The sequence below is a fragment of the Pseudomonas sp. TKO26 genome (assembly GCF_003225665.1).
GTDB lineage: Bacteria > Pseudomonadota > Gammaproteobacteria > Pseudomonadales > Pseudomonadaceae > Aquipseudomonas > Aquipseudomonas saponiphila.
Map to the genome: position 1 here is coordinate 277325 of NZ_QKLN01000001.1, position 57098 is coordinate 334422.

47 protein-coding genes and 1 pseudogene (2 of these 48 running past the window's edge) are annotated in these 57098 nt (G+C 62.0%); 23 read left to right on the forward strand and 25 right to left on the reverse strand.

The genetic code is table 11. The features are described 5' to 3' along the window. Positions 1-1301, reverse strand: partial view of an autotransporter outer membrane beta-barrel domain-containing protein gene (locus tag DNK59_RS01425; RefSeq protein ID WP_110722048.1) — the 5' portion only. The gene continues 997 nt to the left of window position 1, outside the view; 1301 of the gene's 2298 nt are visible here — the first part of the coding sequence; it begins with the start codon at positions 1299-1301; its stop codon lies beyond the left edge, outside the window. A gap of 319 nt (positions 1302-1620) precedes the next feature. Then, positions 1621-2469, reverse strand: a complete 849-nt coding sequence (locus DNK59_RS01430; RefSeq protein WP_110722240.1) for an alpha/beta hydrolase — start codon at positions 2467-2469, stop codon at positions 1621-1623. A gap of 331 nt (positions 2470-2800) precedes the next feature. Here DNK59_RS01430 and DNK59_RS01435 point away from each other — a divergent pair, with 331 nt between their 5' ends. The 3 genes from DNK59_RS01435 (at position 2801) to DNK59_RS01445 (ending at position 4755) form a co-directional block, all read left to right on the forward strand. Next, positions 2801-3685: a M24 family metallopeptidase gene (locus tag DNK59_RS01435; RefSeq protein ID WP_158288737.1), complete on the forward strand. Its 885-nt coding sequence runs from the start codon at positions 2801-2803 to the stop codon at positions 3683-3685. A gap of 264 nt (positions 3686-3949) precedes the next feature. Next, a complete protein-coding gene (locus tag DNK59_RS01440) occupies positions 3950-4228 on the forward strand; it encodes a hypothetical protein (RefSeq protein ID WP_092310826.1) in 279 nt (92 codons plus the stop codon). Positions 4229-4233: 5 nt separating this feature from the next. Continuing rightward, positions 4234-4755: an AlpA family transcriptional regulator gene (locus tag DNK59_RS01445; protein WP_092310829.1), complete on the forward strand. Its 522-nt coding sequence runs from the start codon at positions 4234-4236 to the stop codon at positions 4753-4755. A gap of 11 nt (positions 4756-4766) precedes the next feature. Here the strand turns inward: DNK59_RS01445 and treR are convergent, their stop codons facing one another. Further along, a complete protein-coding gene (gene treR, locus DNK59_RS01450; protein ID WP_092310832.1) occupies positions 4767-5471 on the reverse strand; it encodes a trehalose operon repressor in 705 nt (234 codons plus the stop codon). Between the two features lie 230 nt (positions 5472-5701). Here treR and treP point away from each other — a divergent pair, with 230 nt between their 5' ends. The 7 genes from treP to tadA all read left to right on the forward strand — a co-directional run bounded on the left by treP (position 5702) and on the right by tadA (position 15115). After that, entirely contained in the window at positions 5702-7144 is a 1443-nt protein-coding gene (gene treP, locus DNK59_RS01455) for a PTS system trehalose-specific EIIBC component (protein ID WP_092310834.1), read from the forward strand. A 60-nt stretch (positions 7145-7204) separates the two neighbouring features. Next, entirely contained in the window at positions 7205-8851 is a 1647-nt protein-coding gene (gene treC, locus DNK59_RS01460; protein WP_110722050.1) for an alpha,alpha-phosphotrehalase, read from the forward strand. Positions 8852-8940: 89 nt separating this feature from the next. After that, positions 8941-10164 carry a carbohydrate porin gene (locus DNK59_RS01465; protein ID WP_110722051.1) on the forward strand — a complete coding sequence of 408 codons (1224 nt, stop codon included), beginning with the start codon at positions 8941-8943 and terminating at the stop codon, positions 10162-10164. A gap of 60 nt (positions 10165-10224) precedes the next feature. After that, positions 10225-12753, forward strand: coding sequence for a phosphoenolpyruvate--protein phosphotransferase (gene ptsP, locus DNK59_RS01470; RefSeq protein ID WP_110722052.1), 2529 nt, complete (start codon positions 10225-10227; stop codon positions 12751-12753). Between the two features lie 2 nt (positions 12754-12755). Continuing rightward, positions 12756-13046: a PTS transporter subunit EIIB gene (locus DNK59_RS01475; RefSeq protein ID WP_110722053.1), complete on the forward strand. Its 291-nt coding sequence runs from the start codon at positions 12756-12758 to the stop codon at positions 13044-13046. Between the two features lie 204 nt (positions 13047-13250). Further along, entirely contained in the window at positions 13251-14627 is a 1377-nt protein-coding gene (locus tag DNK59_RS01480; protein WP_110722054.1) for a multicopper oxidase family protein, read from the forward strand. Then, the gene (tadA, locus tag DNK59_RS01485; protein WP_092310846.1) at positions 14627-15115 is read left to right on the forward strand and encodes a tRNA adenosine(34) deaminase TadA; all 489 of its coding nucleotides are present in this window, start codon (positions 14627-14629) and stop codon (positions 15113-15115) included. The genes DNK59_RS01480 and tadA overlap by 1 nt, the downstream gene beginning before the upstream one ends. Positions 15116-15276: 161 nt before the next feature. On the opposite strand, the gene cmoB is transcribed toward tadA, so the two are convergent. The 5 genes from cmoB to lon all read right to left on the reverse strand — a co-directional run bounded on the left by cmoB (position 15277) and on the right by lon (position 20751). Beyond that, the gene (cmoB, locus tag DNK59_RS01490) at positions 15277-16233 is read right to left on the reverse strand and encodes a tRNA 5-methoxyuridine(34)/uridine 5-oxyacetic acid(34) synthase CmoB (RefSeq protein ID WP_110722055.1); all 957 of its coding nucleotides are present in this window, start codon (positions 16231-16233) and stop codon (positions 15277-15279) included. Beyond that, positions 16230-16973 (reverse strand): carboxy-S-adenosyl-L-methionine synthase CmoA, encoded by a 744-nt coding sequence (gene cmoA / locus DNK59_RS01495; protein WP_060840854.1) that lies wholly within the window; start codon positions 16971-16973, stop codon positions 16230-16232. Before cmoA ends, cmoB begins: the two co-directional genes overlap by 4 nt. A gap of 171 nt (positions 16974-17144) precedes the next feature. Then, positions 17145-17780 (reverse strand): lysoplasmalogenase, encoded by a 636-nt coding sequence (locus DNK59_RS01500; RefSeq protein WP_110722056.1) that lies wholly within the window; start codon positions 17778-17780, stop codon positions 17145-17147. A 1-nt stretch (position 17781) separates the two neighbouring features. Further along, positions 17782-18174, reverse strand: a complete 393-nt coding sequence (locus DNK59_RS01505; RefSeq protein WP_110722057.1) for a protease inhibitor I42 family protein — start codon at positions 18172-18174, stop codon at positions 17782-17784. A 156-nt stretch (positions 18175-18330) separates the two neighbouring features. Next, a complete protein-coding gene (gene lon, locus DNK59_RS01510) occupies positions 18331-20751 on the reverse strand; it encodes an endopeptidase La (protein WP_110722058.1) in 2421 nt (806 codons plus the stop codon). A 401-nt stretch (positions 20752-21152) separates the two neighbouring features. Between lon and DNK59_RS01515 the strand changes: the two genes are divergently transcribed. Beyond that, complete coding sequence (locus DNK59_RS01515) at positions 21153-23495, forward strand: bifunctional diguanylate cyclase/phosphodiesterase (RefSeq protein ID WP_110722059.1); 2343 nt, start codon at positions 21153-21155, stop codon at positions 23493-23495. 42 nt (positions 23496-23537) lie between these two features. On the opposite strand, the gene DNK59_RS01520 is transcribed toward DNK59_RS01515, so the two are convergent. Further along, on the reverse strand, positions 23538-23969 hold the full coding sequence (locus DNK59_RS01520; protein WP_092310862.1) for a hypothetical protein: 432 nt from the start codon (positions 23967-23969) through the stop codon (positions 23538-23540). A gap of 199 nt (positions 23970-24168) precedes the next feature. Next, positions 24169-24786, reverse strand: a complete 618-nt coding sequence (locus tag DNK59_RS01525) for a response regulator transcription factor (protein WP_110722060.1) — start codon at positions 24784-24786, stop codon at positions 24169-24171. 146 nt (positions 24787-24932) lie between these two features. Between DNK59_RS01525 and DNK59_RS01530 the strand changes: the two genes are divergently transcribed. Further along, positions 24933-26591, forward strand: a complete 1659-nt coding sequence (locus DNK59_RS01530; RefSeq protein WP_110722061.1) for a hybrid sensor histidine kinase/response regulator — start codon at positions 24933-24935, stop codon at positions 26589-26591. Here the strand turns inward: DNK59_RS01530 and DNK59_RS01535 are convergent. The 3 genes from DNK59_RS01535 to DNK59_RS01545 all read right to left on the reverse strand — a co-directional run bounded on the left by DNK59_RS01535 (position 26569) and on the right by DNK59_RS01545 (position 28104). Further along, entirely contained in the window at positions 26569-27216 is a 648-nt protein-coding gene (locus DNK59_RS01535) for a carboxypeptidase-like regulatory domain-containing protein (protein WP_110722062.1), read from the reverse strand. The genes DNK59_RS01530 and DNK59_RS01535 overlap by 23 nt on opposite strands. A 104-nt stretch (positions 27217-27320) precedes the next feature. After that, complete coding sequence (locus tag DNK59_RS01540; protein WP_092310874.1) at positions 27321-27614, reverse strand: hypothetical protein; 294 nt, start codon at positions 27612-27614, stop codon at positions 27321-27323. A gap of 229 nt (positions 27615-27843) precedes the next feature. Further along, complete coding sequence (locus tag DNK59_RS01545; protein ID WP_371920242.1) at positions 27844-28104, reverse strand: hypothetical protein; 261 nt, start codon at positions 28102-28104, stop codon at positions 27844-27846. 639 nt (positions 28105-28743) lie between these two features. Between DNK59_RS01545 and tssI the strand changes: the two genes are divergently transcribed. The 7 genes from tssI to DNK59_RS01570 all read left to right on the forward strand — a co-directional run bounded on the left by tssI (position 28744) and on the right by DNK59_RS01570 (position 35949). Further along, a complete protein-coding gene (gene tssI, locus DNK59_RS01550) occupies positions 28744-30783 on the forward strand; it encodes a type VI secretion system tip protein TssI/VgrG (RefSeq protein WP_110722064.1) in 2040 nt (679 codons plus the stop codon). A 37-nt stretch (positions 30784-30820) separates the two neighbouring features. Beyond that, positions 30821-33427 carry an N-acetylmuramidase domain-containing protein gene (locus DNK59_RS31975; protein ID WP_218281264.1) on the forward strand — a complete coding sequence of 869 codons (2607 nt, stop codon included), beginning with the start codon at positions 30821-30823 and terminating at the stop codon, positions 33425-33427. A gap of 1 nt (position 33428) precedes the next feature. Beyond that, entirely contained in the window at positions 33429-33932 is a 504-nt protein-coding gene (locus DNK59_RS01560; protein ID WP_110722065.1) for a hypothetical protein, read from the forward strand. Positions 33933-33967: 35 nt separating this feature from the next. Further along, positions 33968-34168: a hypothetical protein gene (locus DNK59_RS31540; RefSeq protein ID WP_146249873.1), complete on the forward strand. Its 201-nt coding sequence runs from the start codon at positions 33968-33970 to the stop codon at positions 34166-34168. Positions 34169-34694: 526 nt separating this feature from the next. Beyond that, positions 34695-35054: a hypothetical protein gene (locus DNK59_RS31545; protein WP_146249874.1), complete on the forward strand. Its 360-nt coding sequence runs from the start codon at positions 34695-34697 to the stop codon at positions 35052-35054. A 32-nt stretch (positions 35055-35086) separates the two neighbouring features. Then, positions 35087-35443: a hypothetical protein gene (locus DNK59_RS32325; protein WP_110722066.1), complete on the forward strand. Its 357-nt coding sequence runs from the start codon at positions 35087-35089 to the stop codon at positions 35441-35443. 2 nt (positions 35444-35445) lie between these two features. After that, a complete protein-coding gene (locus DNK59_RS01570; protein WP_110722067.1) occupies positions 35446-35949 on the forward strand; it encodes a hypothetical protein in 504 nt (167 codons plus the stop codon). Positions 35950-36187: 238 nt separating this feature from the next. Here DNK59_RS01570 and DNK59_RS01575 read toward each other — a convergent pair. From DNK59_RS01575 to DNK59_RS01590, 4 genes and pseudogenes are all read right to left on the reverse strand, one after another. Next, a pseudogene (locus DNK59_RS01575) lies at positions 36188-37024 on the reverse strand (IS5 family transposase). A 514-nt stretch (positions 37025-37538) separates the two neighbouring features. Beyond that, entirely contained in the window at positions 37539-39959 is a 2421-nt protein-coding gene (locus DNK59_RS01580; RefSeq protein WP_110722068.1) for a glucose/quinate/shikimate family membrane-bound PQQ-dependent dehydrogenase, read from the reverse strand. A gap of 117 nt (positions 39960-40076) precedes the next feature. Then, a complete protein-coding gene (locus tag DNK59_RS01585; RefSeq protein WP_110722069.1) occupies positions 40077-41450 on the reverse strand; it encodes a carbohydrate porin in 1374 nt (457 codons plus the stop codon). A gap of 222 nt (positions 41451-41672) precedes the next feature. Continuing rightward, a complete protein-coding gene (locus DNK59_RS01590) occupies positions 41673-42875 on the reverse strand; it encodes a benzoate/H(+) symporter BenE family transporter (protein ID WP_110722070.1) in 1203 nt (400 codons plus the stop codon). Positions 42876-43181: 306 nt separating this feature from the next. Here DNK59_RS01590 and DNK59_RS01595 point away from each other — a divergent pair, with 306 nt between their 5' ends. After that, positions 43182-44570: a PLP-dependent aminotransferase family protein gene (locus DNK59_RS01595; protein WP_110722071.1), complete on the forward strand. Its 1389-nt coding sequence runs from the start codon at positions 43182-43184 to the stop codon at positions 44568-44570. Between the two features lie 65 nt (positions 44571-44635). Here DNK59_RS01595 and DNK59_RS01600 read toward each other — a convergent pair whose 3' ends face one another. Then, a complete protein-coding gene (locus DNK59_RS01600; RefSeq protein ID WP_110722072.1) occupies positions 44636-46675 on the reverse strand; it encodes a TonB-dependent receptor in 2040 nt (679 codons plus the stop codon). Between the two features lie 264 nt (positions 46676-46939). On the opposite strand from DNK59_RS01600, the gene DNK59_RS01605 reads away from it, so the two are divergent. Together DNK59_RS01605 and DNK59_RS01610 are read left to right on the forward strand one after the other, a co-directional pair. Next, positions 46940-47170: a VF530 family DNA-binding protein gene (locus DNK59_RS01605; RefSeq protein WP_019093117.1), complete on the forward strand. Its 231-nt coding sequence runs from the start codon at positions 46940-46942 to the stop codon at positions 47168-47170. A gap of 8 nt (positions 47171-47178) precedes the next feature. Continuing rightward, positions 47179-47847 carry a Pr6Pr family membrane protein gene (locus DNK59_RS01610; RefSeq protein ID WP_110722073.1) on the forward strand — a complete coding sequence of 223 codons (669 nt, stop codon included), beginning with the start codon at positions 47179-47181 and terminating at the stop codon, positions 47845-47847. A 72-nt stretch (positions 47848-47919) separates the two neighbouring features. On the opposite strand, the gene DNK59_RS01615 is transcribed toward DNK59_RS01610, so the two are convergent. The 4 genes from DNK59_RS01615 to DNK59_RS01630 all read right to left on the reverse strand — a co-directional run bounded on the left by DNK59_RS01615 (position 47920) and on the right by DNK59_RS01630 (position 53213). After that, positions 47920-48705, reverse strand: a complete 786-nt coding sequence (locus tag DNK59_RS01615; protein ID WP_092310901.1) for a siderophore-interacting protein — start codon at positions 48703-48705, stop codon at positions 47920-47922. After that, the gene (locus DNK59_RS01620) at positions 48702-49280 is read right to left on the reverse strand and encodes a PadR family transcriptional regulator (RefSeq protein ID WP_110722074.1); all 579 of its coding nucleotides are present in this window, start codon (positions 49278-49280) and stop codon (positions 48702-48704) included. The genes DNK59_RS01615 and DNK59_RS01620 overlap by 4 nt, the downstream gene beginning before the upstream one ends. Before the next feature lie 123 nt (positions 49281-49403). Further along, on the reverse strand, positions 49404-52511 hold the full coding sequence (locus DNK59_RS01625) for a transglycosylase domain-containing protein (protein ID WP_110722075.1): 3108 nt from the start codon (positions 52509-52511) through the stop codon (positions 49404-49406). A 240-nt stretch (positions 52512-52751) separates the two neighbouring features. Then, positions 52752-53213 carry a transposase gene (locus DNK59_RS01630; protein ID WP_110722076.1) on the reverse strand — a complete coding sequence of 154 codons (462 nt, stop codon included), beginning with the start codon at positions 53211-53213 and terminating at the stop codon, positions 52752-52754. A 581-nt stretch (positions 53214-53794) separates the two neighbouring features. Between DNK59_RS01630 and DNK59_RS01635 the strand changes: the two genes are divergently transcribed. Continuing rightward, positions 53795-55216, forward strand: a complete 1422-nt coding sequence (locus DNK59_RS01635; protein WP_016968550.1) for an amino acid permease — start codon at positions 53795-53797, stop codon at positions 55214-55216. Positions 55217-55317: 101 nt separating this feature from the next. Here DNK59_RS01635 and DNK59_RS01640 read toward each other — a convergent pair whose 3' ends face one another. The 3 genes from DNK59_RS01640 to DNK59_RS01650 form a co-directional block, all read right to left on the reverse strand. Then, positions 55318-55917 (reverse strand): hypothetical protein, encoded by a 600-nt coding sequence (locus DNK59_RS01640; RefSeq protein ID WP_092310910.1) that lies wholly within the window; start codon positions 55915-55917, stop codon positions 55318-55320. 8 nt (positions 55918-55925) lie between these two features. Continuing rightward, on the reverse strand, positions 55926-56516 hold the full coding sequence (locus tag DNK59_RS01645; RefSeq protein WP_110722077.1) for a papain-like cysteine protease family protein: 591 nt from the start codon (positions 56514-56516) through the stop codon (positions 55926-55928). A 251-nt stretch (positions 56517-56767) separates the two neighbouring features. Next, positions 56768-57098, reverse strand: partial view of an alpha/beta fold hydrolase gene (locus DNK59_RS01650; RefSeq protein ID WP_110722078.1) — the end only. 512 nt of this gene lie beyond the right edge of the window; 331 of the gene's 843 nt are visible here — the last part of the coding sequence; the start codon falls outside the window, past its right edge; its stop codon occupies positions 56768-56770.

Consider the following 57098-nt stretch of genomic DNA (forward strand, 5'->3'; position numbering starts at 1 on the left):
GGGTCGCTTTCGTCCATTTGGCCCATGATCGTGTTCTTGAACGGCTTGATAGCGTTCACCGCATTGCGCGAACCACGGGCACCTAGCAGATCTTGCGTGATCACCTCATCATTGCGGGTGGCAACCAGTGCTTTCACGTCCTGGCCTTCAATACCGAAGTTCTTCACCTCAAGCAGTGCCGAGGAGGAAACCACGGACAGGTTCTGCGGATCTTCCCAAGTGCCAGAGTTGATGAGGGTGTAGCGGGTGCCCTGGGCCGATGTGCGGAAGTCGTCGGAGCGAGCCTGCAGTTCGATCTGGCTGCCTGGAAAGAAGAAGGTATTGCCGGTGACTTTCAAGATCGGCGTGTTGGGCAGCGTGTTGTTATCCAGCAGCAGGCGCAAGCGAGCAGTTTCGCTATCCATGTCGAGGTCGCCCACAATCGTGGTCTGCGGGCGGAGCAGAGTTAGGCGGCCACCGTCGATATCGACGAAACTGGCGCGGATGGTCGAGCCATCGAACATCGCGTTTCCTCGCACCAGCACGCTACTCAGGCCCAGCAGGTCACCCTTTACTTGCCCCCCTTGCCAGTAAAAATACGAAGGCGATGCATTGTCGTTCGCTAGAATTGCTGCGGTACCGCCTTGGATCAGGCCACCTGTCTGCGTGATGGTGAAGAGGTTAACGCCGCTGGATGTGTCGAGGCTTACAAAGTGGATGCCTACCCCTTCGGCTGAGATAGTCCCGCTATTGTTGACATTAGTCTTGATGGGAGTGCCCGTGCCTTGACCGGTAAAGCGGGCGTTTTCAATCTCAATACCTGCAGAGTCGGTGCCGTTAGCGGTGATAGTGCCCGAGTTATTGATGCGCGCCAGGGCCGAGGTGATCATCATGCCATTGGCATCCTCGCCAGTTACCGTGATGTTGCCGTTGTTGCTGACTTCACCAGTGATATTCGTCAGATACAGATCCAGCCCCATGGCACCAGTGCCGCTCACCGTAATATCACCATGATTGACCAGACCGCCAGCAACGGTGGAGCTACGGATCATGGCGATGGCGGACGGTATGTCACTGGGGTTCGCGGCCGTCAGGTTGATTGTGCCCTGATTGACCAAGCTACCCGCCAGCGTCACGTTGGTTAGCTTCACTCCCGCGTTCTGAGATGTTCCGCTAAAGGTGGCGTTGTTGAAAACATCGCCGGAGCTGACGTATGGGCCGGCGCTTAGGTCGTAGTTCAGGTCAGGTGCGGCATGGACTGTGGCAGTGGCAGTCGCGACGGACAGCGCCAACAACGAGCGGCGCAGGTGTGAAATGTTCAAGGCAGTATCCTTACAGGGCAGAAACTGACAGGGGAAAACGTGCGCGTCAGCGTCTGTTTTTCGGCATCCCTGCCAGCTTGTCAGTGATGTTCTGATTCAAGCGCGCCCGAATTTACACGATGCTGGTTGGGAAATTCATCACGAAAATAGTTGATGCCGAAAAAAGCATAAAAATGCGAAGTTTCAGTTTTTTCTGAAGCTTTACTGGATTATTCAGCAGTAATCGAAACTTTAGAGTCGCTATTGCGATCGCCTGCGGGTCAGGTACTAAATGTAAGGACATCTTCGGATGTTTTAAGCGGAAGTGCCTGTACTTAATCTAAGGATTCTCATGTGCCATCGGAGTTTTGCTCCATCGACTCCATGTCGCTTCCCATCCTCTGTCGTGGCTTGCTTCTGGTATATGAACGCACTGGGAGAGGGGCGAACCAAGCGCCTCTTGGTACTTATCAGCTAAATTACCCGGAATGATCAAGTCAGCGTCTCCGATGAAATGACGCTGGGGTAATAAGGCGAGTCGATTGCGGTAGTCCAGCGGCTCCAATGATCCGTCGAGTGGCGACAGCCCTTTCATCGCGGCCCACATACGTGGACTGAGATTGCCGGCTATGGTTTGCACTTGGGTAACATCGTTGCGCTGCACCGCTAACAATAATGCGAGAGTAGCGCCCCCAGAATACCCCACTAGCTCGAACTCACTGTTGCCATATCGCTGTTTTAATTGGTCCAGCGCCTGATTGAGACGGTCGAGTACTTCCTGAGAAAATCGTCGATGGGTCCAGAGTGTTGTTTGACACGCTGTGACCATGACGAACTGACAGGGGCGTGCGAGGTACACGTTCGGCGTCGGATCGTCGACCGCCAGCCGTGGCACCAACAGATTGTGCGGGCTCGGATCCAGGCTGGGTTGAGTGGTCGTCGCCCAGGAATGCCCATCGCCTTCCAGATAGATACGCAGGCGAGTTGTTTTTTCTGCACTACGCGGCACAAGGATGAAGAGTGGAAAGGCCTGTCCCGGCAGGACCTCCCATTGTCGATCGTGTTCTTGAGCCAGTCGTTGCAGCGTCTCGCGTGGCGATTGGCAGGCCATGAGAAGTACGCTGACAACCACCCAGCAGGCTTTATGAAGGCGGGCCAATGTCCGACGGCAGGGAGAGCCTTTACTCATCATCTGTCGTAATACGCCATTGGCAATGGTGGCATCGGCAAGTTGTTTATCCGTCATGGTGTTTTCTATGGTCCTGGATGATTTTTTGTCTGGAGGCCATTATTTAACGGCTGAAATTTTCTAGTCGATAATGGAGCCGGGATGATCTCTCAGTGGACTGCCCTCCGGTGGCGTAGACATCTCCAGTCCATGTCTCACGTTAGTTAGTCTTGGTTGAAATGGACGAGTAAGTTCTGGCCCGTTAATAAGGCTCCTGATCGCAAGATCAGGGGCCATTTTGTTAAGGGAATTAGGCGGCCCAATGAGGCCGTCATCGTATAGGGATGTTGAGATGAGTGTGTTTGGTAAGTTGCTGCGAACCTTGGGCCTGTCGGCAGAAGCGTCTGAACTGCCGAGCGAGACGGCGCAGCCATTGTCGCGTTTTGATCGTTTTGCCGCGGACAATCGCGAAGCTTTTGCGCTGATCGGCGCCTTGCCGGAGCAGGAGATTGTGGCTGAAGAGCGGCGCCTTGCTACCGAGGTGACGGACATTCTGCTGTCGCTCAAGCCACTCATGGTGGAAGGAGTGTCGCGCCTGGAGATTCAGGAACATGTGCTGCAGCAGCTTGATAGCCGGCAGTTACTGCCGGCGCTGGTGGGCTACAAGGGATACCCCGCAGCCGTTCCTGTCTCGGTGAATGCGGAGCTGATCAGTTGCCTGCCTTCGGAGAAACTCTTGCCGGCCAGTGCGTTGGTCAAGGTCGAGGTCGTGGTGTCATCGCGCAAGGGGTATGGGGCGCAGTCCTGGACTTTTGCCACGCCCGACGCCAGCACAGAACAACGGCGTTTGCTGAGCGCTGCCAAGGAGGCTCTGGAGCAGGGCTTGCGACAGATGCGCGGTGGTGAGTCGCTGGGGGCCATCGGCAGCGCGATCCAGGAGGTACTGGACGCCCAGGGCTTCAGTGCAGTGGTTGAATACTGCGGTTATGGCATGGGCAGGCAGCGGATCCAGGCGCCTCAGGTATTGGGGTACCGTGTTGCGGGACGTTCCGAACCCATGGTGGCCGGTCAGGTATTGAATGTTCAGGTGTTGGCCAAGGCCGGAAACCCACATGTCCGGGTGATGCCCAATGGCTGGAATGTGGTCGCTCACGATCGGTGCGACGCAGTGGTGGTCAGTGCCATGGCCCGAGTGACGGAAGAGGGGGCTGAGCGTCTCAGCCGGTTTGTCGACTGAAGTCTCTGCGCTGCAAGACAAATGGCGATCGCACCATGGGTGGATCGCCATTTGTATGTCCAGGTGTTGGAAAACCCGGTTTTTTCGCGCTCGCGCAATACCGGGAAAGACATTGCCCCGTCCAGCCTCCGGGGCGCCGTGTACCTTTGAAGTCGCCCCCTACTGTTTTGTCCTTGCAGCGAATGATCGCTGAGTGGCATTGATCGGATTGTATTGGGTTGTCAGTTGACAACCTTGTGCTCCTGACGATACTGGAGGCTACGGATGGCTCGTGCAATTCATCCCAAGAAGGACATTGAAATGGCCCTGCGCTACGCCGAATGGCAGGGCTGGCGTATCGAGGTTGGTGGTGGTCATGCCTGGGGCCGGATCTACTGCCCGTACAACAACGAAGTGTGTCGCTGTGGCGAGTTCTGCATCACCAGTGTCTGGCGTACGCCGAAGAACCCGACCCAGCACGCCCGGGCGCTATGCCGGGTGATCGACAACTGCACCGTGAACCAGCTGCGTGGGGCCAAGGCACCGGCAGCCCGTCAGGAGTAAGCACCATGGAATACCTGTTCACCCTCAACTACCTGCTGCCGCTGGAGGGCTGTGATCCGCTGCAACTGGTGGAGCGCCTCGGTGCGGCGGGCTGCACCGACGTCCTGGTCGGCACCGGCCTGGCCGGGCGCCTGGCCCTGGAGTTCAGCCGCGAGGCCGAGAGCGCCGAGGCGGCGCTGCTCAGTGCCTTGGGGGATATCAAGCACATCATTCCCGAGGCGCGGCTGGTGGAGGCCAGCCCGGATTTCGTCGGCCTCAGCGAGATCGCCGAGATCGTCGGCGTGTCACGGCAGAACATGCGCAAGCTGATGCTCGGTCACGCCGATAGTTTCCCCCTGGCGATCCATGAGGGCAGCACCTCGTTGTGGCATCTGGCGGAGGTTCTGAGCTGGCTGGACAGCAAGGGCGGCTACCCTCTCAAGCACCCGGTGATCGAGGTGGCGCGGGTGGCGCAGCAGGTGAATGCCGCCAAGGAGTCCAAGCGCATCGGCCCCCTCAGCGGTGAGCTGGTGGCCTTGCTGGGCTGACGGGGCAGGGCTTAGCGCCGGGCCACGTCGGAGAAGTAGAACTTGTCCAGGGTGTGCCGTGATTCGGTGTATTCGAACTGCCGTCCGTCCTGGAGAAAGGTCTGGTTGCTCACCACGATCACGTGGCTCTGGCCGTCCAGGTCGAGCAACTGCTGGTCGTCCTTGCTCCGTGGGCTGGCCTCGATGGTGCGCTGGGCATAGCTGATGTTCAGTTGCAGGGTTTGTTCGATGTAGGCGTAGATCGAATGCTCGGCGATCTGCCGGTCCAGCCCCGGAATCAGCTCGGCGACAAAATGGTTGATGTCGAGAATCACCCGCTTGCCGTCTATTCGTCGCACGCGTTTGATCCGCGTGATCAGGCTGCCTTCTTCCGCCTGCAGATGGTTGCGCAGCGCGCCTTGCAGGGGGAACTGGCTGAACTCCACCACCTCGGTGCTGACGTCATCCCCCAGGCGCGGATAGGTTTCCTGGAAGCTGACGATGCCGCCCAGCTGGAATTCGATGGGATTGGGCGAGAGCACGAAGGTGCCCTTGCCATGGATCTTCTGCGCGAAACCGCGCTCCTGCAGCAATTCGATGGCCTTGCGCACGGTGCCACGGCTGGCTTGGTAGCTGTCCATCAGTTCGCTTTCCGAAGGCAGGCGGGCGCCGCGCTCCAGGCGTTCGGTGGTGATGCTGGCAAGCAGATCACTGTAGATCTGGTTGTATTTGCTCATGGGATGGCTCTGTGCCGGACTGTGCTCAAGGCAGGCACCTTAAGGGCTGGACGGGGCATTTGTCCATGCGCCCGGATCAGGCTTCCCCTGGCGGAAACAGCCCGGCGCAGGGCGCTGGCGGAAGAAAATTCCAAACTCGTCTGTACGAGTTGTTGATTTAACTCGTACAGACGAGTAATTTGCCCCTCGGCGTGCTGCCAATAACAAAAATCTCAGGTGGAAGAACAAGCATGAGCCACGACTATTCAACGATCGCCAGCGAGTTGCTGCACAGCCTCGGTGGTGCCGACAATCTCGAACAGGCGGCCCACTGCGTGACCCGCCTGCGCCTGGCCCTCAAGGACCCGAGCCTGGTCGACAGCGCCACCCTCAACCAGATCGACCTGGTCAAGGGCTCGTTTTTCACCGGTGGCTTGTTTCAGGTGGTGATCGGTCCCGGCGAGGTGGAAAAGGTCTATGCGGCCTTGCGCCAGCAGACCGGTCTGGCGGCCTCGACCATTGCCGATGTGAAGGACAAGGGCGCACAGAAGACCCACGCCATGCAGCGTCTGGTGCGGGTGTTCTCCGATGTGTTCATGCCGATCCTGCCGGCGCTGATCATCGCCGGCCTGCTGATGGGGGTGAACAACCTGCTGGGGGCCAAGGGCATGTTCATCGAAGGCAAGACCCTGCTTGAGGCCTACCCGGGTCTCGACGGGCTCTGGAGCCTGATCAACCTGATGGCCAATACCTCCTTCGTGTTCCTCCCGGCCCTGGTGGGCTGGTCGGCGGCCAAGCGCTTTGGTGGCAGCGAGATCCTCGGCATCGTCCTGGGCCTGATGCTGGTCCACCCCGACCTGCTCAACGCCTGGAACTACGGCAAGGCGGTGGCCGGACTGGATGGCCAGAGCCTGCCGTACTTCGACATCTTCGGTCTGTTCCGAATCGAGAAGGTCGGCTACCAGGGGCAGATCCTGCCGATCCTGCTGGCGGCCTATGTGATGAGCGTGATCGAAAAATGGCTGCGGGCCCGAGTGCCCAACGCCATCACCCTGCTGGTGGTGCCCATCACCACCATCGTGGTCACCGGCGTGCTGGCCCTGGCGATCATCGGTCCGGTGACCCGGCACCTGGGAATCCTCATCACCGAAGGCGTGGTCACCCTGTTCGAGCTGGCGCCCATGCTCGGCGGCGCGATCTTCGGCCTGCTCTATGCGCCGCTGGTGATCACCGGCATGCACCACATGTTCCTGGCGGTCGACCTGCAACTGATTGCCACCCAGGGCGGCACCTTCATCTGGCCGATGATCGTCATGTCCAACCTGGCCCAAGGCAGCGCGGCCCTGGCGGTGTTCACCATGAGCCGCAACGCCCGTGACCGCAGCATGGCCTCGACCTCGGCGATTTCCGCCTACTTCGGCATCACCGAACCGGCGATGTTCGGGGTCAACCTGCGCTACAAGTTTCCCTTCTATGCCGCGCTGATCGGCTCGGCCCTGGGCAGCGTGTTCCTGTCGCTGAACAAGGTCCAGGCCTCGGCCATCGGCGTCGGCGGGCTGCCGGGGTTCATCTCGATCATTCCCCAGTACATCCCGATGTTTGTCATCGGCATGGTCATCGCCCTGGTGGTGCCTTTTGTCCTCACCTGCGGCCTGAGCCTGAAGATCATCCGCCCCGGCTACCGAGTGGCCTGACCGGGCCTGCATGCGCCGGCTCGCCGGCGAACGCCCTCGCACTTTCCAAAGGATTCCCCCATGCAAGACTGGCAGCGATCGGTGATCTACCAGATCTATCCGAAGAGTTTTCACAGCCATCAAGGACAGCCCACCGGCGACCTGCTGGGCGTGGTGGACAAGCTCGACTACCTGCACTGGCTGGGGGTCGACTGCCTGTGGCTGACGCCGTTCCTGCGTTCGCCGCAACGGGACAACGGCTATGACATCAGCGACTACTACGCCATCGATCCCAGCTACGGCAGCATGGCTGACTGCGAGTTGCTGATCGCCGAAGCCGGCAAGCGCGGGATCAAGCTGATGCTGGATATCGTGGTCAACCACACCTCCATCGAGCACGCCTGGTTCCAGCAGGCCCGCAGCAGCCTGGACAACCCCTATCGGGATTTCTACATCTGGCGCGATGAGCCCAACAACTGGGAATCCAAGTTCGGCGGCTCCGCCTGGGAGTACGAGGCCCAGACCGGGCAGTACTACCTGCACCTGTTCGATCACACCCAGGCCGACCTCAACTGGGACAACCCCCAGGTGCGCGCCGAAGTGTTCAAGATGATGCGCTTCTGGCGCGACAAGGGTGTCGGCGGCTTCCGCCTCGACGTGATCAACCTGATCTCCAAGCCGGCGGATTTCCCCGAGGATCAGAGTGACGGCCGTCGCTTCTACACCGACGGCCCCAACGTCCACCCGTACCTGCAGGAGATGCACCGGGAAGTGTTCGCCGGCCACGATCTGGTGAATGTCGGCGAAATGTCCTCCACGTGCCTGGAACACTGCATCCGCTATTCCCATCCGGAGTCGAAGGAGCTGTCGATGACCTTCAACTTCCATCACCTGAAGGTCGACTACCCCAATCAGCAGAAGTGGCTGCGGGCCGATTTCGACTTCCTCGAACTCAAGCGCATCCTCTCCGATTGGCAAACCGGCATGCAGGCCGGCGGCGGCTGGAATGCGCTGTTTTGGTGTAACCACGACCAGCCACGGGTGGTTTCGCGCTTTGGCGATGACGGCGAGCATCGGGTGGTGTCGGCGAAGATGCTCGCCACCGCGCTGCACCTGCTCCAGGGCACGCCTTTCGTCTACCAGGGCGAAGAGCTGGGCATGACCAATCCGCATTTCGAGCGCATCGAGCAGTACCGCGACGTCGAGACCCTGAACATCTACCGCCTCAAACACGAGGCCGGTGAAGATCCGCAGGCCATCATGGCGGCGATCCAGCAGAAATCCCGGGACAACGGACGCACGCCGATGCAGTGGGATGCCGGGGTCAATGCCGGTTTCAGCAGCGCCGAGCCCTGGATCGGGATACCGGCCAACGCTGGCCAGATCAATGTCGCAACCCAGATCGACGACCAGGATTCGGTACTGCATCACTATCGTCGGCTGATCGCCTTGCGCCGCGAGGAGGCGCTGATCCAGCACGGCCTCTATCGCCAGTTGCTGCCCGAGCATCTGCAAGTCTGGGCCTATGTGCGCGAGGGCGAGGGCGAGCGCCTGCTGGTGGTGAACAACTTCTACGGCACGCCGTGCTCGGTCCAATTGCCGGAAGCGGTCATCGACGCCGGCATGCAACAGCGTCTGCTTATCAGCAACTACCCGGACCACGAACCGCGCAGCCAGCACTTGCACCTGCGGCCTTACGAATCCTTCGTCCTGCACCTGACCCTGTAGCAGCCGGCTTGCCGGCGAACCGGGCCAGGGCAGCTTTCTGGCCCGGCGCCTACGAATTCGAACAACACAATAAAAATAATGGGTGGCTTATGAGAACAACAATGAATCGCGCTCTGGCGGCGTCTTGCCTGTGCCTGGCCTTGCCCTATCCGGCCCTGGCCCTGGAGTTTGCCGGCTACCTGCGCAGCGGCCTGGGCACCTCGGTCAACAGTGGCCCGCAGTCGTGCTTCCAGTTGCCCGGCGCACAGTCCAAATACCGCCTGGGCAACGAGTGCGAGCAGTACGCCGAGCTGGAGCTGCGTCAGGACCTGTACACCCTGGACGACGGCTCGGTGCTCAGCGTCGACGGCATGGCCTCGCTCTACAACCGCTATGATCGCAACCTGAGCTTCCAGGGCGAAAACGGTTCGGCGCGGATGCCGCAGATGTACGCCCAGTGGTCGAACCTGCCCAGCCTCAATGGCGGCTCGCTGTGGGCCGGGCGCCGTTACTACAAGCGTAACGACATTCATATTTCCGACTTCTATTACTGGAACCAGAGCGCCACTGGCGGCGGGATCGAGGACGTGCGCATTGGCGATCTGAAATACAGCTACGCCTTCTCCCGCAAGGACAACCTCTATCAGAAGCAGGCGGTGAGCCGTCATGACTTCAACGTCGCCGGCTTCCAGACCAATCCCGGCGGTGAGCTGGAACTGGGCCTGAGCTACCTGGAAAAGCCCGATCGCCGGGGCGCCCACAATGGCTGGGCGATCACCACCCAGCACGTGCAGAAGGACTTTCTCGGCGGCAAGAACAAACTCGCCTTGCAATACGGCGAAGGCCCCGGCACCGGCTTGGGCTACACCGGCAACCCGTACCTGGATGACAGCAACAAGAGCTATCGCCTGGTGGAGTTCTTCGACTGGCAGCTGACCCCGCGCTTCGGCGGTCAGGTGGAGGCGGTCTATCAGAAGGACATCCGCCCTGACGGCCAGGATCAGAACTGGATCTCGTTGGGCGTGCGTCCGGCCTACGCCATCACCGAGCAGTTCAAGCTGGTGACCGAGTTCGGCCACGATCAGGTGGAAGCGCCCGGGGGCACCCGCAAACTCAGCAAGTTCACCTTCGCGCCCACCTGGTCACCCAAGGGCCCGGACTTCTGGGCCCGGCCGGAGGTGCGCCTGTACTACACCTATGCCAGTTGGAACGAGGCCGCCAAGCGTGCGGCCAATGAACTGGCGGCCGGTTCCGCGCTGTCCGACAGCGGCGTGTTCGGCAGCGCCCGGCACGGCGCGAACGTCGGCTTGCAGGTCGAGTACTGGTGGAAATAAGCGATGCTGTCGGGGCTCGCGCTCCATCGGCACTTCAAGGAATCAACAGCAGGTGACGTCATGGCCATAACCCAACCCTTGCAATTGCTCGCGCCCCTGTCCGGGGTGCTGCTGCCCCTGGAGCAGGTTCCGGACCCGGTGTTTTCCAGCCGGGTGATCGGTGACGGGCTGTGCATCGACCCGACTTCCCAGACCCTCTGCGCACCGCTGTCCGGGGTGGTCAGCAACCTGCAGCGCAGCGGCCACGCGCTGAGTATCACCGGCGAACAGGGCCAGCAGGTGCTGATGCACATCGGGCTGGACACGGTGAACCTGGCAGGCAAGGGCTTCACCTGCCTGATCGAGGAGGGGCAGCAGGTCACGGCCGGCCAGCCGCTGATCGAGTTCGACGCCGACTACCTGGCCCTGCATGCCCGCAGCCTGCTGACCCTGATGCTGGTGGTCAGTGGCGAGGCGGTGACCGGGCTGGTCAGCGACCGCCTGCTGGTGGAAACAGGGCAGCCGGTGTTGCGGCTCGATCCTGCCGCCGCAGCCGCGCAAACCTCGGAGGCCGCAGGGCAGGCGCTGTTTTCCCAACCGCTGATCCTCGGCAACCCCCAGGGCCTGCATGCGCGCCCGGCGGCGCTGCTGGCCCAAGCCGCCAAGGGCTTTGCCGCGAACATCTGCCTGCATCGGCGCGAGGACTCGGCCAATGCCAAGTCCCTGGTGTCGATCATGGCGTTGCAGACCGTGCAGGGCGATGCCTTGCAGGTCAGCGCCGTGGGCGCGGATGCCGAGCAGGCGATCCAGGCGCTGGTGGAGCTGCTGGCGTCCGGTTGTGGCGAAAAGATCAGCGCTGCGGCAAGCCCCGAGCCGCGGGTCGCGATGGAGGAACCACTGGATCCGCTGTGGCGAGGCGTTTGCGCGTCTCCGGGTTCGGCATTCGGTCAGGTGCTGCAGGTAGCCGAGCAGCGCCTGCAGATACGCGAAGCGGCAACCAGCCCGCAGCAGGAGCGCGAGTCTCTGCAACAGGCTCTGAGCCAGGCCCGGGAGGCTCTACAGCTGCTGCGGGACAGCGCCAGCGGTGACGCGCAGCAGGAGATCTTCCGGGCTCATCAGGAGCTGCTCGACGACCCGAGCCTGCTGGAGCAAGCCCACGCCCTGATCGCCACTGGCAAGAGCGCGGCCTTTGCCTGGAACAGCGCCATCGAAGTCACCGCCGAGTTGTTCAAGGGCCTGGGCAGCAGCCTGCTGGCCGAGCGCGCGGTGGATCTGGCGGATGTCGGCCAACGGGTGCTCAAGCTGCTGCTCGGGGTGCAGGAGCAAGCCCTGAATCTGCCGGATCAGGCGATCCTGATTGCCGAGCAACTGACCCCGTCGCAGACCGCGAGCCTGGACACGGCCAAGGTGCTGGGTTTTGTCACCGTTGGCGGCGGCGCCACCAGCCATGTGGCGATTCTGGCCCGGGCCCTGGGCCTGCCGGCGATCTGCGGCGTGTCACCTCGGGTGCTATCGCTGGCCAATGGCACCCGGGTCCTGCTGGATGCCGATCGCGGCGAACTGCATACGGACCCGGATCCGCAGCGGGTGCAGCAATTGCAGGCCCTGCGTCAGCAGCAACGCCAGCGCCAGCAGCAGGACCTGGCCCAGGCCGCGCATCCGGCGGTGACCCGTGACGGTCATCACTTGGAGGTAACGGCCAACATTGCCTCCCTGGCGGAGGCCGAGCAGGCCATGAGCCTGGGTGGCGAAGGCGTCGGCCTGTTGCGTTCGGAGTTCCTCTACCAGGACCGCAGCCAGGCCCCGAGCCCCGAGGAACAGGCCGAAACCTATCGGGCCATCGCCCAGGCCCTGGGGCCGACGCGCAATCTGGTGGTGCGGACCCTGGACGTGGGTGGCGACAAGCCCCTGGCCTATGTGCCCATGGACCGCGAAGCCAACCCCTTTCTCGGCCTGCGCGGCATCCGTCTGTGCCTGGCGCGTCCCGAACTGCTGCGCGAGCAGTTGCGGGCGATGCTCGCCTGCGCCGGGCAGACCCGCCTGCACATCATGTTGCCGATGGTCAGCCAGCTGGCGGAGCTGCGTCAGGCGCGCCAATTGCTCGATGACGAGGTCCAGGCCCTGGGCCTCGCGGAGCGGCCCAAGCTGGGGATCATGATCGAAGTGCCTTCGGCGGCCTTGATGGCGGATCGTTTTGCTCAGGAGGTGGATTTCTTCTCCATTGGCACCAACGACCTGACTCAGTACACCCTGGCCATGGACCGCGATCATCCGCGTCTGGCCGGCCAGGCCGACAGCTTTCACCCGGCGGTGCTGCGCCTGATCGCCCGCACGGTGCAGGCCGCCCACGCCCACGGCAAGTGGGTCGGCGTTTGCGGTGCGCTGGCTTCCGAGCCCCTGGCGGTGCCGCTGTTGCTGGGCCTGGGGGTGGATGAACTGTCGGTGAGCGTGCCGTTGATCCCGGCCATCAAGGCCCGGGTGCGGGAGCTGGACCTGAACCAGTGCCAGGCCCTGGCCGCCCGGATCATCGATCTGGAAGACGCCGCTCAGGTGCGTGAATGCCTGCAACGACAGCCCATCGCCGCCGACTCACTGGTTCTGGAGAACTGAAGATGTTCGAGAAATTGCAACGGGCGTTCTGGAAGGCCCTGACTCCAGACTTGATCCCTGATCAGCCGAAGGCCCCCAAGGCCAGCGCCAGCCCGCTCAATGCCGCGATGCTGCAGGCCTTGGGCGGCAGCGCCAACATCAAGCACCAGCAACCCCTGGCCCTGACCCGCTTGCGCCTGGAACTGCACGACCCACAGTTGCTCGATGCCAGCGCCCTGCGAATGGCCGGGGTGCCGGCGGTGATGCCTCTGGCCGGTGGCGTGGTGCATCTGCTGCTGGGCTTGCAGGGCTAAAGGGGCTTTTTCGCCGGCAAGCCGGTTCCTGCCAGAGCGATGCAAGCGCCGGTAGGCGCTGGCTTGCCGGCGAACAGGCCCGTTGCCAACGCTGCCGCCTGCGTCCGGTCGCCGCGCCGGCCTTACTGTTTCTCAACTGCGGGTGTATCGTATTCGCCTTTTGCGGGCCTGGGCCCGCCGCGGATACGTGAGGTAGTTGAGTCCATGTCCTTTACCCGTCGACAAATACTCGGTGGTCTGGCCGGTCTGGTAGTGGTGGGCGTGGGAGCGGACGGTGCCTCGCGTTACTGGCTGGGAAAGAGGGCCGACGCCGAAGCGGGCCACGACTATGAGCTGATCGCCGCGCCGCTGGATGTGGAACTGGTGCCGGGGCACAAGACCGAGGCTTGGGCCTTCGGTCCTTCGGCGCCGGGCACCGAGCTGCGGGTGCGTCAGGGCGAGTGGCTGCGGGTGCGCTTCATCAACCACTTGCCGGTGGCCACCACCATCCATTGGCACGGCATCCGCCTGCCCCTGGAAATGGACGGCGTGCCTTACGTCTCGCAACTGCCGGTGCTGCCGGGGGAATACTTCGACTACAAGTTCCGCGTGCCGGATGCCGGCAGCTACTGGTATCACCCCCACGTCAATAGCAGCGAGGAACTGGGCCGCGGCCTGGTGGGCCCGCTGATCGTCGAAGAGCGCGAGCCCACCGGCTTCCAGTACGAACGCACCCTGAGCTTGAAAAGCTGGCACGTGGATGAAGAGGGCGCATTCACGCCCTTCAGCGTCCCGCGGGAAGCGGCGCGGGGCGGCACCGCCGGGCGCCTGTCCACCATCAACGGCGTGTCCCAGGCAGTGATCGACCTGCCGGCGGGGCAGATCACCCGGGTGCGCCTGCTCAACCTCGATAACACCCTGACCTATCGCATCAACATTCCCGATGTCGAAGCGCAGATCTATGCGCTGGATGGCAACCCCATCGAGCCGCGTCCCTTGGGCAAGGAATACTGGCTGGGCCCGGGCATGCGTATCTGCCTGGCGATCAAGGCGCCGGCGGCGGGGCAGGAACTGGCCCTGCGCAACGGGCCGGTGCGCCTGGGTACTTTGCGTTCGGTGGCTAACAACGACGCGCCGACCCAGTGGCCGCCAGCCCTGCCGGCCAACCCGGTGGCCGAGCCGGATCTCGACAACGCCGAGAAGCTCAACTTCAATTTCGAGTGGGTTGGCTCGGTCTCGGTGAACGTGGACAATGGCCAGCCGCCGAGCCTGTGGCAGATCAACGGCCAGGCCTGGGACATCACCGACAAGACCTGCGCCGACCGCCCGATTGCCACCTTGAAAAAGGGCAAGAGCTACATTTTCGAATTGAAGAACATGACTCAGTACCAACACCCGATCCACTTGCACGGCATGAGCTTCAAGGTCATTGCCTCGAACCGCAAGAAGATCACTCCCTACTTCACCGACACCTACCTGCTGGGCAAGAACGAGCGTGCCCGCGTGGCGCTGGTGGCGGATAACCCTGGGGTCTGGATGTTCCACTGCCACGTGATCGACCACATGGAAACCGGCCTGATGGCCGCCATCGAGGTGGCGTGATGCGTCAGATACGCCCGGCGGCGATCATCGACCGTAGCCGCGACCAGGACTTCATGCGCGAAGCCCTGGCCCTGGCCGCCCAGGGCGCGGCCCTGGGGGAAGTGCCGGTGGGCGCGGTGCTGGTATTGGATGGCCAGATCATCGGCCGCGGTTACAACTGCCCGATCAGCGGCAGCGACCCCAGCGCCCACGCCGAGATGGTGGCGATCCGTGCGGCGGCCCAGGCGGTGAGCAATTACCGGCTGCCCGGCAGCACCCTGTACGTGACCCTGGAACCTTGCAGCATGTGCGCCGGTTTGATCGTCCACTCGCGTATTGCCCGGGTGGTGTACGGCGCCCTGGAACCCAAGGCGGGCATCGTGCAGAGCCAGGGCCAGTTCTTCACCCAGGGGTTTCTCAATCATCGGGTGCTGTACGAGGGCGGGGTGCTGGCCGAAGAGTGCGGCACGGTGTTGAGCGAATTCTTCAAGGCGCGTCGCGCGCGCTGATCGCAAACGCGTCTGTGGTTTTCGCGAGCAAGCTCGCTCCTACCAAAACCGTAGGAGCCGGCTTGCCGGCGAACAGGCCCTTGAGCCTTGTGTCGCTCTGGCGGGCGCCTTCGCTGGCAAGCGGAACGCCGCCCGGCCAGCTCCTACGGGCGAGGGCGGGGTTATTTTCTGGCGACAATTACTGCGCGCATCGGCGCCGGCAAGCCTTCGATGGTCTTGCTGTGATCGTTGGGGTCGAGGAAGTCGCTCAGGGACTGGTACTTCATCCACTCGGTGCTTCGCTGTTCCTCGACGCTGGTCACGCTGACATCCACGCAACGCACATCGCTGAACCCGGCGCGCCGCAGCCACAGCTCCAGGGCCGGCACCGAGGGCAGGAACCACACGTTGCGCATCTGCGCATAGCGGTCTTCCGGCACCAGCACCTGATGCTGATCGCCTTCCACCACCAGGGTTTCCAGCACCAGTTCGCCGCCCTTGACCAGGCAGTCCTTGAGCGCCAGCAGATGCTCGATAGGCGAACGCCGGTGGTAGAACACCCCCATGGAAAACACCGTGTCGAAGCCTTCCAGGTTGGCCGGCAGGTCTTCGAAGGGGAACGGCAGATGCCACACCGAGGGCTCTGACAGGTAGCGCTGCACCGCCTGGAACTGGCAGAAGAACAGCCAGTTGGGGTCCACGCCGATCACGCTGTGGGCGCCCGCGCCGAGCATGCGCCACATGTAGTAGCCATTGCCGCAGCCGACATCGAGGATGCGTTTGCCTTCAAGGTTCAGGTGCGGCGCGACCCGCGACCATTTCCAGTCCGAGCGCCATTCGGTGTCCACGTGCACGCCGAACAGATCGAAGGGCCCCTTGCGCCAGGGCGACAGGCCCATCAGCGCGCTGCGCATCTGCGCCCGAGTGGCGTCGTCGCAGTTGGTGTCCAGGCGCAGGCCGTTGACCAGGTCGACTTCGCTGGGCTGGATCTTCGGCAACGCGTCCAGGGCGCTCTGCCAGCGTTCAAGGTCGCCATGGCCCTTTTCCATCTTGGCATCGAGCTGGGCTTGCAGACCGGCGGCCCAGGCGGCCAGGGGCGTGCCCGCCAGACGGTGGGCGAGGGGGGACAGATCAATCATGGCAGGGCAATCAACGAGGCAAAGTTAAGACACTGGAACCACGGCACGACTTTCGAGAACCCGGCGGCCAGCAGGCGTTCGCGGTGTTCTTCGAGGCTGTCGGGCTTCATGACGTTTTCGATGGCGCTGCGCTTCTGGGCAATTTCCAGTTCGCTGTAGCCGTTGGCGCGCTTGAAGGCGATGTGCAGGTCGGTGAGTAGAGCGTGTTCCTCGGCATCGTTGAAGCGCAGCTTCTCCGAGAGGATCAGCGCACCGCCGGGCAGCAACGACTGGCGGATGCGCCCGAGCAAGGCCAGGCGCTGCTCCGGGGCGATGAACTGCAGGGTGAAGTTCAGCGCCACCACCGAGGCCGGCTGGAACTCCAGGGCCAGGATGTCGCCTTCGACCACCTGCACCGGCAGCAGCTCCTGGAACATCGAATCCTGGCCGTTGAGGTATTCCCGGCAGCGCTCGACCATGGCCGCCGAATTGTCCACGGCGATCACCCGGCAACCGTCCGTGCGTACATGGCGGCGCAGGGCCTGGGTCACCGCGCCGAGGGACGCGCCCAAGTCATAGAGCACGCTGTTGGGCTGGGCGAATTGCGCCGCCAGCACCCCGAGGTTCTCGACAATGGTCGGGTAACCCGGCACCGAGCGCTTGATCATGTCCGGGAACACCCGCACCACATCCTCGTTGAAGGCGAAGTCGGGCACCTGGGCCAGGGGCTGGGCGAATAGGCGGTCGGGTTCTTTGCTCACGGCGGTTCCGGCGATGGCGATAAAAAAGAGGGCGGCATTGTAGCCGCTGCCGCAGGCTGCGATAAGGCCTGCGGGACCTTCAGGGGGGCAAGGGCGACACAAGGTGTGATGCTGTTCGCCGGCAAGCCGGCTCCTACAGATTGTCGGGGCCGGCCTGCCGATGAAGGCGGGTCAGCGCGGCTTCTGGCTGAATGCCGAGGCGGCGATGCCCCACTGGCCCAGCCAGTAGAAAATGATGATCAGGTAGGGCGCGGCATCGAAGGCCAGCACGAAGCGGCTGATACCGATCAGGCTGTCGGAGAAGGCGAAGCTCAGGGCCCCCGCCGCGGCCAGCGCCGCCGAGCGTTTGGGCACCGCTGAACCGAGGCGCGCCAGGGCCCGCCAGAGCATGGCGCTGATGGTCAGGGCGTAGACGATCACCGGGACCAGCAACGGGCCCAGGCCGTGGTCGATCAGGATCGCCAGCAACACCCCGCCGATGACCAGGGCCACCGCCAGCGGTAACAGCGCCGGGCGTCGGCAGTCGCTGAGGTAAGCCTTGAGGTAGGCCAGGTGGGCCACCAGGAAGGCCCCGAGGCCGAACACGAACAGGTCCGAAGGCCAGGCCAGCAGCACGTCACCCAGCACCGAGAACAGCAGGCCGAAGATGATCCAGCGGCGGTAGTCTCCGGACGGCGCATCGTGCAGCCAGCCCAGCAGGGCCAGTACCGGCAGCGGCTTGACCAGCAGGCACAGCAGCGTGGCATGCACGCTGACCCCGTAGATGAAGGTGGCGGCGCCCATCAGGGCCAGGATCAGCCAGCCCATGTCAGTTCACCGTGATCGAGCAGTCGAAGGTTTTCACTGGCGCCTCTTCCGGAGCCCAGGGTTGCTGGTAGGTCAGCAACAGCCGGCCCTGGCCCGTGGCGAAGGCCTGGAAGCGCCAGGTCGACTGTCCGCCGCTGCCCACCAGCCCGGTGTCCTCGGGATTGCTGTAGACCTCGGGACTGACCTTGCGCAGGACGCCGCCAGCCGAATCCTGGATCGCCCAGCGATAGCCGGTGGTGGGGTTGCTGGGCAGGGTCAGGGTCAGGGTTTGCCCGGTGTGCAGTTGCAGTGGGCATTGGTTTTGGTTGTCCACGCTGACGTTTTGCTTGGGTTGGCTGGCGCAGGCGCCAAGCAGGGCGAGGCTGAGCAGGGCGAGCAGGCGGGGTACGGACATGGGTCAGGAAGCTCCGATCATTCATGACGAACGGCGAGCATAACTGAAGATCACGGGCTATGTGGGAGAGGGGGCTGGAGGTTGGCGGTTATGGCCTGTTCGCCGGCAAGCCGGCTCCTACGCTTGTTTCGTGTAGGAGCCAGCCGGCGAAGGACGTTAGAACAGCACTTTGGCCACGTCGGCAAAACGCTTGGCGAAGTGCACGGTGAGGCCTTCCTTGAGGTAGTCCGGCAGTTCTTCGAAATGCCCGCGGTTGGGTTCCGGCAGGATCAGCTCAAAGATCTTCTGCCGCCGTGCCGCGATGACTTTCTCCCGCACCCCGCCAATGGGCAGCACGTGCCCGGTGAGGGTCAGCTCGCCGGTCATGGCCACGCCTTTTTTCGGCGGCTGGTTGCGCGCCAGGGACAGCAGGGCGCTGGCCATGGTCACTCCGGCACTCGGGCCGTCCTTGGGCGTGGCGCCTTCCGGTACGTGCAGGTGGACGAAGGCTTCGTCGAAGAACTTGCTGTCGCCGCCGAACTGCTTGAGGTGCGAGCTGACGTAGCTGTAGGCGATCTCCGCCGACTCCTTCATCACGTCACCCAATTGCCCGGTGAGCTTGAAGCCGCGGTTGTGGGTGTGGATCCGCGTGGCCTCGATCGGCAAGGTGGCGCCGCCCATGCTGGTCCAGGCCAGGCCGGTGATGACCCCGGTGCCGCTCAGGACCTGTTCGTTGCGGAACACCGGCATGCCCAGGGAGGCTTCCAGGTCCTTGGGGCCGATCTTGATCGTGGCGTCCGGCTGGTCCAGCAGCTTGACCACCGCCTTGCGCACCAGCTTGCCCAGCTGTTTCTCCAGCTGGCGCACCCCGGCTTCCCGGGCATAGCCGTCGATCACCGTGCGCAGGGCACTGTCGCTGATGCTCAGGCTGGTCTTGGCCACGCCGGCCTTTTCCAACTGCTTGGGCCACAGGTGACGCTTGGCGATGGCCAGTTTTTCTTCGGTGATGTAGCCCGACAGGCGAATCACTTCCATCCGGTCCAGCAGCGGACCGGGAATCGAATCCAGGGTGTTGGCGGTGCACACGAACAGCACCTTGGACAGGTCCATGCGCAGGTCCAGGTAATGGTCGAGGAAGTCGACGTTCTGCTCCGGATCGAGGGTTTCCAGCAGTGCCGAGGCCGGGTCGCCCTGGTAGCTCTGGCCCATCTTGTCGATCTCGTCGAGCATGATCACCGGGTTCATCACCTCCACTTCCTTGAGGGCCTGCACCAGCTTGCCCGGCTGGGCGCCGATGTAGGTGCGGCGGTGGCCCTTGATCTCGGCTTCGTCGCGCATGCCGCCGACACTGAAGCGGTAGAACGGCCGCCCCAGGGATTCGGCAATGGACTTGCCGACGCTGGTCTTGCCCACGCCCGGCGGTCCCACCAGCAGCACGATGGAGCCGCTGATCTCACCCTTGTAGGCACCCACCGCGAGGAATTCGAGGATGCGGTTCTTGATGTCGTCGAGCCCTGCATGGTGCTGGTCCAGAACCTTGCGCGCGTGCTTGAGGTCGAGCTTGTCCTCGCCGTACACGCCCCAGGGCAGGGCCGTGGCCCATTCCAGGTAGTTGCGGGTCACGGCGTATTCTGGGGAGCCGGTTTCGAGGATCGACAGCTTGTTCATTTCCTCGGTGATGCGTTTCTGCGCCTGGGGCGGCAGTACCTTGCCAGCCAGGCGTTGCTCGAACTGTTCCAGGTCGGCGCTGCGGTCGTCCTTGGTCAGCCCCAGCTCCTGCTGGATCACCTTGAGCTGTTCCTTGAGGAAGAACTCGCGCTGGTGCTCGCCGATCTTGCGGTTGACCTCGGCGGAAATCTCTTTCTGCAGCCGTGCCACTTCGACTTCCTTGCGCAGCATCGGCAGGACTTTTTCCATGCGCTTGAGCATGGGCGCGCAGTCCAGCACCTCCTGCAACTCGTTGCCGGTGGCGGAGGTCAGGGCGGCGGCGAAGTCGGTCAGGGGCGACGGATCGTTGGGGCTGAAGCGGTTGAGGTAATTCTTCAGCTCTTCGCTGTACAGCGGATTGAGCGGCAGCAGTTCCTTGATCGCATTGATCAGCGCCATGCCGTAGGCCTTGACCTCGTCGGTGGGCTCGCTGGGCTGGTGCGGGTATTCGACTTCCACCAGATACGGTGGCCGATGGTGCTTGAGCCAGGTGCGGATACGCACCCGGGTCAGCCCCTGGGCGACAAATTGCAGCTTGCCGTTCTCGCGGCTGGCGTGATGGACCTTGACCAGGGTGCCGTACTCCGGCAGGGCGCTAGTGTCGAAGTGCCGCGGATCATCCTGGGGCGTGTCCATGAAAAACAGGGCCAGGGAGTGGTGATCGGACTTGCTCACCAGTTCCAGGGTTTCGGCCCAGGGTTCGTCATTCACGATCACCGGCAGCACTTGTGCCGGAAAGAACGGCCGATTGTGGATCGGGATGATGTAGACCTTGTCCGGCAGGCTCTGTCCGGGCAGGGCCAGGCCAGTGCCGTGGGCACTCGATTGTTCGGTATTTTCCGGATCGACGTAGTCGCGGGGATCTTCGGGAAATTCTTGCTGGTCGCTCATGGAGGCTCCTGCGCGATGGGCTATGCAGGTTAGATGGGGCAGGTCATGACGGGTTTCAATGGGCAACAGGTTTCAGCTTTTTTCCGGTCGGGGGAAAACCCGCCGCAGGCTTCGTCCAGCCGTACCGAGGGGGAACTGCAGATGCACTTGCACACTCTGACGGAGATCGATTGTCAATAAAATGACTGTCTAATCACCGTTTTTATTGCGTGATCTTCTGCAATTTGCGGATTAATCTGAACGACCGGAATGTCGGAACGATACTGGCATTTATTTGACGCACGCATTCAGCTTTTCAGAGGAATGGGTATGAAGAATGGACTTTTCAGCGCTCGGCGGTCGTCGCCCGCTGCACCAGGTTTCTGGCCCGAGGGGCGATCAGATTCGCTGAGCACGACCCTATGAGGTGGCGCCGAACCTTTCAGGCAAGGATTGTCGGGGTGCTGGCGCTGTTACTGTTGGTGCTGATCGGTGCGGTGTATTTCGCAGTCAAGACCGCGACCACCCAAGCGGTGGAAAAGCAGGCGCAGCAGCAATTGAAAATCGGCACCCGAGTCTTCGAGCGCTTGTTGGACTTGCGGGGGCGCACTCTGCAATACGGGGTCGACTGGCTGGTGGTGGACTCGGAGTTCCGCCGGGCCGTGCTCAGTGGCAAACCGGTGGATATTCTCGCGGCCCTGGCCCAGCACCGTGGCGGCATTCGTTCCAGCGAGATGTTCGTGCTCAGTCCCGAAGGCCGGGTCATCGCCAGTACCTTGCCGGCGGTGGCCCGGGACCGACCCTTCCCCTATGACCAGGCCCTGCGCCGAGCCTGGCGCCACGACACCCACATGCTGTTCGTCGCGATCCAAGGCCGTCCCTACCTGCTGGTTCAAGGGCAGGTGCAGGCTTCGTCGCCCCTGGCCCGGGTGGTCATGGGGTTTCCCATGGACGAGCTGTTTGCCCGGGAACTGCGCTCCATGAGCAACCTGGAAGTGTCGTTCCTGAGCGTTGACGCCCAGCGCCCTGGCGAGCTGTTCAGCACCCAGCCCGAATTTTTCTGGTCACCCATCATCAACGCCCTGAGCGATCCGCTGTGGCAGTCCCTGCCGCCGTTGAGCGAAGCCCATGGCCAGCGCTTTCTCAACCAGGCCCTGCAACTGGCCAATACCGGGGACTCCAGCGATCCGCGGGTCATGGTCTTGCTGCAAAGCCCCCTGGAGCAGGCACTGCAGGCCTTCGCGCCACTGGACCGGGAATTTCTGTGGATCGCCCTGGTGGCCCTGGTGATGTCCCTGGGCTGCGCACTGTTGATGGCCCGGCGGGTTTCGCGGCCGCTGGAGGACCTGGCCGAAGCCGCCCGGCGCATCGGCGCCGGCAACTATCTGGCCGCGGTCGCCATCAAGCGCAGCGATGAATTCGGGGTCCTGGCCGATGCCTTCAACGCCATGCAGAGCGCCATTGCCACCCGTGAGCGGCAACTGGCCCACAATGCCCTGCACGACCCCCTGACCGGTCTGCCCAATCGGACCCTGGCCATCGAACGCCTGGGCCAGGCCATCGCCGCCCGGCGCAAGGTGGTGCTGTTGTACCTGGGCATCGACAATTACCGGGCGATCCATGAGGGCTTCGGCAGTGAAGGGCTGGAGCAGATGATGGGCGAGCTCAGTCGGCGGCTGCGGGAAGTCCTGGCCCAGGGCGATACGGCCGCGCGGATCACCGCCAGCGAATTTCTCCTGCTGCTGGAAAACACCGAGCTCGATGGCGCCATTGCCGTGGCCGATCGCCTCCATGAGCTGTTGAGCCAGCCGCAACGGATCCATGGCGACGAGGTGCGGCGCCAGATCTGCATGGGCATGGCGCTGTACCCCGCCGATGGCCAGTCCGCCGAGGAGTTGATCAGCCGCGCGGCCATCGCCCGCCACGACGCCTCGCTCAACCCCGGCTACCTGCAGGTCTACCAGCAGGACCGTGACCTGGCCCACCAGCGGCAGATCAGCCTGATCCGCGATTTGCGCCGTGCCGCGGCCGAAGGCGAGCTGTTTTTGCTGTATCAGCCCAAGCTCGATCGGCACCGGGATGATCGGCACCAGGCCGAAGCCCTGCTGCGTTGGCAGCATCCGGTGTTCGGCGTGGTGTCGCCGGCAGAGTTCATTCCCCTGGCCGAGCGTACCGGCAGCATGCACAGCCTGACGTCCTGGGTCATCGAGGCCTGCATTGAGCAACTGGCCGAGTGGAATCGCCGGGCCTTGCCGGTGCGCCTGTCGTTGAACATCTCTGCCAGCGACCTGGAGGACGATGGCCTGGAAGTCCGGGTCAGCGAATGCCTGGAGCGCTACCAGGTGGCGGCCGAGCAACTGGTCTTTGAAATCACCGAGAGCGCCATCATGCGCGACCCGGAGCAGGCCCTGGCCGTGCTGCAGCGTTTGCGCGGCTGTGGCATCAGCCTGTCGGTGGACGATTTCGGCACCGGCTATTCATCCCTGGCCCAGTTGCAGCGTCTGCCGGTGCAGGAGTTGAAGATCGACCAGTCCTTTATCCGCAACCTGAACGAGACCAGCGGTGATGCGGTGATCGTGCGTTCCACCATAGAAATGAGCCACAAGCTGGGGCTCAAGGTGGTGGCCGAAGGGGTGGAGTTCGAGCACTGCCTGAGGCTGCTGGAAAGCTGGGGCTGCGACACGCTGCAGGGTTACCTGATCAGTCGGCCCCTGGCCACCGAGGCCTTCGAGCGCTGGATGTCGAGGGCGCGGGTGTCCAGCTGAGGGCGTTGGATGCCGGCTGCGGCCGGCATCCGGGGTGGGGGATCAGAGACGGGCCGACTCGGCCTTGGTCAGCAGGCTGTGCAATTCCGGCTCGATGCCTTCCTCGCTGAGGTTGTCCATGATCTCCAGGATGCAGGGCGCGTAGCGCTGCTCGATGGCGGCTTCCGCCCAGTCCAGCTCATAGATCGCCATGACCCGCACATCCAGGTACGGCGAGTCCGCCAGCAGGCGTTTCAACAAGGCGATGGCCGGAGGGGTGCGCAACTCGCCGAGGGAAACGGCGCAGCGGTGCTGCCAGTACTCGGGACGGGACAGCAGGGTTTCGCCAAGGCGTTGCCATTGTGCCGGGGTGAAGGCGTGGAGCACGCCCTTGGCCACCTGCTCGGTGGTGTATTCGTTCCAGTTGGCAGCTTCCGAGTCGCCGAACCAGTGGTGTAACCGATCAAACAATTCATCACGTTTATCCGTATTCATGATGTCTTTCTCCTGCGTGGGACGGCTGCGCCAGCACGCTGTTCCTGGCCTGCCGCCCAATGCCATGGCGTTTATTCAGGCGTGCCAGGACCGATGCTGCCTTATTTGCACAGGGCTTCCTAGCATTAAAGGGGCTGGCGGGACCAATGGCCGCGGCCGACTCCGGGGCCCGGGGGGAGGGCGGGACGCTGGTCGCGGCCTACCAGGTCTCGGCGTATTTCACCGCGGCCGCCGCCCGGGACGGCACCTTCAGGGCGTGCAGCAGGGAAGACACATGGATACGCACGGTAAATGGCGAGATCTGCAGTTCCCGGGCGATTTCCTTGTTGGTCTTGCCCTGGGCGATCAGCCGCAGGACTTCCTGTTGTCGGGTGGTCAACTGGCTCACTTCGGCGCTTGCGTCCAGCGGCAGCAGCAGGCCGGAAGGCGCGTACTTGACCACCACTTCGCCTTCGCGGATGGCCTGGATCGCCTGGCCGATCTCCTCCGGGCTGATGCTCTTGCCGATGAAACCGTCGGCCCCGGCGGCCATCACTTCGCCGATCAGGTCCTGGTTGTCGATCATCGACACCACGATGATCGAGGTCCGGGGCAGTTGGCGGCGCAGGTCGGCAATCAGGCTCACCGAGGTCAGGCCGGGAAAGCGCAGGTCGAGGATCAGCGAGTCCGGTTCTTCACCGGTCTGGGTCAGGGCCAGCACCGCGGCCAGGTCGCCGGCCTCTTCCAGCAGGGCCTCGGGCAGCAGGCGCTGGAGGGTGCGCAGCATGCCTTCGCGGAACAGCGGGTGGTCGTCGGCGACGATAATCCGGCACGTCATGTCGTGAAACTCCTTGAAACATCCAGTCCTGCGCCCATGCTAACTTGACGCGCGGCGTTGCCACTGCCCGCTGGTCGTGTCCGATACGCGGTTTTGCAGAGCGGCAAAAGACCACGACAGCGCCGATTGCACAAGGAGGTGATTGCATGAACGTCGAGAAGGACAGCGAACTTGACCAGGCCACCCTGCGGATCATCGTCGCCGGTTGCGCCCTGGTCTGGTTTAGCCTGATCGGTTTTCTGCCGGGGCAGCAGGTCGAGCCCTATGTGCCGGTGATGATCTACATTGCCCTGTTCATGCTGGGTTCGATCATCCTGCGCATGGCCATTGCCCGCTGGCCCGGGCACTACCCGGCGCGGCGCATCCTGGGCATGGTCTACGACTACACCGGCACCTGTTACGGCCTGGTGGTAGGCGGCGAGGGGGCGTTGCCGATCTATGCGGTGATGGTCTGGGTCAACCTGGGCAATGGCATGCGCTTCGGCTCGCGCTACCTGGCGATCGCCACCGTGCTGGCGCAGGTCGCGCTGTTCATGGTCTACCTGCTGACCCCTTACTGGCAGGCCCAGCCCTACATGGTGCTGATGCTGATGATCACCAGCACGGTGATTCCGGTGTACGCCCATATCCTCCTCAAGCGCACCCGCCTGGCCTCCGAACAGGCGATTGCCGCCAACCTGGAAAAATCCCGCTTCCTGGCCCAGGCCAGCCATGACCTGCGCCAGCCGATCCACTCCATCGGGCTGTTCACTGCCTGCCTGCGCGAAGCCAACCTGGGGGCGGATGAGCGGCGGCTGGTGGACAACATCGACCGTTCGCTGCTCAACGTTTCGCAGCTGTTCCGTTCGATCCTCGATCTCTACACCCTGGACAACGGGCGGGTGCAGCCCAAGTACGACACCGTGCACCTGGGCGAGCTGCTGCGCGACCTGGTGCGCCAGAACACCGAAGCGGCGCGCTGGGCCGGTGTCGAACTGCGCTTGCGGCCTTGCGCCCATTGGGTGCGGGTCGATCCGGGGTTGCTGGCGACCATGGTGCAGAACGTGCTGTCCAACTGCTTCAAGTACGCCGCCGAGCGGCCCGTGCTGATTGGCGTGCGCCGGCGCGGTGCGGGCCTGGCCATTGTCATTTATGACCAGGGCCGGGGGATTGCCGAGGAACATCTGCCGAAGATCTTCGATGAGTTCTACCGGGTCCGCCAATTGCGCGACAAGGACGTCGAAGGCGTCGGTCTGGGCCTGTCCATCGTCAAGCGCCTGGGGCAGTTGACCGACCTGCAGGTGACGCTCCGCTCGCGGGTCGATCGCGGCACCACGGTCAGCCTGCATGGCCTGTCACTGGCCGCGCCACAGCGTTTGCACGGCCGTGACGAGGCACTGCAGAGCGGCTTGCTGACCGGATTGCGGGTCTGTCTGGTGGAAGATGACCGCAACGTCCTGCTGGCCACCTCGGCGCTGCTGGAACGCTGGGGCTGCGTGGTCCAGGCCGAGTCGAGCGGCGAAGACCTGCTGACCGACTGCGACATCATCGTCGCCGACTACGACCTGGGCACCCGGGCCTCGGGCATCGAATGCATCGACAGCATCCGCCAGCAGCGGGGCTGGGAGGTGCCGGCGTTGATCATCACCGGGCACGACATCGAGAAAATCCACGCCGCCCTGCACGATCGCAACATCGCCATCCTCTCCAAGCCGGTGCGCCCGGTGGAACTGCGGGGCGTCTTGCGGGCCCTGCGCGAAACACCGCGGGCGTCGGCCCGCAGCGCCTCGACACCAGCGGCGGTTACCAGGTCCGGCACGGGATAAGCAGGGGGTAGTTGGTCATGGTCAGCTTCTTGTTCTCGCCGCTGGCGAGTTCGACGAAGTCATCCAGCATCCCTGAGTACGAAGAGATCGAACTGCGCTCGGTGTAGTAGTGAGTGGTGACCGGCCCGTAGTTGGTGTTGCTCTGGCCAGTGCCCACGTACTCGTTCCAGCGGCTGGTGCCGTACACCATGTCCTGGCCCTGGACGAAGTAGCGACCCGGTTGCAGGCCGGTGAACTGGAAGATGCCGTTGCCGTCGGTGCGGGTCACCCGGTGCACGGCCACGGCCTCGGGGGCCATGCTCACCGGCGCGCCTTCGGGCTTGGACGCACGCAACTTATGCCAGGCCTGCAGGTGCGGGGTGACCGGGTAGAGATAGATCTTGACGTCGCGGCTGTCCTCGATGCCGTCGTTGCCGACGATGCAGAACTTGCCGGTGAGTGTGGCGGTGCCCGGTTGCAGGGCGGCGCGGGCGGCCTGGGTGTCGAAGGGGACCTCGGGGTACTGCACGGTTGGGATCTTGACCGGCGGGTATTCGTCCAGGGTTCGCCCTTGGCGCGGCGCACAGGCCATCAGGGTACAGGCGAGCAGGGCCAGGCCTGTCACCATGAAAAGACGGGATTTCATCAACTCAGGACCTTTTCAGGAAGGAGCGGTGCTCGCCCGACGCTGTCCCGCTGCTACACCGGGCAGCCCGTCGTGGCGAACCTGGTTGGTCAGGGGCTAGCGCTTTATTGCTTGCTGCACTCGGCCGGCAGCGCTACCGCTCCGCCCATGCTGGCGAAGGCGACCATGCCGCCACTGGGCAATACGCAGTTGTATTCGCCGGCGCTGGTGCTGGCGGTGAAGTAGGTCTGGGACGCGTCGCTGCGTACGTTCGAGACAGTGGAAACCGGCTTGCCGAGGGTGATCTGCGCGCGGTTCTTCAGATCGTCGTTGCTCGGCTTGGCGATGGCGCAACCGCCCAGGGCGAGGGCCAGGGCGCTGAGCAGGGTGAGGGGACGGAGGCTGGACTGGAGTTTCATGATGACTCTTCCTTGGTGTTGTTGTGTTTTCAACGGCGCAGCCGCTCCCGACACCGCAGAACGGCGGTATTGGGGGAGATCGGGTGGTTGCTCGGCACTATAGCCCCGGGCTGGGGGAGGGTCGATTAGCACAAATGGGCTAATGTCGCTTTGCAATTACGGGGCGCAGGGGACGGCGATCGGGGCAGCTTGATGGGCCCAGCGCGGTGCTGCTGGGCCCGGATCAGGCTCAGGTGAGCAGTTGTTCCTGCAGGCGCCGGCCGAGTACGTCCAGCAGGTCGCAGCCGTCGCGCAGGGGGATGATGCAGAGTTGGGCGAAGTCCTGGAGCAGGGCCGGGTTGCTCTGCAGGTTGTCGTGGCTGGCGATGTTTTCCAGCAACTGGGTGGCCGCGCGAATGCGGTGGGCGGCGGCCTCGTGGAGCGCGTCCAGCGGGGCCTGGGTGTCCACCAGCAGGGCGGGGATGTTGTAATCGTTGCTGGTCAATGGCATGTGACGAGAGCTGGGCTCCGTCGCAGATGTGTCAGGTTTGTTGGGTTTGACCTTTTTCATTTGATCGAGCTCCGGGTAGGCATGAGAGCTGCCAACGGCCTTCCTACGGGCTTGGGTGGCAGCCGCGCGCGGGGTAGGAATACCGAATACCCTTGGACTCGGCCACGCCGAAGCGTGCCCGCGCACGGCCGCCGCGGCTGATCTTACGGATGCGACAGATGCTCCGCAATCAGACGGGCGCTTATGCGCCAAGGGTTATCGAAGGGTTCCTACGCCCTGTCACTGAATTTGCAATGACCCCCAGACCTTAAGGGCATCGCCTTGGAGGGACAAGGTGATGCAATCGGACGCGAGTTGTAGGAATTTTCGGTGACCGCGATTTGAGGGGCAGGGTATGCCGAGGGCTCCCACCGATCAGTCGCCACATGAGCATTCGCAACTTTCCTTTCAGCACCCTCAGCACCCGGATGGCGGTGAGATAAAGGAGGTCATGGAACGGGCTGATCGGTCGGTATTTCAGACATTTCCTACAAACGTGACGAGTTGCAACTTGCTAGGTTACTGCGCGTCCGCAGCGTGGCCTCGGCCCCGCAGCGCTTGGGCTAATGGACTTAGCCGCAACACGTCAAGGAGCGACCCATGTTCAGCCCGGCCGACCAGACCCACTTCAGCCTGGACATCCAAGGCATCCAGCACGACTTCCAGGTGCTTGCGTTCAAGGGCACCGAAGCCATCAGCCAGCCGTTTCGCTTCGACCTGCAACTGGTCAGCGAACGCCCCTTCATCGACCTCGAACCGCTGCTGCACCAACCGGCCTTTCTCGCCTTCGATCCCCAGGGCCACGGCGTCCACGGGCTGATCCAGCGCATCGCCCAGGGCGACGCCGGCAAGCGCCTGAGCCGCTACAGCCTGTCGCTGCTGCCGCAGCTGGACTACCTGCGCCACCGCAGCAACCAGCGGATCTTCCAGCAGCTCTCGGCGCCGCAGATCATCGCCCTGATCCTCGAAGAGCACGGCATCCTCGGCGATGCCTACCAGTTCCAGATCCAGCAGCTGTGCCCTGCGCGCGACTACTGCGTGCAGTACGCCGAGAGCGACCTGCACTTCATCCAGCGCCTGTGCGAAGAGGAAGGCCTGCACTACCACTTCCAGCACAGCCGCGAAACACATTTGCTGGTGTTCAGCGACAACCAGAGCGTGTTCCGCAAGCTGGGTCGGCCCACCGCCTATGTGCGCGGCAGCGGGCTGGTGGCGGATGAGCCGGTGATCAAGAGCTTCAACGTGCGCCTGGAAACCCGCACCAGCCGCGTCACCCGACGCGACTACGACTTCGAAAAACCGCGTCTGCAAATGGAATCTGCCTACAAGCCCGAAGCCAAAAGCGCAGAGCCGGACCTGGAAGACTACGACTACCCTGGCCGCTTCACCGACCGTGAGCGTGGCAAGTTGCTCAGCCAGCGGGCCCTGGAACGCCACCGCGCCGACTATCTGCAGGCCGAGGGTTGGGGCGATGAACCGCGGCTGGCCAGCGGGCATTTCCTGGAACTGTCCGATCACCCGCGCCAGGAGTGGAACGACCTCTGGCTGCTGACCCAGGTCACCCACGAAGGCCAGCAGCCCCAGGTGCTGGAGGAATCGATCACCAGCGACAGCGAGGCTGAAGACGGCTTCCGGCAGGGCTACCGCAACCGCTTCCTCGCCACACCCTGGGACGTATTCTTCCGCCCGCCGCTGGACCATCCCAAGCCCCGGGTCCTGGGCAGCCAGACCGCAGTGGTCACCGGCCCGGCAGGAGAGGAAATCCACACCGATCAATATGGCCGGGTCAAGGTGCAGTTCCACTGGGACCGCGAAGGCCAGGGCGACGACCGGACCAGCTGCTGGCTGCGAGTCGCCTCCAGTTGGGCCGGCGACCGCTACGGCGCCATCGCCATCCCGCGTATCGGCATGGAAGTGCTGGTGGACTTCCTCGAAGGCGACCCTGATCAGCCGCTGATCAGCGGTTGTCTCTATCACCAGGAACACCCCGTCCCCTACGAACTGCCGGCCAGCAACACCCGCAGCACCTTCAAGACCCTGAGTTCACCGGGCGGCGCGGGCTTCAACGAAGTGCGCATCGAAGACAAGCAAGGCGCCGAACAGATCTTCGTCCACGCCCAGCGCGACTGGGATGAAAACATCCAGAACGACCAGAAGATTCGCGTCGGCCACGAGCGCCACGACACCGTCGAGCAAAACAGTTACAGCGAATTCAAGGCCGAGGAACACCGCACCGTCCACGGCGAACGCAAAGTCGAGGTCAAGGCCGACGATCACCTGAGCGTGGCGCACGACCAGCACATCAAGCTCGGCACCGCACAACTGCTAGAGGCCGGCCGCGAGATACACCTGCAAGCAGGCCAGAAGCTGGTGATCGAAGCGGCCAGTGAACTGACGGTGCAAGCCGGGGGCAGCTTTATCAAGCTCGATGCCAGCGGCGTCAGCGTGAATGGAGCGTTGCTCAAGGTGAATGCGGGAGGTGCGGCGGGGGCTGGCTCTGGCATTGGAATCCAGCCGCCGGTGCTACCCGGCGTGGCGGATAAGGATAAGGCCGGGAGCTTGATGGAGAAGGCCTTGGTGAATCCATTACAAGAGCCGATCACGCCTCAGCGACAACGGCTGATCAATTTCTCCGGCTGATAAAGACTCCCTGATACAGGGGGGCAAGGACGAAGTCATGACAGAGGCATCGGGCAACCAAAAGACAATCGATAAAGTCGAGAACTGGGTATTTCCACTGAAAGTGGGAACGACCCGGTCGCTAGATCCACAGCAGTATTACAAGGCCTTGGCCAAGGCCGAAGATGGTTTCTACCCCATAGGTGCCAACGGCCTTTGGCATGGTGGTGTGCATTTCGATGACGCCAGCGGACTGGTTTCAGACAAGACTGAAGTTCGTTGCATCGCTGACGGCGAGGTGGTGGCGTATCGAATTGACAAGACTTATCCGGTATCCGAGTACGGTTCGAAGAGAGCGCCATTTTCCACGGGCTTTGTGTTGGTCAGGCACCGCCTTGAACTCCCTGCACCTCCCGGGTCACCTGCCACGGCGGGTCCTAGCCTGATTTTCTTCAGTCTGTACATGCATTTGCTGGATTGGCAGGGCTATCAAACCACTCCGACACTCAAGCGCCCCGGCTTCTGGAACGCCACCTACAAGGTCAAAGCGGCAGCATCCGACAAACTGCTCGGGCTTAGGGTTCGTAGCAGCGACTCTGGTGGTAATACGCCGATATTGGCGGTATTGCCTCGTGGAACCACGGTGTTCACCAAACCTGCACCCGATACTCAGAGATGGCTGGAAGTGGTCGACGTCATACCAGCGGTAGCCGAACTGGCAGAGCAGACTGGCTGGGTATTCAAGGAAGAAATGCAGCGCATTTCTGCGGATCAATACTTTGTGGGGGACAAGGCCCGGGATCTTCCACCGGAGCAGAAAAATGGCGCAATCGTGCGTGATGCTTTTGCCCAGGGAAGGCCAATAGGCTTTCTGCCGGTAGGCACGCAAATCAGAATCAGCGACGAAAAAAACTCTGGCAAATACCGCAAGTTGCTCGAAATTGTCAGTGGTGAGTCCATGCCAATTCTTGTTCCAGAGGTTGAGGGAGTGTTGCCAGGGTATGTCTCCCTTGATCTTCTGGACGCAATGAGCACACCGGAGGATATGGACAAGGTTGTCCCTTTGAAAACGGCTTATAAAGTCAAGGCGGGCGAACTTCTTGGGCATGTGGGCAAGTATCAGAATCAATCGGACTCCGCGCCGAAGAATCTGCTGCATCTGGAAGTGTTTAGCTGTGAAGACGTCAAGACGTTTATCCAACAGAGTCGATCCAGAGCGGCCAACTTGCCTGCAAAGGACAGGACCTTGGTCAAGGTCGCAAAGGGTGCAAAGCTGATCAGCCATGTGGCGGGTATGAATGCAACAACCCCACCCAAGGCATCCGACTCAGGTCACCAGATTGGTTATGACCTGATTATCCCGTTGCAGGTGTTGGAGGCTTTACCCTCTGAGAGGAAGATCAAGGCGCCGGTGGTCATGGGCGGCCTGACCACTTACACCTATTGGTGGCACTTGGAAGGAGTGCTTGCTGATGTATCGGGCAACGCCATCAGTGGCTGGTTTGCTGAGCCGGATATAGCGCTATCGCGACATTCGTCTTTTGAGTGGGAAGGTTTCACTTTCCTTGAAGAAACCGTCAGCCATGTTGAGCACTACGTTGCCTTTCTGGAGGCACAAAAAGAACTTACGGAAGAAGAGCTTGCGATTTATCAGCCTGAAGTTGTAAAGGCTGGAGCAGGCCCCGTCACACAATCCCTGTACAAAATTCTTGATAAGAATGGTGATAAAAAGCTACTGCCTGATGAAATAAGGGAGGCGCTGGGTAAGCCTTGGTTTTCCCAACCGATTTCGCAGATGCTTGCGACGTATCAGAGCGAGTGGCACTACAAAAAGGAAAGCTGGGACTCCTTGGATAAACTAATAGGGCATTGTAAGTCAAAGCCCAATAAAGATTGGGCTGAAGAGAAGAAACGGATTCAGAGTTTGAGTTGGTGGTCGGCGTTAATGGGGGGGGAACTAGGCTGTGAGAGTGGTAGATGTTGGTATATCCATCCAGTAGGTCTTTTTTCTAACGCACGTAGCTTGAAGCAGCACCCTGAAATATTTATTGGAGGCACGAAGGTAGAACTTGAGTTTTTAGAGCTGTATGACGGCTCGATAATTGAAGAGGATGATTATATTGCAGCAGCGGATGCGCTTGGGTGTGAAGTTGAAGCAGTAAAGGCTGTCGCCATTACAGAAACAGCGTCATCAGGTAGCTATTTCACAAAGGCCGGGGACGATGAGGTTACAGCCATACTTTTTGAAAGGCATTATTTTCATCAGTTGACTAACGGTCAGTTCGACTCATCGAATCCTGATATATCGTCTAGTAGTAGGGGCGGTTATGGTACGTACTCTGCGCAATATGGGAAATTAATCAGGGCATATCGATTGAGTGCAAGCGCAGCTCTGAAATCAGCATCATGGGGGCGTTTCCAGATTATGGGTAAGAATTTTTCTAGTGCTGGGTATTTATCGGTTGAGGAATTTGTGCGGGACCTTAGTCGTTCAGAGAAAAACCATCTGAAAGCATTTGTGAATTTCGTCAAGGCCGATTCGGTCTTGTCTTCTGCAATTGTGCAAAAAGACTGGTTGAGTTTTGCACTTAGATACAATGGCCCTGCTCAAGATGGATATGATGTCAGAATGACGAGCAACTATAATTTGCTTAAGGGTATTTGAGATGTTGATCCGAATCAGTGCTTATGTGTTTTTAGTGCTTTGGAGTTTCTGTTCATGGGGCGCTCAAGAGGAAATGTGCGAAAGCGAAGTGGCCATTTTTCAATGCGAGATGCGAGGAGGAAAAAATCTAGCGCTATGCCCTGAATATGTTGATGGTGACCTGTCGGGAATTCAATACCGCTTCGGCAAAAAAAACAATAAGGAAATGATTTTTCCTAGCAATGGATTTGGTTTTGAGGGGTTCACATTTAATCACTATTTTCGTTATCAGGTTTCTTATGCGAAGTTTAGCTTTGTCGTGGGGAGTTACAAGTACGAAATTTATAGTAACTATGATGGCGAGGCGTTTGGGGGAGGCAAAAAAAGTGCTGGGGTTGTTGTGTCCAAAACTCCCGAGATGAAGGAAGTGCAGATGTCATGTGGAAAAATATATATAGACAATCTTAAAGAGGTTGCTCCCTATGTGACCTGTGATAAAGATGATGCCTTAGGGTGTGAGAAGTGATTTTTTATAGTTGTTTTTAAAAATCAAGAATAAAAATGTATGGAAAACTCTATTATGGCGCGCTGCCCAAATCAGATAGCAGCAAAGACGGCTGGCATGGACAACGGTGCTGCCAACTCATTGACCGGGGGATGGTAGGAGATGGGGGCGATTTTACTGTCAAGGCTTTATACAAAATACTGGGCGACGTAGCTATAAAAATCATGAAAAATATAGAGCTTGAAATCTTACGCTAGATCCTAATTCGAAACTGCTTGTCATAGATGATTATAATGCTTGCGATGCATCTGAATTCTATTCGGCCAATATCAATACGCGCAGCATGCACACCGACTCGGAACAGGGACTGGCCGCACCGAATGCAGAATTGACGAAAACTTGGCGGAAGGAGTTGAGGAGGTTGCATGTGGGGGAGTCGATTAGTGATGACAAGGGGCGGTGTGACTCGGCAGAAAACTTCAGGCAGGCTGTACTCAGCAAATAATATAGGTCTGATCAATCGTCTGGTTGACGGCAACGGATACTATGAAAGACAAGTCCGCATTTCCTTTATGCTCCGGAAACTAATCGGCAGCATTTCTGAATCTAAAATAATGATTTTGTCTCCTGCGGGGACGGCTACTATCCATGCAGGTATGCGGCCTGCGGAGTCGCTGAATGAATACTAAGGAAGTAATTTTGACAGCGTTGACGGCTTTTCTTTGTGTCTATTCAAGCGCAATTGTTAAGATTTAATCCAGACAAAAAAGTGTAATAAAACTTTTGTGGAATGGATCAGGGTTTGATGTAGATGTTAGCGATAATGGCCGTCACAAAGTCAGTGAATTTGCTTTTGAGACGGATAAGAGGCTGCATGTAAAGCTTGATGATTTCAATTTTGATGGGGTTGGGGATTTTGCTGTTTGGCACACTGACGATGGGATGGGGGTTTACAAGGTTTTTAGAGTGTTTGTTTATGACGCTAAGAAAGGAGTGTTCAAGGAGAGTTTTTCAAGCTGTGGTGGTGAGTTTATAGACCTCACGATTGATAAACAAAACAAAAGCCTAAACAGCACTTACTATGAAGATAATATTCCAAAACAGTGCGTTACTAAGCTTCCGACGAAGGCGGCCAACCGCTAGTCAGCATTTGCCCGTATTGCAAGAACCCCCCGGTGCCTTGCGAGCTTCTGGCGGATAAGACCAAGGGCTCGCCTGGCGTCGCTGATTTCAACGAAAAGCACATCGAGGACAAGACAGGCGCGGAGCGGATTTTCGTCCATGGCCAGCGCGACAGGGGCGAAAACATCCAGCACAACCGGAAGATCCACGTTGGCAACGAATGCCATGACATGTTCAAGCAAATACGAGTATCAAATTGGGGCGATGCTCATGAGGTCGCATTTTCGAGAAGGCTTCTATCTGCGGCCGCAGCCATAAACCCCACTGTGGCGACCAGTATAGTTTTTGGTTTCACCCAACCCCAGGGAGCAGTCCGGACTGGCCGTAATACTTTTATTTTGGATGAGTGAATATGAAATTTTTTCTAGCGATTTTACTGTTCTTTCCGATTGCTTGCGCTACAGCAGTGGAAGTTTGTGATATCGATAGTTCGAGATACTTTATTTCGCAGTGGGCAGAAGAGGGCGAGCCGATACAGATGCTTTCAAAAGTTGATGGGCCAAGATTCTCCGTTGAAAGAGTCAAGGTTGTCTATAGTGATGACCTTAATGATGACGGGGTAAGAGATTTTATTTTTTCTCATGTCGGTAGTGAGGGGTCAAGTAAGAATAGGGTTTATGGTTTTTTTATTCAGTGTCGAGGGTATTTGAGGTTTGTAGGTGGAGATTATTTTGCGGGTGTTAAGGTTCTAGATGCTTCCCTTGGTGATAAAAATAAGTATAAAAAAATTGAAATATATTCCTACCAAAGAGATCGAGATGGAGGTGTTTTGTACAAGGGGCAGGAAGCGCTTACCAAGTCGCATGTGTGGAGTTTTAATCAAAGTGCTCAGAGGTATGAAGGCGAGTCAGAGTGAGTTTTTGTGACTTTGGTAACTGATGTGTTCATGTGTTTTTAGCTGGCTTTGGTTGCCGTTGAAAAGCCAGGTCTGTTATGTCGAGAGTTTCTGAGGAGAATGAAGCGCAGCTATTCTCTTAGGGAAACTCCGAACAAGTTACCCGTCAGCCGGAAATGGACGGCTTGGAGATGCCGATAATCCCGATTTTCAGCCGCTGATTATTGGATAACCAAGGCACAGCCTTGGTTTTCTGCCCTCACGGGCGCACCTCTCCCGCAGCAGGCAACAATTGCTGGCGCATCATCCACAGATTCGACAGGGCAAATAGCGTAGTCAGTTGCGCTGTGTTCTTGGCCAAGCCACGCAAGCGGGTTTTCACGTAGCCGAATTGGTGCTTGATCACACTGAATGGATGTTCGACCTTCGCTCGTGCCTGCGCCTTGACCTTCTCAATCTTGCGTCTGGCTTTGTAGAGCACGCTGCGTTTGCTCAAGTGCTTTTAGGTGCTATGACGAGCCGCAATCTGCCAGATCACCGACCTTCCTTCATGCTCCGGCCGCTTCTCAACGCCGGTATAACCCGCGTCGGCACAGATAACATTTTCATCGCCATGCAACAGCTGAGCGACCTCCGTTACATCGGTCACATTCGCCGCTGTGCCGTGGACGTGGTGCACCAGACCCGACTCGGCACCTGCACCGATATGCGCCTTCATGCCCAAGAAATATTGGTTACCTTTCTTCGTCTGATGCATCTCGGGATCGCGTTTGCCTTCCTTGTTCTTGGTCGAACTGGGTGCGTGGATGATGGTGGCGTCGACAATGGTGCCCTGGCGCAACGACAGGCCCTTGTCTCGCAGGTCATTGTTGATGGTTTCCAGAATGCTCGCCGCCAACTGATGCTTCTCCAGCAGGTGCCGGAAATTCATGATTGTCGTGTCTTCGGGGATCCGAGCGCTGAGCGTCAGACGAGCAAACTGGCGCATCGAAGTGATCTCGTACAGTGCCTGTTCCATCTCGGCCAGGAAACACTCACGACGGGTTTGCTTGCGCTTACCGGCGTACTCGAAATCGAAAAAATTCATCTGATTCATGGGGTGGCGGGCTTGTAGAGGGCAGTTGGACGGAGGGCTACTTCAGCACAGGTCAGATGGCCTGTGCTGACTTGATCGGAGAAATTCCTAATTAGGCGGTGGTTGTGGGTGATATGGCTTGGCGCAAATCATTCACCACGATCTTTCCCCTCTCGCACAGTGAGTCAGCCGGCCAGGCATAACGCTCGCCCTGGGACCCGGCAGCCCCTCTGGCCGAACGCGAACAAGCTTACTTCCGATACATCTACATACACTCAACACTCCTGTTGATGGGCAACGTATGCAGCTTGCTGAGTTCGGCCCATATCAATACACGAAGCATGCACTCCGACTCGGGATTGGTCGCGCCGGATACGGAGTTGGCGAAGACTTGGAGGTAGGAGATGTGGAACCTTCACCGCCACGTCCCCCAAGAGGCCATCACAGCCAAGCTGGTTAGTGCGTTATGCGTAGCGATCACAAAAAAAGGCGGCTACCCGTAGGTAGCCGCCTTTTTCATCCCTGCCGGTAACGCTTATTCCGTCAGTTTGTAGGCAATGATGTAGTCGCCCATCTTGGTGCCCAGGGAGCCGTGGCCGCCCACGACCACCAGCACATACTGCTTGCCATCCTTGCCGGTGTAGCTCATCGGCGTGGCCTGGCCGCCCGCTGGCAGGCGGGACTTCCACAGCTCCTTGCCGTTTTTCACGTCATAGGCGCGGATGTACTGGTCCAGGGTGCCGCTGAGGAAGCCCACGCCACCGCCGGTGACCATGGAGCCGCCCATGCTTGGCACGCCGATCGGCAGGCCGATTGGGATCGGTGAGCTGTCGCGGCTGGTGCCGTTCTTGTGCTTCCACACCACTTTGTTGGTGGTCAGGTCGATGCCGGCCACGTAGCCCCAGGCTGGGGCCTGGCAGGGTACGCCCAGCGGCGACATGAACGGGTGCATGATCACCGCGTAAGGCGCGCCGGTGTTGGGTTGCACACCCGAGGTTTCGCTTTCGCGCTTGCTGTCGGCGGCGACTTCGGCGCGCGGCACCAGCTTGGAAACGAAGGCCATGTAGTTCGGGCTGGTGAACAGCAACTGGCGCACCGGGTCCAGGGACACGCTGCCCCAGTTGAACACGCCGACGTTGCCCGGGTAGATCAGGCTGCCCTGCACCGATGGCGGGGTGTACTGGCCGTCGTAGCGCAGTTGCTTGAACTGGATGCGGCACAGCATCTGGTCGAACGGCGTGGCGCCCCACATGGCCTTTTCATCCAGAGGCGGGTTCAGCAGGTTCAGGTCCGAGCGGGCCTGGGTCGGGGCGGTGTGGTCGCCTTCGACCGCGCCGGTCGGGGCCGGTACTTCACGGATCGGTACGATCGGGGTGCCGTCGCGACGGTCCAGTACGTACAGGCTGCCTTGCTTGGTCGGCTGGATCAGCGCCGGCTTGACGCCGTCCGCGGTCTTCATGTCGAGCAGGGTCGGCTGGCTGCCCACGTCCATGTCCCACAGGTCGTGGTGGGTGAACTGGTAGTTCCAGCGCAGCTTGCCGGTGTCGATGTCCAGGGCCACGGTGCCGGCGCTGAATTTCTCGGCGCCCGCGCTGCGGTTGCCGCCCCACTGGTCAGGCATCTGGTTGCCCAGTGGCAGGTAGACCATGCCCAGTTTCTCGTCGACGCTGGCCAGCGACCACATGTTCGGCGAGTTGCGGGTGTAGGTCTTGCCTTCCGGCAGCGGCGTGGTTTCGTCGGGGTTGCCCGAATCCCAGTTCCACACCAGGTGACCGTCGTGGGCGTCGAAGGCGCGAATCACGCCGGACGGTTCGTTGGTCGATTCGTTGTCGGTGACGTGGCCGCCGATGATCACCAGGTTACGGGTGATGGCCGCCGGCGAGGTGGAGTAGTAGCCACCCGGGGTGAACGGGCCGATACCGGCCTTGAGGTCCACAGCGCCCTTGTTGCCGAAGTCTTCACAGACCTTGCCGGTGTCGGCGTTGATGGCGATCAGGCGCGCATCGGCGGTGGGCAGGAACAGGCGGCGCGGGCAGCTGGCGGCGATGGCCTGGCCCGCGGGGGACAGGGTGGCCGGCTGGCTGATGGCGTCGGTGTTCTTGAAGTTGGCTTCGTCGTAGTACGACACGCCACGGCAGGTCATGTGCGCCCAGCCACGGAAGTCGTCGCCGTTGGGGCCTTGGATCTGCGGGTCGAAGCGCCAGATTTCCTTGCCGGTGTCCGGGTCCAGGGCCAGTACCTTGCTGTGGGCGGTGCAGGCATAGAGCATGCCGTTGACCTTCAGCGGGGTGTTCTGGTTGGTGATTTCCACCGGGTCCTTGGCGGTCGGCATGTCGCCGGTGCGGATGCGCCAGGCTTCCTGCAGCTTGCCGATGTTGCCCGGGGTGATCTGCTTCAGCGGCGAGTAGCGGTCGCCAAACTCGGTACGGCCATAGGCCTGCCATTCACCTTCGGGCATGGCCGGGGCGGTGCTGGCCATGTCGGTGCTGTCGCGACCCAGGTCGCCGGAGATTTCCCCGGGGTTAGTGAACTGGCTGCCGATGGCGGCAGCGCCGGCCAGGACCACGGACACGCTCAGGGCCGCGGTGCCCAGTGGCGCGGGGCCATTGCGCAGCAGCGGACGGCGGAACCAGGGCAGCAGCAGGACCACGCCGAGGGCGAACCACAGCGACAGGCGTGGCACCAGTTGCCACCAGTCCAGGCCGATTTCCCACAGCGACCAGACGGTACTGGCAAACAGCACCACGGCGTACAGGCCCAGCGCCGCGCGTTTGCCGGCCAGCAACAGCAGGCCGGTCAGGGTCAGGCCGATACCGGCCAGGACGTAGTACAGCGAGCCGCCGAGCAGGCTCAGCTTGATCCCCCCGGCCAGCAAGGCCAGGCCCATTAGCAGCAGCAAGATCCCGAGCAGGCCTGGCAGCAGGCGGCTCGGACTTGAAGCACCCTCAGTGCTCATAGTGTGGTTCTCCGTGACGTTAAGAGTGGACCCGCGCTTGTTCACTGTAGATGACGATCAGGCGCGGGCTTGGTTCAGCTGAAAACTGTGAATGGCGTCGTTTTTTGCCTCGCGGCCTTAGAACGAACTCTGGATCTTGATCCCGCCGATCAGCGCGTCGTCCACCTGGCTCACGCCACCGGGATGACGGATGTACTGCAGGTTGGGGCGCACGGTCAGCCAGTTGGCCAGGTGCACTCCGTAGTACAGCTCGGCGCTGTATTCGGTGTCCTGGGGCGGCAGGTAGCCGGGGTTGTCGTAGTCGTGGATCGCGCGGGCCTGGTTGCTGGCCTGGGCGTTCTTGCGGTACGCCGGGTTGACGTGGACCCGGGCCAGGGCGAAGCCGATGTCGTCCTTGGCCCGGGCATCGAACAGGCCCTTGTAGACCAGGCCGGCCTGGACGTAGTTGTCGATGGCGTTGGTCTTCTTGTCATGGGCGGTGACGTTGGCGAATAGGCTTAGGCCGCGGGAGTGGTCGCTGGCGACGCTGGTGATTTGCTGCTGCGCGCCCAGCCACAGGCCGTGCTTGCTTGAGCTGCTGCGATAGGCTTCGCCGGTGAGGGCGGCGGGCTGGCCGTTGCCGTCCTTGTACACGTCAGCGGCCTTGGCGCTGCTGTAGTAGTAGCCGGCGCGGTACTCACCGGCCAGGCCGTTGAGCTTGGGCGTCCACACCAGTTCCACCGGCAACAGGGTGCCCTGGGTGCCGCTGCCGCTGAGCTTGAAGCCGTTGTCGCGGTCCAGGTTCGACGGGTTTTGCTCATAGGCGCCGATCTGCGCGTAGACCTCCGGCGTCAGGTGGTATTTGACCCGCAGTGCCCACTGGCTGACCGGCCAGTTGTACCAGACGCTGCCGGCCCAGTTGCCCACCTGGGAGCCGCAGAACGCCAGGTTCTGGAAGTCGCAGGGAAAGCTGTTGAAGTCTTCGCCCTGGCCGAAGCGGCCGGCCTTGATGTCGAGCTTCTGGTCGAAGAATTTCTGCTGGTACCACATCTGGGTCAGGCGCCAGGTCTGGCCGCGGCCCCAGACTTCCTGGGCCGAGGTGAAGCCGCCGACCCGTGGGTCGTTGATCCGGTCGTTGCTGATGTTGTCGCCGTCGCGCTTGGTCACGGTCAGTTGGAACTCGGCGTCATTCCAACCGAGGATCTTCTGCAGGTCCAGGTGGCTGCCGAAGGCGAACTGGTCGCTGTAGCGCGCGGTGCGGTCGTGGTCGTAGCCACCGTGCAGGTTCGAACCCATCTCGCCGACGTAGTCGACCTTGAAGTCGTAGCCCTTGTTCGCCAGTTCCGTGCGGGTGCCGTTCCAGTCGCCGAGCATCCAGGGCGAGTCGCTGTCGAAGGCCGGAGCGGCCTGGGCGCAGGCGGCAAACCCCAGGGCGCCGAGCAGGCTCAGGGTCTTGGGCAGGGCAACGGGTGTCAGGACAGCGCTGTCTTTTAGGCGCTGAAAAGCGGGCATAGGCATTCGAGTCAGGTCTTTTTCTAGGAATAGGCAGAAGCAAGGGCAGGCTGCGTGGCCTTGATCGCGACGGATCAAGGCGGCATGCCGCTGATTTCAAAAGGAAAGATGAAGCGTTTCAGCTTCAGGGTGCGAAGGATAAAGCGCCGTCTCCTGGAGAGAAAGCGCTTTTATTGACATGAACCGTTTCGGATTCGGTAACAGTGGCCGGGCCCGGCAGGTTCAGCGCGGCGCGGTGGCCCCGGCGAGGGCGTGTTTCTGCCGGGTGTAGCTCAACACGAAGTGCGCCACCAGGCCGAAGATCAGCCCCCAGAACGCCGCAGCCAGGCCGAGGTAACTCATGCCCGAGGCGGTGACCAGGAAGGTGATCAGCGCGGCTTCGCGTTGTTTCTCATCGGCCATGGCGCCGCTGAGCCCGGCGCTGATGGCGCCGAACAGGGCCAGGCCGGCCAGGGCCGCAATCAGCTCCTTGGGCAGGGCGGCGAACACCGAGGCCAGGGTCGCGCCGAAAATCCCCATGAGGATGTAGAACAGGCCGCAGGCGATCCCGGCGATGTAGCGCTTGTTCGGGTCTTCGTGGGCTTCGCGACCGGTGCAGATGGCGGCGGTGATGGCGGCGAGGTTGATGCCGTGGGAGCCGAAAGGCGCCAGCAGCGCCGAAGTGATGGCGGTCCAGGACACGATCGAGCGCGCCGGGGTGGTGTAGCCGGCGCTGCGCATCACCGCCATGCCCGGTACGTATTGCCCGGTCAGGGTCACCAGGGCCAGGGGCAAGCCGATGTTGACGATGGCGTGCCAGTTCCACTCGGGGGCGATGAAGATCGGTTCGGCCACCGCTAGGGTGATGGAGCCGCCATTGAACTCGCCAAGGCCTGCGGCCACGGCGCAGCCCACCAGCAGCACCGCGAGAATCGCGTAGCGTGGCGAGAAGCGCTTGCCCAGCAGGTAGGCGGCGATCATCGCCAGTACCAGGGCCGGTTGCAGGGTGACCGAAGTGAACAGCCCGGCGCCGAAGCGGAACAGGATGCCCGCCAGCATGGCCGCGGCAATGGCCTTGGGCAGGCGGCTCATGAGCTTGTCGAAGGCTCCGGACAGGCCGAGCACGGCGATGATCAGCGAGGCCACGACATAGGCGCCGATGGCCTGGGGCAGCGACACCGTGGGCAGCATCGATACCAGCAGCGCCGCGCCGGGCGTGGACCAGGCGGTGATCACCGGCACTTTCAGGCGCCAGCTCAGCAGCAGGCCGGTGAGGCCGCTGCCGATGGAGATGGCCCAGATCCAGGACGACACCTGGTCACTGGGCATATGGGCTTCGCGGGCGGCCTGGAACACGATGATCAAGGGGCCGGCGTAGGAAATGATCACGGCGATCAGGCCGGCGATCACGGCGGAGAGGGACAGGTCCTTGCTGAGACTGTGCATGGCATCTCGACTGGGCGTGGGGTGGAAGGAATTGAGTCGATTGAGTTGGCGCTGGCTGAGTGTATTTCAATGAATTGAATCGATCCAATCGTTTCTCGATGTGGGCGCACGAAAACGCTAGTGTTAAGTTTTTAAGTTATTGATTTGTATAGGTTTATAGGTCGAGTAAAAAATTATTGAGCGAATTCTGGTGTGCGGGCTGGTACATGGATCGAATCAATTTGTCGAATGAGTCGATGTTAATGCCGATGCACGCCTGTGATATGCTCCGGTCCACCTCAACGCAGCCGATGGTCATCAGCCTCCATGTGGGTTCCCCAGTTAAGCGAGTTCAATCAGCCGGTCTACCTGTCCATTGCCGATGCCCTGGCGCGGGATATCGGCAGCGGGTTGTTGAACGACGGTGATCGCCTGCCGACCTTGCGCGAGCTGGCGGTAACCCTGAATGTCACCCCCGGCACCATCAGCCGCGCCTACAGCGAAGCCCAGCGGCGCGGACTGGTGCAGGGGGAGGTCGGGCGTGGCACCTACGTGCTGGCGCGGCCGCCGCTGGCATTGCCGGAAGGTTCCAGTGCGCCGTCGCTGTCCCTGGGCCAGTCCGACGTCCTGGACTTGTCGATCATCAAGCCCTACAGCGAAACCCTGGAGTACTGGTTGCGCGGTGCCTTGGTGGGCATGGCCCACAGCAGCGACTTCGGCCGCGCCCTGGACTACGCCCCCGACGGTGGCCATCCGGCCCATCGCGAAGCCGGTGCCCAGTGGTTGCGCCACTCCTTGTCCGAAGTCCATTGGCAGCAGGTGGTGCTGACGGCCGGGGCCCAGCACGGCCTGACGGTGGCCATCAGCGCCTTGAGCAACGCCGGTGATCTGCTGCTCTGCGAGTCGTTGACCTACCCGGGCATCATCTCCGTGGCCCATGGCCTGGAGCGGCGCCTGCGGGGTGTGGCGATGGACGAGCAGGGGATGATTCCCGAGGCGTTGCGCGAACAGTGCCTGCGGGAAAAACCGGCGTTGCTGGTGTGCGTCGCCAGTTGCCAGAACCCCACCACGGCGATCATGTCGCCCCAGCGCCGGGCGCAGATTGCGGCGATTGCCGAAGAGTTCGATTTCCTGATCATCGATGACGATATCTACGGCTTTCTTGCCACCGATCCGTCGATCAAGCCGCTTTCCAGCTATGCGCCGCAGCGTTCGGTGTACCTCACTAGCCTGTCCAAGGCGATCATGCCGGCGTTGCGGGTGGGCTATCTGTACAGCCCGCCGAAGCTGCTGTCGCGGCTGAGCTCGATGGTTCGCAGCAGTGTGTGGATGCCGTCGCCCCTGACCGCGCAATTGGCCAGCAACGTGATTGTCGAGGGGTTGGATCGCAAGCTGGTGCAGACCCAGCGCAGCGAAGCGGCGGTGCGCCAGGCGATTGCCCGGGAAGTGTTTGCCGGCCTGGAGATCCGGACTCAGCCCCACAGCTATCACCTGTGGCTGACCTTGCCGGAGCCCTGGACGGGCGATGAGTTCGCCACCCTGGCCCGGGCCAATGGCGTGCTGGTGATGAGCGGCAGCCAGTTCCAGGTGGAGCGCGGCGTCAGCTCCCGTTGTGTGCGGGTGGTGCTGATGTCGCCCACCACCCGGGACGAGTTGCGTTTTGCCCTGACTCAGTTGGCCAGCCTGATCGAGGCCGACCCGCGGCGTTATCGCTAGGGCCTTCGCCGGCAAGCCGGCTCCTACTCGGATCTGTAGGAGCCGGCTTGCCGGCGAACAGGGCCTTAGAAGGTAGTCCGCAAGCCCACTTCCACACTGCGCCCGGCGGCCGGGGCGATATCCCGCAGGATCGAGCTGGCGTAGCGCACGGTCTGGTTGGTCAGGTTCTCGCCCTTGACGAAGGCCAGCCACTGGCTATGGCCAATGTCGAAGCGATAGCCGGCACTGGCGCCAAAGGTGGTGTAGCCATCGGTGCCGCTTTCGTGGTCCGGCACCCGGCCCTGGCTGGCGGCATGCTGCACATCCAGGCGCGCCTGCCAGCGATCCAGTTCCCACAGCAGGCCGCTGTTCAGACGCAGCGGGGCAATGCGCGGCAGGTCCTGGCCGTTGTCGAGGTTCTTGGCTCGGGTGTAGTCGCCGGACAGTTCCAGGGCGAACTTGCCGTAGGCGCTTTCCCCCAGGCTCCAGCGATCCTGGGCTTCGATCCCACTGAAGCGTGCCCGCACTCCGCTGTAGGCGTATTCCGGGATGCCTGTTGCATCTTCTTCGCCTTCATCGTTCAGGGTGCGCCCCGTGCCCAAGAGGCCGATGTAGTTGGAGAAGTGGCTGTAGAACACCCCGACGCTGCCTTTGTGGATGCCGTTGTCAAAGCGCAGGGCCAGGTCGCTGGACACGGCTTTTTCCTTGGACAGCTTGGCGTTGCCCAGCTCATAGGTGCCGGTGGCGACGTGGGCGCCGTTGGCATACAGCTCATAGAAGGTCGGGGCGCGTTCGGTGTAGCCCAGGGTCGCGGCCAGGGACCAGACCGGGGTCAGGGTGTAGACCGCGCCGGAGGACAGGCTGCCGGCGGTGAAGCGGCTGGACTTGTCGGCCTGGGCGAAGCGTTGGTTGCCCTTGCTGTCCGGGTCCACGGTGGTGTGTTCCAGGCGCCCGCCGAGGCTCAGGCGCAGGCGTTCGGTGGCTTGCAGTTCTTCGAGGATGAACAGCGCGCCGCTGTTGGTATCGGTCTGTGGGACGAAGGCTTCTTCGCCCAGGGCGGAGAATTCGTTGCGATTGACCTGGGCTCCGATCACCCCTTCCAGTGGGCCCAGCGGCTGGTGCCGGGCCTCGACCCGGGCTTCGTAGCCCTTGTTCTTGAAGGTGGTGCCGGTTTCGCCGCCCTCGATCTCGCGGTGTTGGTAGTCGGTGTAGCCCGCGTTGAACTTCAGCGAGCTGAACGGGCCCTGCAGGTTGCGCAGTTCCGAGGCGAAGGCGTAGTGGTCCTGCTTCATGCGGATGCGCACGTCGTCTTCGGCGGGGGAGCCGTAGTTGGAGTCGTAGTTGCTGTAGGACAGGCCGGCATAACCGTCGTCCCAGGTGTAGGAACCGCCGATGGCGCCGCCGTCCTGGCGTCCGTCGCTGTTGCCCAGGCGGCCTTTCTTGCCTTCGCCATCTTCACTGGCCGGAGCGTGGCGGCTGCGGGCGTAGCCGGGAATCTTCAGGTCGTTGAACTGCCGGGAGTTGGCGTCCAGGTGCAGGGCGAAAGTGCCGTCGCCCGCTTCCAGTTTGCCGGCGCTGCTGCGGGTGGTGTCGGCGCCGCCGTAGCGCAGCTCGCCAGCGCCGTGAACTCCTTCGATGGCTTGGGTGGGAATGCGGTTGTCGAAGCTGTTGATCACCCCGCCAATGGCGTTGCCGCCGTACAGCAGGGCCGCCGGGCCGCGGACGATTTCAATGCGCTCGACGTTCACCGGGTCCAGGGGCACCGCGTGGTCGTAGGACAGCGACGAAGCATCCAGGGCGCCGACGCCGTTCTGCAGAATACGGATGCGGTCGCCGTCCAGGCCGCGAATCACCGGGCGGCTGGCGCCGGGGCCGAAGTAGGACGAAGACACACCCGGCTGCTTGTTCAGGGTTTCACCGAGGCTGCCTTTCTGTTGCAGGGTCAGTTGATCGCCTTCCAGCACGGTGGTCGGGGCGGCCAACTCGGTGTTGCCCAGGGGATTGGCGGTGATGACTTGCGGGGGCAATTCCACGGCATGGGCCTGGGAGGCGAGCAGCAGTGCGGCGGACAGGGGCGACAGGCGCCACAGTACAGAGCGAGAAGGACGGGAGGCTGAACGGGACATCGGTCATTCCTTGGCAAGCAGGGCGCTAGGCGCTTTGAGTCAGAGAGCAGGCGGGACACGGGGGTGCCCGGAACGCGGGTGAGTTGTTATTGATTGATACAATATAACATCTCTTTTATTGCGAAAAGCCAGGAACTTTTTGCTTCTCATGCCCGAGCGCCGCACAGGCAAGCGGCGGCTACAGTTATTCAAGTGCTCTGGCGCGGGGGCATGCCCTCGGCTAAGGTGCGCGGCTTTCCCATTTTCTTCCCGCAAAGGCCTGGCATGACCGACACCCACACCGACCCGCTGCATGGCGTGACCCTGGAACAGATCCTCAAGGCGCTGGTGGAGCACTACGAGTGGTCGGGGCTGGCCGAGCGCATCGATATCCGCTGCTTCAAGAGCGATCCGAGCATCAAGTCGAGCCTGACCTTCCTGCGCAAGACGCCCTGGGCGCGGGAGAAGGTCGAGAAGCTCTACGTCAAGTTGCAACGCACCAAGCGCCCGCTTTAAGGAACCCCATGGCTGGCTTCTCGCTGCGGGGGCTGTTCACTCGGCGCGGCCTGATTGCCGTGGCGGCGATCCTTGGCTGGTTCGGGCTGACCGTCCAGCTGTACCTGATCCTGCTGCTGCGTTGGGAGGTGAGCGCCAGTCTGTTGGGCGGCCTGGTGAACTTCTTCAGCTTCTTCACCGTGCTCAGCAACACCCTGGTGGCCAGTGTGCTGACCTGCGCCCTGAACCTGCGGATATCCCGGGGGCAGGCATTCATGCTCAGGCCCGCGGTCAGTGGCGCGGTGGCGGCGAGCATTGTGCTGGTGGGCCTGGCCTACAGCCTGCTGCTGCGGCACCTGTGGCATCCCCAGGGTTGGCAATGGCTGGCCGATGAGCTGCTGCACGATGTGATGCCGCTGCTGTTTTTGCTCTATTGGTGGTGTTGCGTGCCCAAGGGCGAGTTGCGGCTCAAGCACATCGGTCTGTGGATGCTCTATCCGGTGCTGTATTTCGCCTACCTGCTCTTGCGCGGAAATCTGCTGGGGCTGTACCCCTATCCCTTCATTGCCGTGGACAAGCTGGGGTATCCCCAGGTGTTGCTCAATGCCCTGGGAATATTGGCCGGATTTGTTCTCGTGTCCCTGTTGCTGCTGGGCCTGGACCACTGGCTGGGCAGGCGCCAATCCCGGCCTCTGTAGGAGCCGGCTTGTCGGCGAAAGGGCACTTGAGATCGTTTTCGCTGGCAAGCCAGCGCCTCCGGTCAGGCGGGGTTATTCCGCTTCGCTGCTGTCCAGGCGCCAATAACCGGCGGCCTTGACGAACTCGTCGTTGAGCCGGTGTTCATCCAGCAAGATTCGACGAACCTGGCGCGACACTTTGCTCTCGGTGGCCACCCAGGCGTACAGCTTGCCTTCGGGCACCTGCAACTGGCGCACCGTGCTGAGCAGATCCTGCTCGCCACCGTCCCGTTCGACCCAGATCACCTGCACCTCGGCGGCGCTGTCCAGGGGCTGGCGTTCGGCGGCGTTCTGCACCTCGATCACCGCCAGTACCTGGCGACCGGCCGGCAGTTCCTCCAGGCGCCGGGCAATGGCCGGCAAGGCGGTTTCATCACCGATCAACAGGTAACTGTCGAAGATGTCCGGCACGATCATCGAGCCCCGGGGGCCGCCGATGTGCAGGTGCTGCCCCGGCGTGGCCTGTTCGGCCCAGGTCGACGCCGGGCCGTCGCCGTGGAGCACGAAGTCGATATCCAGTTCGCCCAACTCCAGGTCATAGCGGCGTGGGGTGTAGTCACGCATGGCCGGCATCGGGCCGCTGTCCTTGCCCGGGCCCAGCACCAGGGTTTCCAGGGCGGCTTGCTGTTCGGCGTTCTGCGGGAACAGCAGCTTCACATGGTCGTCGCTGCCCAGGCTGACGAAGCCGGCCAGCTCGGGCCCGCCGAGGGTGATGCGGCGCATGCGCGGGGTCAGGTCGACGACGCGCAGGACCTCCAGGCGCCGGCGCTTGATTTCGTGCATGACCCGGTGAATGGACAGTTCTGGGCTGGCAGTCATTGGCTTTTCTCCTGGGCAGGGTGGCTGAGGGGGCCATCGACAATGGCCTTGGCGGTGTTGTTCAGCAGGTCGCGGACCCGGAGGATTTCTTCCGGGCTCCAGCGGCCGTGGTGCATCTGCAGGGCGTGGCGCAGGTTGTGCACCGCCTCGTGGATTTCTGCGGGGCGATCATGCCCGCGCAGGGAACGCTTGCTGACCTCGATGCGCATGCGCACGCCGTCCAGGGCAATGGCTTGCTCCTGTAAGGACAGACGTCCGGCGTCGGTCACGCTGTAGCGCTTTTTGCCGCCTTCGGCATCGCCCTGGATCAGCTCGCTTTCCTCCAGGAAGGTCAGGGTCGGGTAGATCACCCCGGGGCTGGGGCTGTAGGCGCCGTCGAACATGCTTTCGATCTGGCGGATCAGGTCGTAGCCGTGGCACGGCTGCTCGGCGATCAGCGCCAAGAGCAGCAGTTTCAGGTCGCCAGGTGCAAAGACCCGGGGCCCGCGGCCACCGCGCTCGCGGCCGGGGCGACGCTCGAACATCTCATGGCTGTCCCCGTGTTCGCGATGGGGAGGGTGGTGACGCTCGCTCATTTTCTCTTTCTCCGTTTCGATTTAGACATAACTTAAGATATATCTTAATCGGCGCGCAAGTATTTCTACTGGCGACCCAGTGGCCGTTGGTCGGGGAGCAAGGAGTGAACGGCGGGCCGGGATTCAGCGTTGGGCGAGGCTGCCCTGGCACTGGGTGCTGCTGCCCGGCTGCAGGTAGGGCATGAGGATCGGCGCCATGCCCTTGAGCACCTGCACCGGCAAGGCTGAGGTGAACTTGAAGGCTTGTGCCGAGGCGCCCGGCACGTAGGCGGTGAGGGTGCCGAAGTGGTGTGCGCCGATATAGAACACGAAGGTCGCGGTGCGGTTGATGGACTTGGAGCTCAGCACCCGGCCGCCGGCGCCGATGGCTTCGATACGGTTGTCGCCGGTGCCGGTCTTGCCACCCATGGCCAGCGGGGTGCCGTCCGCCAGCTTGAAGCTGCCGGACACCCGCTTCGCGGTGCCGGCATCCACCACTTGGGACAGGGCGCCGCGCAGGGCCGTGGCGACTTCCGACGGCATGACCCGCTTGCCCTTGCCAGGGTCATTGCTCAGGCGGGTTTCGTAGGGCGTGCCGGCGGCAAAGTGCAGGCTGTCGATGCGCAGGGTCGGTAGGCGCACACCGTCGTTGAGAATGGTGCCCACCAGTTCCGCCAGGGCCGCCGGGCGGTCGCCGGAGCTGCCGATGGCGGTGGCCAGGGACGGCACCAGGTGGTCGAACGGGTAACCGACGCTCTGCCAGCGCTGGTGAATATTCAGAAACGCCTCGACCTCCAGCATGGTGCGGATGCGGCTGTCCCGGGCGCTGCGATGCCGGCTCTTGAACAGCCAGCTGTAGACCTCCTGGCGCTCGAATTCGCTGGCCTTGACGATCTGGCTGAAGGTCGCGTCGGGGTTGTTCATCAGGTAGCCCAGCAGCCACAGATCCAGGGGATGGACCTTGGCGATGTAACCCTGGTCCGGCAGGTCGTAGGCCCCCGGGCCATAGCTGGCGTAGAGCTTGTCCAGGCGTTCGTCGGTGAGCTTTTCACCGGTCTTGGCGTTTTTCATGTGGGCCCGGACAAAGCGCTTGAAGCTTTCCTGGCTGGCATCGGGCAGCAGGTAGCGGTGCACCGCGGCCAGGCGGATCGCCGTCGGATGCATGCCGTCGAGAAAGGTGTCCAGGCGCGCTTGAGTGTCCTTGTTGCGGTACTTCTTCCAGAACCGCAGGAGAAACGACGTGCCTTCGCGGTCGGCGAAGCGCGCCAGGTACTCCTGGCGCCGCGGGTTGGCGTCGTCGCTGAGCAGTTCGGCGCTGGCGCTGTCGCCGCCGTAGGTGCTGTAGCGCACCAGATCGCGCATCAGGCGGATGAACGGCAGGTTGATGGATTCGCGCAGGGCATCGCGCAAGGTCGGGCTGCGGCCGTTGTCCTCGTTGCGGAAGTTGTGGAAGTGATGCACCCCGCCGCCGGTGAAGAAGGCTTCGCCGGGACTGGCGGAATAAGTGCGGTCCAGGGCCGCGTCGAGCATCTTCGGCAGGCTGCGGTCGCTGTTCTGCAGCAGGTAGTCGATGGCCCAGCGGCTCAGCCGGTCCTGGTCATTGACCGCAACCTTCTTCAGCTCGGCCGGGGTTTGTCCGGCATGCCTGTCGTGCAGCTCGGCGATGATCTGCAGGTAGGTGGTCAGCACCCGCAGCTTGGCGGTGGAGCCCAGTTCCAGCTTGCTGCCTTCGTTGATATCGAACGGCTGGTCGGTGCTGTCGGTCTGCACTCGCACCCGCGAGCCGTCCGGGGTCAGTTCGAACAGGGTGAAGCTGTAGCGCACCTGGGTGGTGCTGGTGGGGGTCAGCAGGCGCTCGCCGAGCACGCCGATCTGTGCGGCGAAGGCCGGGTCGGCCAATTGCTTGAGGTACTCGGTGGCCTGGCGTTGCAGGTCGCTCTGCAGGGTGCTGGTGGCGGACAGGTCGAGGCGGTCCAGGTCGTACAGGGGCCGGTTGAGCAGCGCCGCCAGCCGGCTGCGGGCCACGCTGATGCCCTTGTTGGTTTCGATCGGCTGGATCGTTGGCTGTTGCTGCCAGTCGCGGTAGCTGACCTTGCTGGCCAGGGCGGCGGCGCTCAGGGCCGGGTCGATGATGTCGTTCTGGGCCAGCAGGCGGATATGGCTGTCGGTCAGTTCCGCCAGCTCTGCGCGGCCCTTGGCCAGGTAATGGGAAGGGCGACGTTGCGCGATCATCAGCGACAGCACCTGGCGCAGGGCCAACCCGCGCTGGGCCAGGCTTTGCGCATCGTTGGCGGTGCTGCTCAAGGACCGGTTGACCTGATCGAAATCGGCGCCGTACCAGACCCGCAGTCCTTCGGCCATGCCATGCACCTCACCGTGGCCGGGTACGGCCGACAGCGGCACGCTGTTGAGGTAGTCACGGACGATCCGGCGCCGGGCTTCCAGGGTTTGCGGGCCGTCCTGATAGGCGCGCACGCTGGCGGAAATCATCTGCCGGATCTTCTCGCCCCCGGACAGCGTCAGGCCATCGGGGGAGTGGCGGTATTTTTCCAACTGAGTGGCCAGGGTGCTGCCGCCGGCCGTCTGTCCCGGCAGGTGCATGAGCTTGGCCACCTGGGACCAGGCGGCCTTGGCGAAGCGTGGCCAATCCACCGCCGGATTGGCCTGGGCCAGCTTGGGATCCAGCAGGTCGCGGTTCTCGATGAACAGCAGGCTGTGCACCATCAACGGGGGGATGCTGGCGAAACTGGCATACAGCTGTTGCGGATAATCGAACCGGTACAAGGGCGCGGCGCGGCAATCGGTGATGGACAGCCCGGCCTGGATCTTTTCGGTATAGGGCACGAAAAAGCCATTTTTGCTGTAGTCCATCAACGCTGCGGAAAACCTCGTCTGTGCGTCGATCTGGTAGCCGCGTTTGAGCAGGCGCGGCAAGAATTCCCCCAGGGCGCTGTAGCCCAGGCGACGGTCGAAGGGACCGGCGCCTGGGTAGAGCACCGCATCGCTGGGACCGGGTTGCAGGGAGTAGCTCAAGTCGCTGGCCAGCCGGCTGAATTCCTGGGCCTGGAGCTTGGAGGTGCGCATCTCCCGGGACGCGGCCATCCCCAGGGCGATCAGGGCAATCAGCAGCAACAGCCAGAACAGGCGCCAGGCATAACGGCGCGCTCGGGGCTTTTTGGGTAAAGGCGCTTCGTCCTCGCTGTGGCCTGGCACTGCGGTTTTACGCGAATCGGTTTGCCACAGAGCGCCCATAGTCGATTGATCCATTCACGCAGATTGATCGGACTTGCCTGAAGCTTAGTCGGTGGCGGCCATGGGTGAGGAAATTGTGAAAACGACTCGGTCCCGCTTCTGTGTGGAGGGAGCTTGCTCCTGTCAGGCTGCGCAGCAGCCTTAGAACCTGAGCATGTGTTCTGTCAGGGGGATCACGCTGGCAGGCCTCAGGGCCGCTGCGCGGCCCAGCGGGAGCAAGCTCCCTCGCCACATAAAGAGTCATTGGAGCCAGCAGGCGTCCCACAGAGGGTAATCGCCAATGCGTTGCACCAGGCCCGCGCGCAAGGGATTGGCGATGATGTAGCGGGCAATGGGTCGAATATCCTCGCCGTCACGGACTGCCCTGTCGTGATAGCCGCTTTGCCAGAGGGCGCCGCACAGCCCCAGGTGTTGATTGAGCTGGCGGGTGCTGCGCGATTTCACCCTTTGCATCACCTGGGGCAGTGTTGCGGTGCGCAGTTGGAGCAGCCAATGCAGGTGATCCGGCATCAGGACCCAGGCCAGTGAGTCGGCGAGCTCCAGGTCCTGGATCTCTTTCAGTTCGGTCACCACCAGCCGCCCCAGGCTCCAATCGGAAAATAGCGGCCGGCGTTGATGAACCACGGTGGTGATGAGGTAGGCGCGACCGCTTTCGGAATAGCGGCTGCGGCGTAAACGATGGGATTTTGGGCGAGAAGGCATTCCATTGCCTGCGAGGTCAGCGAGTGAATGCCGGACGCTAGCATGGTTGCCCCCGAACTGAAGGCTGCGATGGTTTGCAGTTATTTCAGCTCTGTTCCGGATTGTGGCGAGGGAGCTTGCTCCCGTCAGGCTGCGCAGCAGCCTTAGAACCTGCGCATGTGTTCCGTCAGGGAGATCACGCTGGCCGGCTTCAGGGCCGCTGCGCGGCCCAGCGGGAGCAAGCTCTCTCGCCACAGGGGAGGGCCTTTGCGTAGGTAAATACGCCCTAGGTAGGGGCATGACGATGCACCAGGGCTGTGCAATACTCCGGGCCCTTTCGGAATGAGGTATTGAGGCAAAAAGCAGGTAATGCTTCTTTGTAAAAGCGCTTTTTGCCGAGATTTCTCTCTGAATTTAGCTACTTATAGAGTGAAAAGCCCTGTCGGGAGCTTTTTATACTGCGCACCCCGCTGATCTGGCAGGTCTTGTCCTACCAGACGCGCCGTCCCACAAGGCCGGCACGGTTGAGCAAGCGGCGGCTATCCGCTGTCGCTTCGCAGGCTCGGTGGTTCAATCCAATAACAAAATGAGGTTGTATCTCTATGTCAGTTGGCAACCAACTGCCCCACGGCGAGTCCGCTCAGGGCGGTCCGCTGAAACGCGAACTGGGTGAACGGCATATTCGCTTGATGGCCCTGGGCGCCTGCATTGGTGTCGGCCTGTTCCTGGGCTCGGCCAAGGCCATCGAAATGGCCGGCCCGGCCATCATGCTGTCCTACATCATCGGCGGCCTGGCGATCCTGGTGATCATGCGCGCCCTCGGCGAGATGGCGGTGCACAACCCGGTGGCCGGCTCCTTCAGCCGTTACGCGCAAGACTATCTGGGCCCGCTGGCGGGCTTTCTGACCGGCTGGAACTACTGGTTCCTGTGGCTGGTGACCTGCGTCGCGGAAATCACCGCGGTGGCGGTGTACATGGGCATCTGGTTCCCTGATGTGCCGCGCTGGATCTGGGCCCTGGCGGCCCTGGTGAGCATGGGCTCGATCAACCTGATCGCGGTCAAGGCCTTCGGTGAGTTCGAATTCTGGTTCGCCCTGATCAAGATCGTCACCATCATCGCCATGGTCATCGGCGGCGTCGGCATCATTGCCTTCGGCTTCGGCAACGATGGCGTGGCCCTGGGGATCTCCAACCTGTGGACCCACGGCGGTTTCATGCCCAACGGCGTGACCGGCGTGCTGATGTCGCTGCAGATGGTGATGTTCGCCTACCTGGGCGTAGAGATGATCGGCCTCACCGCCGGCGAAGCGCGCAACCCGCAGAAGACCATTCCCAACGCCATCGGCTCGGTGTTCTGGCGCATCCTGCTGTTCTACGTGGGCGCGCTGTTCGTGATCCTGTCGATCTACCCGTGGAACGAGATCGGCACCCAGGGCAGCCCGTTCGTGATGACCTTCGAGCGTCTGGGGATCAAGACCGCCGCCGGCATCATCAACTTCGTGGTGATCACCGCCGCGCTGTCGTCCTGCAACGGCGGCATCTTCAGCACCGGGCGCATGCTCTACAGCCTGGCGCAGAACGGCCAGGCCCCGGCCGGCTTCGCCAAGACCTCGAACAACGGCGTGCCACGTCGCGCGCTGCTGCTGTCGATCTTCGCCCTGCTGCTGGGCGTGCTGCTGAACTACCTGGTGCCGGAGAAAGTGTTCGTCTGGGTGACGTCGATTGCCACCTTCGGTGCGATCTGGACCTGGGTGATGATCCTTCTGGCCCAGCTCAAGTTCCGCAAGGGCCTGAGCCCGAGCGAGCGGGCCGCATTGAAGTACCGCATGTGGCTGTACCCGGTCAGTTCCTACCTGGCCCTGGCGTTCCTGGTGCTGGTGGTGGGGCTGATGGCCTACTTCCCGGACACCCGCGTGGCGCTGTATGTCGGCCCGGCGTTCCTGGTGCTGCTGACCGTGCTGTTCTACCTGTTCAAGCTGCAACCGACCAATGTCCAGCAAGGGGCGGTGCGTTCGGCGTCCTGAGGGGCGCTGCTGTGATGCGGCTGGCTTGAGCATCCCCGGCTGAAAGGCTGAGACACGCAATCCGGCGACCTGCGAAGGTCGCCGGATTTTTTTTGCCCGGGTCAGCCGCCCAGGGTGCCGCTGCTATCGGCGTCGAAGATGGCCTTGGCCTGTTGTGCCGGGGCCGTCAGCAGGGCCAGCAATGCTGTCTCGCCGTAGAGCTGGCGGGCGGCCAGGGTGGTCGGCGTGGGTTCGATGGGAATCAGCTGATCTGCGTCGCCGCCGTGCAGCCAGATCGCGGTCATTTGCAGGGCCGGAACCAACAGCAAGCGCAGCTCATAGCTTTGGCCCTGCAGTTGAGGCGCCTGCTCGGCAAGTTCCAGGGCCCTGACTGCGGACGCCGCCAGGGCCCCGTGGTTCAGCGCCGAGAAGCCGAGCTTGCCGGCCACCTCGCTCAGTTGCGCATCGGCTATCGATACCCCGGCATCGAACACCAGGTAGTGCCAGTCACCGGCCTTGGCCTCGGCCAATCCTTTGCCCTGGGCCAGGTCCTCCAGGCCCAGGGTGTAGCCGCGAAAGGCCTGGGACAGCTTCAGGTTGCCGGCGCGGGCCCGGGCAAAACCGCGGTTGATGCCGAAACCCTGGGTCTGCAGGGCCGCCTGGAGTGCCGAACGCAGGTGCTGGACGCCATCGACAGGCGCCTTGGGGTAAGTCAGTTGCATGACGCCTCCTAGTTTTTCCGGGTGAAGTAGGTGTGGGTCCATTGGCCGCCGCCGTTGTAGGAGGCGGGGAAGCTGTTCAGGGCGCGGGTCGAGTAGCCGTAGATCGAATCCGCTACCAGGATGTAGCCGCCTTCACTGCCGAAGATCGTCAGGAAATGCGCGCCGCCGCCGTACCAGGCACAACGCAGGCCCACGGGGCGGCCCATGCCCAGCTGGTTGTCGATGGCCGGCATCTGCATCCGGTCTTCGCGCATGCCGCCGTAGCAGCGGGTGGTGCGCAGGGCCGAGTCCAGGTAGCCGTAGACGTTGCACGGTCCGGGCTGGCTGCAGCAGGAGTTGCGGCCCAGCTCGGCATTGGCCACGGCGCATTGGGTCCAGGAACCGGTGCCGTAATAGTTGCCGACCGAAGCGGACAGGGCGGCCCAGCACCAGTTGCTCTGGGTTTGCGGTTGCACGCTGAAATTCAGCCGGACAGCAGCTTGGGGCGCCGCTTCGGCGTGGGTGTCGGCTTCGCTTAGTTGTGGGTCCAGCAGCGTACCGGCCAGGCACTGGGGCAAGGCCTGGAGAGCGCTACTGGGGGTCAGGTTGCTACTTAACATGTTCATCCTCCATGAATGAAAACCAGCCTCCGGCTGGGTCGCGGTAACGTGTCGGCTACGGTCAGTAGCCGGACCCGGCGAGCTGTTGCTGCGCCAGGCCAGCCTCGATGGCCGGCGCTGACCGGGTCTGTAGACAACCTTAGAGGCTTTATGCGTTTGTGCAATTAAATGATGCATAAATGCATTATTGCGGGCGTGGATGTCCCCGCTAAGGGGGGCATCCGTGGCCGTCACCGGGGGCGAGTGCCGGGCTATTTCTCGTCGAGGAAGTGCTCCAGGGCCGCGTTGAACAGGCCCGGGTCCTGGAGGAAGGCGAAGTGGCTGACGTTCGGCAGAATCAAGAGCCCGGCGCCGGGAATGGTCGCTGCCATGTACTCGGTGTGCTCGCGCTTGATGGCTTCATCATGATCACCATCGACGATTAGCACCGGCGCCTTGATCCGCGCCAGGTCGGCATCGCTCCAGTTCGGCTGGCTGGCCCACATGTGGCCGATCTGCTCGACAAAGGCCGGATACTCCTTGGGCGTCGGTGACAGCCGGGCATATTCCTGGCCGGCCCGTTCGATGTAGGCGGCGAAGGTC

Excerpts from the sequence above, each read along its gene's own strand:
- DNK59_RS01430 (WP_110722240.1), bottom strand. The coding sequence starts at position 2,469 with ATGAGTAAAGGCTCTCCCTGCCGTCGGACATTGGCCCGCCTTCATAAA.
- DNK59_RS01435 (WP_158288737.1), top strand. The coding sequence starts at position 2,801 with ATGAGTGTGTTTGGTAAGTTGCTGCGAACCTTGGGCCTGTCGGCAGAA.
- DNK59_RS01440 (WP_092310826.1), top strand. The coding sequence starts at position 3,950 with ATGGCTCGTGCAATTCATCCCAAGAAGGACATTGAAATGGCCCTGCGC.
- DNK59_RS01445 (WP_092310829.1), top strand. The coding sequence starts at position 4,234 with ATGGAATACCTGTTCACCCTCAACTACCTGCTGCCGCTGGAGGGCTGT.
- treR (WP_092310832.1), bottom strand. The coding sequence starts at position 5,471 with ATGAGCAAATACAACCAGATCTACAGTGATCTGCTTGCCAGCATCACC.
- treP (WP_092310834.1), top strand. The coding sequence starts at position 5,702 with ATGAGCCACGACTATTCAACGATCGCCAGCGAGTTGCTGCACAGCCTC.
- treC (WP_110722050.1), top strand. The coding sequence starts at position 7,205 with ATGCAAGACTGGCAGCGATCGGTGATCTACCAGATCTATCCGAAGAGT.
- DNK59_RS01465 (WP_110722051.1), top strand. The coding sequence starts at position 8,941 with ATGAGAACAACAATGAATCGCGCTCTGGCGGCGTCTTGCCTGTGCCTG.
- ptsP (WP_110722052.1), top strand. The coding sequence starts at position 10,225 with ATGGCCATAACCCAACCCTTGCAATTGCTCGCGCCCCTGTCCGGGGTG.
- DNK59_RS01475 (WP_110722053.1), top strand. The coding sequence starts at position 12,756 with ATGTTCGAGAAATTGCAACGGGCGTTCTGGAAGGCCCTGACTCCAGAC.
- DNK59_RS01480 (WP_110722054.1), top strand. The coding sequence starts at position 13,251 with ATGTCCTTTACCCGTCGACAAATACTCGGTGGTCTGGCCGGTCTGGTA.
- tadA (WP_092310846.1), top strand. The coding sequence starts at position 14,627 with ATGCGTCAGATACGCCCGGCGGCGATCATCGACCGTAGCCGCGACCAG.
- cmoB (WP_110722055.1), bottom strand. The coding sequence starts at position 16,233 with ATGATTGATCTGTCCCCCCTCGCCCACCGTCTGGCGGGCACGCCCCTG.
- DNK59_RS01500 (WP_110722056.1), bottom strand. The coding sequence starts at position 17,780 with ATGGGCTGGCTGATCCTGGCCCTGATGGGCGCCGCCACCTTCATCTAC.
- DNK59_RS01505 (WP_110722057.1), bottom strand. The coding sequence starts at position 18,174 with ATGTCCGTACCCCGCCTGCTCGCCCTGCTCAGCCTCGCCCTGCTTGGC.
- lon (WP_110722058.1), bottom strand. The coding sequence starts at position 20,751 with ATGAGCGACCAGCAAGAATTTCCCGAAGATCCCCGCGACTACGTCGAT.
- DNK59_RS01515 (WP_110722059.1), top strand. The coding sequence starts at position 21,153 with ATGAGGTGGCGCCGAACCTTTCAGGCAAGGATTGTCGGGGTGCTGGCG.
- DNK59_RS01520 (WP_092310862.1), bottom strand. The coding sequence starts at position 23,969 with ATGAATACGGATAAACGTGATGAATTGTTTGATCGGTTACACCACTGG.
- DNK59_RS01525 (WP_110722060.1), bottom strand. The coding sequence starts at position 24,786 with ATGACGTGCCGGATTATCGTCGCCGACGACCACCCGCTGTTCCGCGAA.
- DNK59_RS01530 (WP_110722061.1), top strand. The coding sequence starts at position 24,933 with ATGAACGTCGAGAAGGACAGCGAACTTGACCAGGCCACCCTGCGGATC.
- DNK59_RS01535 (WP_110722062.1), bottom strand. The coding sequence starts at position 27,216 with ATGAAATCCCGTCTTTTCATGGTGACAGGCCTGGCCCTGCTCGCCTGT.
- DNK59_RS01540 (WP_092310874.1), bottom strand. The coding sequence starts at position 27,614 with ATGAAACTCCAGTCCAGCCTCCGTCCCCTCACCCTGCTCAGCGCCCTG.
- DNK59_RS01545 (WP_371920242.1), bottom strand. The coding sequence starts at position 28,104 with ATGCCATTGACCAGCAACGATTACAACATCCCCGCCCTGCTGGTGGAC.
- tssI (WP_110722064.1), top strand. The coding sequence starts at position 28,744 with ATGTTCAGCCCGGCCGACCAGACCCACTTCAGCCTGGACATCCAAGGC.
- DNK59_RS31975 (WP_218281264.1), top strand. The coding sequence starts at position 30,821 with ATGACAGAGGCATCGGGCAACCAAAAGACAATCGATAAAGTCGAGAAC.
- DNK59_RS01560 (WP_110722065.1), top strand. The coding sequence starts at position 33,429 with ATGTTGATCCGAATCAGTGCTTATGTGTTTTTAGTGCTTTGGAGTTTC.
- DNK59_RS31540 (WP_146249873.1), top strand. The coding sequence starts at position 33,968 with ATGTATGGAAAACTCTATTATGGCGCGCTGCCCAAATCAGATAGCAGC.
- DNK59_RS01570 (WP_110722067.1), top strand. The coding sequence starts at position 35,446 with ATGAAATTTTTTCTAGCGATTTTACTGTTCTTTCCGATTGCTTGCGCT.
- DNK59_RS01580 (WP_110722068.1), bottom strand. The coding sequence starts at position 39,959 with ATGAGCACTGAGGGTGCTTCAAGTCCGAGCCGCCTGCTGCCAGGCCTG.
- DNK59_RS01585 (WP_110722069.1), bottom strand. The coding sequence starts at position 41,450 with ATGCCCGCTTTTCAGCGCCTAAAAGACAGCGCTGTCCTGACACCCGTT.
- DNK59_RS01590 (WP_110722070.1), bottom strand. The coding sequence starts at position 42,875 with ATGCACAGTCTCAGCAAGGACCTGTCCCTCTCCGCCGTGATCGCCGGC.
- DNK59_RS01595 (WP_110722071.1), top strand. The coding sequence starts at position 43,182 with ATGTGGGTTCCCCAGTTAAGCGAGTTCAATCAGCCGGTCTACCTGTCC.
- DNK59_RS01600 (WP_110722072.1), bottom strand. The coding sequence starts at position 46,675 with ATGTCCCGTTCAGCCTCCCGTCCTTCTCGCTCTGTACTGTGGCGCCTG.
- DNK59_RS01605 (WP_019093117.1), top strand. The coding sequence starts at position 46,940 with ATGACCGACACCCACACCGACCCGCTGCATGGCGTGACCCTGGAACAG.
- DNK59_RS01610 (WP_110722073.1), top strand. The coding sequence starts at position 47,179 with ATGGCTGGCTTCTCGCTGCGGGGGCTGTTCACTCGGCGCGGCCTGATT.
- DNK59_RS01615 (WP_092310901.1), bottom strand. The coding sequence starts at position 48,705 with ATGACTGCCAGCCCAGAACTGTCCATTCACCGGGTCATGCACGAAATC.
- DNK59_RS01620 (WP_110722074.1), bottom strand. The coding sequence starts at position 49,280 with ATGAGCGAGCGTCACCACCCTCCCCATCGCGAACACGGGGACAGCCAT.
- DNK59_RS01625 (WP_110722075.1), bottom strand. The coding sequence starts at position 52,511 with ATGGGCGCTCTGTGGCAAACCGATTCGCGTAAAACCGCAGTGCCAGGC.
- DNK59_RS01630 (WP_110722076.1), bottom strand. The coding sequence starts at position 53,213 with ATGCCTTCTCGCCCAAAATCCCATCGTTTACGCCGCAGCCGCTATTCC.
- DNK59_RS01635 (WP_016968550.1), top strand. The coding sequence starts at position 53,795 with ATGTCAGTTGGCAACCAACTGCCCCACGGCGAGTCCGCTCAGGGCGGT.
- DNK59_RS01640 (WP_092310910.1), bottom strand. The coding sequence starts at position 55,917 with ATGCAACTGACTTACCCCAAGGCGCCTGTCGATGGCGTCCAGCACCTG.
- DNK59_RS01645 (WP_110722077.1), bottom strand. The coding sequence starts at position 56,516 with ATGTTAAGTAGCAACCTGACCCCCAGTAGCGCTCTCCAGGCCTTGCCC.